The organism is Roseovarius nubinhibens ISM (genome assembly GCF_000152625.1).
GTDB classification, from domain to species: domain Bacteria; phylum Pseudomonadota; class Alphaproteobacteria; order Rhodobacterales; family Rhodobacteraceae; genus Roseovarius; species Roseovarius nubinhibens.
Genome location: NZ_CH724156.1, coordinates 121053 through 178113 on the forward strand (window position 1 = coordinate 121053; position 57061 = coordinate 178113).

General features: G+C 65.3%; 52 protein-coding genes, 1 tRNA gene and 1 riboswitch (2 of these 54 only partly in view). Of the genes, 20 read left to right on the forward strand and 33 right to left on the reverse strand.

Translation table 11 applies throughout. From position 1 onward, the window contains the following. The 3 genes in view from murC to ISM_RS00635 are tightly spaced (each overlapping or abutting the next) and all read right to left on the reverse strand, a layout consistent with a single transcriptional unit that may run on beyond the window. A protein-coding gene (gene murC, locus ISM_RS00625) for a UDP-N-acetylmuramate--L-alanine ligase (protein ID WP_009812153.1) crosses the window boundary here: on the reverse strand, positions 1 to 1345 show its 5' portion. Its footprint begins 68 nt before the window's first position; the window shows 1345 of its 1413 coding nt (coding positions 1-1345); the start codon lies at positions 1343 to 1345; the stop codon falls past the left edge of the window. Further along, positions 1342 to 2448 (reverse strand): UDP-N-acetylglucosamine--N-acetylmuramyl-(pentapeptide) pyrophosphoryl-undecaprenol N-acetylglucosamine transferase, encoded by a 1107-nt coding sequence (locus tag ISM_RS00630; protein ID WP_009812154.1) that lies wholly within the window; start codon positions 2446 to 2448, stop codon positions 1342 to 1344. Before ISM_RS00630 ends, murC begins: the two co-directional genes overlap by 4 nt. Continuing rightward, the gene (locus ISM_RS00635) at positions 2445 to 3611 is read right to left on the reverse strand and encodes a peptidoglycan glycosyltransferase FtsW (protein ID WP_040618209.1); all 1167 of its coding nucleotides are present in this window, start codon (positions 3609 to 3611) and stop codon (positions 2445 to 2447) included. Before ISM_RS00635 ends, ISM_RS00630 begins: the two co-directional genes overlap by 4 nt. A 256-nt stretch (positions 3612 to 3867) precedes the next feature. Between ISM_RS00635 and ISM_RS00640 the strand changes: the two genes are divergently transcribed. From ISM_RS00640 to ISM_RS00650, 3 genes are all read left to right on the forward strand, one after another. Beyond that, positions 3868 to 4920: a Hint domain-containing protein gene (locus tag ISM_RS00640; RefSeq protein ID WP_009812156.1), complete on the forward strand. Its 1053-nt coding sequence runs from the start codon at positions 3868 to 3870 to the stop codon at positions 4918 to 4920. Between the two features lie 140 nt (positions 4921 to 5060). Further along, positions 5061 to 6113 (forward strand): Hint domain-containing protein, encoded by a 1053-nt coding sequence (locus ISM_RS00645; protein WP_009812157.1) that lies wholly within the window; start codon positions 5061 to 5063, stop codon positions 6111 to 6113. A gap of 59 nt (positions 6114 to 6172) precedes the next feature. Beyond that, positions 6173 to 7357, forward strand: coding sequence for a BaiN/RdsA family NAD(P)/FAD-dependent oxidoreductase (locus tag ISM_RS00650; RefSeq protein ID WP_009812158.1), 1185 nt, complete (start codon positions 6173 to 6175; stop codon positions 7355 to 7357). Between the two features lie 80 nt (positions 7358 to 7437). Here the strand turns inward: ISM_RS00650 and adh are convergent, their stop codons facing one another. The 3 genes from adh to map all read right to left on the reverse strand — a co-directional run bounded on the left by adh (position 7438) and on the right by map (position 11075). After that, positions 7438 to 8958, reverse strand: a complete 1521-nt coding sequence (gene adh, locus ISM_RS00655; RefSeq protein WP_009812159.1) for an aldehyde dehydrogenase — start codon at positions 8956 to 8958, stop codon at positions 7438 to 7440. A gap of 148 nt (positions 8959 to 9106) precedes the next feature. Further along, on the reverse strand, positions 9107 to 10060 hold the full coding sequence (locus ISM_RS00660) for a GAF domain-containing protein (RefSeq protein ID WP_009812160.1): 954 nt from the start codon (positions 10058 to 10060) through the stop codon (positions 9107 to 9109). A gap of 130 nt (positions 10061 to 10190) precedes the next feature. After that, the gene (gene map, locus ISM_RS00665) at positions 10191 to 11075 is read right to left on the reverse strand and encodes a type I methionyl aminopeptidase (RefSeq protein ID WP_009812161.1); all 885 of its coding nucleotides are present in this window, start codon (positions 11073 to 11075) and stop codon (positions 10191 to 10193) included. A gap of 180 nt (positions 11076 to 11255) precedes the next feature. On the opposite strand from map, the gene ISM_RS00670 reads away from it, so the two are divergent. After that, entirely contained in the window at positions 11256 to 12107 is an 852-nt protein-coding gene (locus ISM_RS00670) for a mechanosensitive ion channel family protein (RefSeq protein ID WP_009812162.1), read from the forward strand. A 1-nt stretch (position 12108) separates the two neighbouring features. Here ISM_RS00670 and sfsA read toward each other — a convergent pair whose 3' ends face one another. Continuing rightward, a complete protein-coding gene (sfsA, locus tag ISM_RS00675; protein WP_009812163.1) occupies positions 12109 to 12813 on the reverse strand; it encodes a DNA/RNA nuclease SfsA in 705 nt (234 codons plus the stop codon). 85 nt (positions 12814 to 12898) lie between these two features. On the opposite strand from sfsA, the gene ISM_RS00680 reads away from it, so the two are divergent. Genes ISM_RS00680 through ISM_RS00695 form a run of 4 tightly spaced genes read left to right on the forward strand, consistent with a single transcriptional unit; the run spans position 12899 to position 15985 of the window. Beyond that, complete coding sequence (locus tag ISM_RS00680; RefSeq protein WP_040618212.1) at positions 12899 to 13621, forward strand: competence/damage-inducible protein A; 723 nt, start codon at positions 12899 to 12901, stop codon at positions 13619 to 13621. Beyond that, the gene (locus tag ISM_RS00685) at positions 13618 to 14373 is read left to right on the forward strand and encodes a GNAT family N-acetyltransferase (RefSeq protein WP_009812165.1); all 756 of its coding nucleotides are present in this window, start codon (positions 13618 to 13620) and stop codon (positions 14371 to 14373) included. The genes ISM_RS00680 and ISM_RS00685 overlap by 4 nt, the downstream gene beginning before the upstream one ends. Next, a complete protein-coding gene (locus ISM_RS00690; RefSeq protein WP_009812166.1) occupies positions 14373 to 14942 on the forward strand; it encodes a peroxidase-related enzyme in 570 nt (189 codons plus the stop codon). The genes ISM_RS00685 and ISM_RS00690 overlap by 1 nt, the downstream gene beginning before the upstream one ends. 29 nt (positions 14943 to 14971) lie before the next feature. Next, the gene (locus tag ISM_RS00695; RefSeq protein WP_217622854.1) at positions 14972 to 15985 is read left to right on the forward strand and encodes an OmpA family protein; all 1014 of its coding nucleotides are present in this window, start codon (positions 14972 to 14974) and stop codon (positions 15983 to 15985) included. Between the two features lie 6 nt (positions 15986 to 15991). Here ISM_RS00695 and ISM_RS00700 read toward each other — a convergent pair whose 3' ends face one another. The 4 genes from ISM_RS00700 to ISM_RS00715 form a co-directional block, all read right to left on the reverse strand. Continuing rightward, positions 15992 to 17179 (reverse strand): beta-barrel domain-containing protein, encoded by a 1188-nt coding sequence (locus ISM_RS00700; RefSeq protein WP_009812168.1) that lies wholly within the window; start codon positions 17177 to 17179, stop codon positions 15992 to 15994. 1 nt (position 17180) lies between these two features. Then, positions 17181 to 19415 (reverse strand): ATP-binding cassette domain-containing protein, encoded by a 2235-nt coding sequence (locus ISM_RS00705; protein ID WP_083780864.1) that lies wholly within the window; start codon positions 19413 to 19415, stop codon positions 17181 to 17183. Then, positions 19412 to 20731: a TolC family protein gene (locus ISM_RS00710; protein WP_254655624.1), complete on the reverse strand. Its 1320-nt coding sequence runs from the start codon at positions 20729 to 20731 to the stop codon at positions 19412 to 19414. The genes ISM_RS00705 and ISM_RS00710 overlap by 4 nt, the downstream gene beginning before the upstream one ends. A gap of 71 nt (positions 20732 to 20802) precedes the next feature. After that, complete coding sequence (locus tag ISM_RS00715) at positions 20803 to 23925, reverse strand: Ig-like domain-containing protein (RefSeq protein WP_254655625.1); 3123 nt, start codon at positions 23923 to 23925, stop codon at positions 20803 to 20805. A gap of 423 nt (positions 23926 to 24348) precedes the next feature. On the opposite strand from ISM_RS00715, the gene argE reads away from it, so the two are divergent. After that, positions 24349 to 25518 (forward strand): acetylornithine deacetylase, encoded by a 1170-nt coding sequence (gene argE / locus ISM_RS00720; protein WP_009812172.1) that lies wholly within the window; start codon positions 24349 to 24351, stop codon positions 25516 to 25518. A gap of 40 nt (positions 25519 to 25558) precedes the next feature. Here argE and trmB read toward each other — a convergent pair whose 3' ends face one another. The 10 genes from trmB to miaB all read right to left on the reverse strand — a co-directional run bounded on the left by trmB (position 25559) and on the right by miaB (position 35380). Next, positions 25559 to 26287 (reverse strand): tRNA (guanosine(46)-N7)-methyltransferase TrmB, encoded by a 729-nt coding sequence (gene trmB / locus ISM_RS00725; RefSeq protein ID WP_009812173.1) that lies wholly within the window; start codon positions 26285 to 26287, stop codon positions 25559 to 25561. A gap of 185 nt (positions 26288 to 26472) precedes the next feature. Further along, on the reverse strand, positions 26473 to 27639 hold the full coding sequence (metK, locus tag ISM_RS00730; RefSeq protein WP_040617738.1) for a methionine adenosyltransferase: 1167 nt from the start codon (positions 27637 to 27639) through the stop codon (positions 26473 to 26475). Between the two features lie 5 nt (positions 27640 to 27644). Further along, positions 27645 to 27692: riboswitch (SAM-SAH riboswitch) on the reverse strand. Positions 27693 to 27702: 10 nt separating this feature from the next. Further along, positions 27703 to 29211, reverse strand: a complete 1509-nt coding sequence (lnt, locus tag ISM_RS00735) for an apolipoprotein N-acyltransferase (RefSeq protein WP_009812175.1) — start codon at positions 29209 to 29211, stop codon at positions 27703 to 27705. Further along, positions 29208 to 30107 carry a hemolysin family protein gene (locus ISM_RS00740; RefSeq protein ID WP_040617739.1) on the reverse strand — a complete coding sequence of 300 codons (900 nt, stop codon included), beginning with the start codon at positions 30105 to 30107 and terminating at the stop codon, positions 29208 to 29210. Before ISM_RS00740 ends, lnt begins: the two co-directional genes overlap by 4 nt. Before the next feature lie 36 nt (positions 30108 to 30143). Beyond that, entirely contained in the window at positions 30144 to 30644 is a 501-nt protein-coding gene (gene ybeY / locus ISM_RS00745; protein WP_009812177.1) for an rRNA maturation RNase YbeY, read from the reverse strand. After that, positions 30641 to 31702 carry a phosphotransferase gene (locus ISM_RS18580; RefSeq protein ID WP_156783281.1) on the reverse strand — a complete coding sequence of 354 codons (1062 nt, stop codon included), beginning with the start codon at positions 31700 to 31702 and terminating at the stop codon, positions 30641 to 30643. The genes ybeY and ISM_RS18580 overlap by 4 nt, the downstream gene beginning before the upstream one ends. Positions 31703 to 31730: 28 nt before the next feature. Further along, entirely contained in the window at positions 31731 to 32744 is a 1014-nt protein-coding gene (locus tag ISM_RS00755; RefSeq protein WP_050754088.1) for a PhoH family protein, read from the reverse strand. 161 nt (positions 32745 to 32905) lie between these two features. Next, complete coding sequence (locus tag ISM_RS00760) at positions 32906 to 33202, reverse strand: hypothetical protein (RefSeq protein WP_009812180.1); 297 nt, start codon at positions 33200 to 33202, stop codon at positions 32906 to 32908. Positions 33203 to 33214: 12 nt separating this feature from the next. Continuing rightward, a complete protein-coding gene (locus tag ISM_RS00765; protein ID WP_246557921.1) occupies positions 33215 to 33712 on the reverse strand; it encodes an OmpA family protein in 498 nt (165 codons plus the stop codon). 345 nt (positions 33713 to 34057) lie between these two features. Continuing rightward, entirely contained in the window at positions 34058 to 35380 is a 1323-nt protein-coding gene (miaB, locus tag ISM_RS00770; protein WP_009812182.1) for a tRNA (N6-isopentenyl adenosine(37)-C2)-methylthiotransferase MiaB, read from the reverse strand. 108 nt (positions 35381 to 35488) lie between these two features. Here miaB and ISM_RS00775 point away from each other — a divergent pair, with 108 nt between their 5' ends. Continuing rightward, entirely contained in the window at positions 35489 to 36358 is an 870-nt protein-coding gene (locus tag ISM_RS00775; protein WP_009812183.1) for a glycosyltransferase family 2 protein, read from the forward strand. A 295-nt stretch (positions 36359 to 36653) separates the two neighbouring features. Here ISM_RS00775 and ISM_RS00780 read toward each other — a convergent pair whose 3' ends face one another. The 3 genes from ISM_RS00780 to fabA are packed head-to-tail and all read right to left on the reverse strand — an operon-like array spanning position 36654 to position 39217. Then, positions 36654 to 37433 carry an enoyl-ACP reductase FabI gene (locus tag ISM_RS00780; RefSeq protein ID WP_009812184.1) on the reverse strand — a complete coding sequence of 260 codons (780 nt, stop codon included), beginning with the start codon at positions 37431 to 37433 and terminating at the stop codon, positions 36654 to 36656. Positions 37434 to 37451: 18 nt separating this feature from the next. Then, complete coding sequence (gene fabB / locus ISM_RS00785) at positions 37452 to 38681, reverse strand: beta-ketoacyl-ACP synthase I (protein WP_009812185.1); 1230 nt, start codon at positions 38679 to 38681, stop codon at positions 37452 to 37454. 26 nt (positions 38682 to 38707) lie between these two features. Beyond that, positions 38708 to 39217 carry a bifunctional 3-hydroxydecanoyl-ACP dehydratase/trans-2-decenoyl-ACP isomerase gene (gene fabA / locus ISM_RS00790; protein WP_009812186.1) on the reverse strand — a complete coding sequence of 170 codons (510 nt, stop codon included), beginning with the start codon at positions 39215 to 39217 and terminating at the stop codon, positions 38708 to 38710. 159 nt (positions 39218 to 39376) lie between these two features. Here fabA and irrA point away from each other — a divergent pair, with 159 nt between their 5' ends. The 9 genes from irrA to ISM_RS00835 all read left to right on the forward strand — a co-directional run bounded on the left by irrA (position 39377) and on the right by ISM_RS00835 (position 47917). After that, positions 39377 to 39796, forward strand: a complete 420-nt coding sequence (gene irrA, locus ISM_RS00795) for an iron response transcriptional regulator IrrA (RefSeq protein ID WP_009812187.1) — start codon at positions 39377 to 39379, stop codon at positions 39794 to 39796. A 56-nt stretch (positions 39797 to 39852) separates the two neighbouring features. Further along, on the forward strand, positions 39853 to 40842 hold the full coding sequence (locus ISM_RS00800; RefSeq protein WP_009812188.1) for an NADPH:quinone reductase: 990 nt from the start codon (positions 39853 to 39855) through the stop codon (positions 40840 to 40842). Positions 40843 to 40960: 118 nt separating this feature from the next. Continuing rightward, the gene (locus ISM_RS00805) at positions 40961 to 41647 is read left to right on the forward strand and encodes a haloacid dehalogenase type II (protein WP_009812189.1); all 687 of its coding nucleotides are present in this window, start codon (positions 40961 to 40963) and stop codon (positions 41645 to 41647) included. Then, positions 41647 to 42480 (forward strand): alpha/beta fold hydrolase, encoded by an 834-nt coding sequence (locus tag ISM_RS00810; RefSeq protein ID WP_009812190.1) that lies wholly within the window; start codon positions 41647 to 41649, stop codon positions 42478 to 42480. Before ISM_RS00805 ends, ISM_RS00810 begins: the two co-directional genes overlap by 1 nt. Next, positions 42477 to 43457: a threonine ammonia-lyase gene (locus ISM_RS00815; protein WP_009812191.1), complete on the forward strand. Its 981-nt coding sequence runs from the start codon at positions 42477 to 42479 to the stop codon at positions 43455 to 43457. The genes ISM_RS00810 and ISM_RS00815 overlap by 4 nt, the downstream gene beginning before the upstream one ends. Positions 43458 to 43471: 14 nt before the next feature. After that, complete coding sequence (locus ISM_RS00820) at positions 43472 to 44677, forward strand: endonuclease/exonuclease/phosphatase family protein (RefSeq protein WP_009812192.1); 1206 nt, start codon at positions 43472 to 43474, stop codon at positions 44675 to 44677. Beyond that, positions 44674 to 45474, forward strand: coding sequence for an alpha/beta fold hydrolase (locus ISM_RS00825; protein ID WP_009812193.1), 801 nt, complete (start codon positions 44674 to 44676; stop codon positions 45472 to 45474). Before ISM_RS00820 ends, ISM_RS00825 begins: the two co-directional genes overlap by 4 nt. 60 nt (positions 45475 to 45534) lie before the next feature. Further along, complete coding sequence (locus ISM_RS00830; protein ID WP_009812194.1) at positions 45535 to 46620, forward strand: Zn-dependent alcohol dehydrogenase; 1086 nt, start codon at positions 45535 to 45537, stop codon at positions 46618 to 46620. Between the two features lie 67 nt (positions 46621 to 46687). Beyond that, entirely contained in the window at positions 46688 to 47917 is a 1230-nt protein-coding gene (locus ISM_RS00835) for a mandelate racemase/muconate lactonizing enzyme family protein (protein ID WP_040617742.1), read from the forward strand. A gap of 159 nt (positions 47918 to 48076) precedes the next feature. Here the strand turns inward: ISM_RS00835 and ISM_RS00840 are convergent, their stop codons facing one another. The 7 genes from ISM_RS00840 to ISM_RS00870 are packed head-to-tail and all read right to left on the reverse strand — an operon-like array spanning position 48077 to position 54503. Further along, complete coding sequence (locus tag ISM_RS00840; RefSeq protein ID WP_009812196.1) at positions 48077 to 49006, reverse strand: AEC family transporter; 930 nt, start codon at positions 49004 to 49006, stop codon at positions 48077 to 48079. 3 nt (positions 49007 to 49009) lie between these two features. Then, entirely contained in the window at positions 49010 to 49819 is an 810-nt protein-coding gene (locus ISM_RS00845; RefSeq protein ID WP_009812197.1) for an MBL fold metallo-hydrolase, read from the reverse strand. After that, complete coding sequence (locus ISM_RS00850) at positions 49816 to 50619, reverse strand: TatD family hydrolase (RefSeq protein WP_009812198.1); 804 nt, start codon at positions 50617 to 50619, stop codon at positions 49816 to 49818. Before ISM_RS00850 ends, ISM_RS00845 begins: the two co-directional genes overlap by 4 nt. Before the next feature lie 27 nt (positions 50620 to 50646). Further along, complete coding sequence (locus tag ISM_RS00855) at positions 50647 to 51762, reverse strand: DNA polymerase III subunit delta' (RefSeq protein ID WP_009812199.1); 1116 nt, start codon at positions 51760 to 51762, stop codon at positions 50647 to 50649. After that, positions 51759 to 52391 (reverse strand): dTMP kinase, encoded by a 633-nt coding sequence (gene tmk, locus ISM_RS00860; RefSeq protein ID WP_009812200.1) that lies wholly within the window; start codon positions 52389 to 52391, stop codon positions 51759 to 51761. Before tmk ends, ISM_RS00855 begins: the two co-directional genes overlap by 4 nt. Next, on the reverse strand, positions 52388 to 53599 hold the full coding sequence (locus ISM_RS00865) for a D-alanyl-D-alanine carboxypeptidase family protein (protein WP_009812201.1): 1212 nt from the start codon (positions 53597 to 53599) through the stop codon (positions 52388 to 52390). Before ISM_RS00865 ends, tmk begins: the two co-directional genes overlap by 4 nt. Before the next feature lie 28 nt (positions 53600 to 53627). Next, positions 53628 to 54503, reverse strand: a complete 876-nt coding sequence (locus tag ISM_RS00870; RefSeq protein WP_009812202.1) for an SPOR domain-containing protein — start codon at positions 54501 to 54503, stop codon at positions 53628 to 53630. Positions 54504 to 54782: 279 nt separating this feature from the next. Here ISM_RS00870 and ISM_RS00875 point away from each other — a divergent pair. Continuing rightward, positions 54783 to 54872: transfer RNA gene (locus tag ISM_RS00875), tRNA-Ser, on the forward strand. Positions 54873 to 55119: 247 nt separating this feature from the next. On the opposite strand, the gene ISM_RS00880 is transcribed toward ISM_RS00875, so the two are convergent. Together ISM_RS00880 and ISM_RS00885 are read right to left on the reverse strand one after the other, a co-directional pair. Continuing rightward, positions 55120 to 55683, reverse strand: coding sequence for a recombinase family protein (locus ISM_RS00880; protein WP_040618214.1), 564 nt, complete (start codon positions 55681 to 55683; stop codon positions 55120 to 55122). Between the two features lie 391 nt (positions 55684 to 56074). Then, positions 56075 to 57061 carry the 3' portion of an AAA family ATPase gene (locus ISM_RS00885; RefSeq protein WP_083780866.1) on the reverse strand. The gene runs 105 nt beyond the window's last position, so 987 of the gene's 1092 nt are visible here — the last part of the coding sequence; the start codon falls outside the window, past its right edge; the stop codon is at positions 56075 to 56077.

Genomic DNA, 57061 nt, shown 5'->3' on the forward strand with positions numbered 1-57061 from the left:
GACAGACGACCATATCGCCCGGCCCCGCCTGTTCGCGCACCAGCCGGGTGAGATCGCCCTCGTCGAGCAGCGCCCGCGCATGGCGATGACCGTGACGGATGAGACCGGCCACGAGATCGTCTCGTGAAGCGCCGGGGATCGGATCTTCGCCCGCCGCATAGACATCCGAGATGCCGACGACATCGGCCTCGTTGAAACAGGCGCAGAATTCTTCGAAATGATGGCTCAGCCGGGAATAGCGGTGCGGCTGATGCACGGCGATGACCCGGCCTTCGGTGGCCTGACGCGCGGCCTTGAGCACGGCGGCAATCTCGGTCGGGTGATGGCCGTAATCGTCGATGATCACCACGCCGTCGACCTCGCCCACGCGGGTAAAGCGGCGGTTGACCCCGCCGAAATTCGCCAGCGCCTCGCGGATTTCTGCGGATCTCATCCCCAGATGCCGCGCCACCGCCACCGCCGAGAGCGCGTTCGACACGTTATGGTCGCCCGGCATCGGCAACACGCAATCCTTGATCACCTTGTCATCGCCTTCGCCGCGCAGGGCGATGTCGAAATGCGCCTGCCCCGCCTCATAGCGCAGGTTCATGCCGCGCACATCGGCCTGGGCGTTGAACCCGTAGGTGACAACCCGGCGGTCGGTGACCTTGCCCACCAGCGTCTGCACATCCGCATCATCGGTGCAGCAGACGGCGAGCCCGTAGAACGGGATGTTCGAGACAAATTCGTAGAACCCGCGATGCAGGTTCTCTTCGGTGCCCCAATGCTCCATATGCTCGGGGTCGATATTGGTCACGATGGCGATGGTCGCGGGCAGACGGTTGAACGTGCCGTCGCTCTCATCGGCCTCGACCACCATCCATTCACCGGCACCGACGCGGGCGTTGCTGCCATAGGCATGGATGATGCCGCCATTGATCACCGTCGGGTCGAACTTGCCATGATCGAGCAGCGCCGCCACCATCGTCGTGGTGGTGGTCTTGCCATGGGTGCCGGCGACGGCGACGTTGGATTTGAGGCGCATCAGCTCGGCCAGCATTTCGGCCCGGCGCACCACCGGCAGGCCGCGCGCCCGCGCGGCGTCCAGCTCGGGGTTGCCGGGTTTGATCGCCGACGAAATCACCACGACCTCGGCCCCCTCGATATTCTCGGCCCGCTGGCCTTCGAAGATGGTGGCGCCCGCTTCGGCCAGACGCGCGGTGATCGGCGTCGCCTTGAGATCCGAGCCCTGCACCTGGTAGCCGTGGTTGATCAGCACCTCCGCGATGCCCGACATGCCGATGCCACCGATCCCGACGAAATGGATGGGACCGACGTCCCCGGGCAGTTTGGTGGCGGCATTCATACGCGGTCCCCTTTTTGGGCCAGAGTGTCTACAAGAGCGGCGAGCCGTTCGGTCGCATCGGGCACGGCGCAAGACAGCGCCGCGGCGGCCATTTGCAACGCCCCGCGCGGATTGTCCAGCACGCGGGCAATCTCGGCGGTCATTGTCTCGACGCTGAGCTTGCTTTCGGGGATGAGGATCGTGGCGCCTGCCTCCTTGAGGCCGCGCGCATTGGCGGTCTGATGATCGCCGGTGGCTGCCGCAAAGGGCACGAGGATCGAGGGCCGCCCGATCACTGAAATATCGGCCACCGAGGAGGCCCCGGCGCGGCTTATGACGAGCTGCGCCTCGCTGATCCGGGTCGGCACATCGGTAAAGAAGGGCTGCACATCGGCGTCGATGCCGTGCTCTGCATAGAATTGCGCCACCCGGTCGCCATCCTCGTCGCGGGCCTGATGGCTCACCCTTATGTTGCGCAGCACCTCGGGGGGCAGCGCCGCGATGGCGGGCGGCACGATGTCGGACATGATCCGCGCGCCCTGGCTGCCGCCGATGACAAGGATCGACATCGGGTAGTCGCCGGGCGGGATATAGGCGGCGCCGGCCCGTTCGAGCACCGCCGCGCGCACCGGGTTGCCGACATGTTCGGCCTCGACGCCCTCGGGCATCTCGGTGGGCCAGGTGCCACAGGCGACCTTGGCCACGCGTTTGGCAAAGGCCCGGTTGACCCGGCCCAGCACGCCGTTTTGTTCATGCACCATGGCCGGCACGCCGAGAAGCCGCGCCGCCGACAGGGCCGGAATGCTCGGATAGCCGCCAAAGCCCACCACCACATCGGGCTTGTCGCGCAGCATCGCGGCGCTGGCGCCCATCACACCGCCCGCGATCCGGAACGGCACCATCGCCTTGGCCAGCAGCCCGCCGCGCGCGAAGGTCGCGGATTTGATCTGTTCGATCTCGATCGAATGGGGAAAGCCGCCGGTATAGCGCGCGCCACGGGCATCTGTGCTGAGCTTGACGCGCCAGCCTTGGCGCAGCATATGCTCGGCCAGCGACTGGGCCGGGAACATATGCCCGCCGGTGCCGCCCGCGGCCATCAGCAAGAGAGGCGCGCGGTCGCTCATCGCACGTGACCCCGGAGGATGTCGCGGATCTCGCCCTGCGGGCGCGACCGGGTAAAGGCAAAGAGCATGCCGACCGCGATGCCGCCCGCGATGAGCGACGAGCCACCATAGCTCACGAATGGCAGGGTCATGCCCTTGGCGGGCAGAAGACGCACCGCGACGCCCATGTTGATCATCGCCTGCACCCCGAACATCGCGGCAAGCCCGGTGCCTGCGAGGCGGATGAACGGATCGCGTTCGCGCATCAGCCGGAACAGCGAGCGCACCACGATCATGCAGTAGAGCGCGATAATCGCGAGCACCAGCACCAGCCCGTATTCCTCGGCCGCCACCGCGATGATGAAATCCGTATGCGCGTCAGGCAGCGACCATTTGACCGTGCCTTCGCCGACCCCCACCCCGAAGAACCCGCCTTCGCGGATCGCATTGGTGGCAAAGCCGAGCTGGGTCGTGGGATCGACCTCGGGGCTCAGAAAGCCGTCGATGCGGCGGGCGAAATGTTCGGAATTGGCATAGGCGATCATGCCGGCGAAGATCACCCCCCCGGCCATGCCGAGCAGCAGGAAGATCGGCGCACCGGCGACGAAATACATCACGCCCCAGCCAAAGAGCACCAGCGCCGCCTGCCCGAAATCGGGCTGCATGGCGAGAAAGCCCACCACCACGAGGGTGAGGCAGAAGGACATCAAGAGCCCCGGAGGCCCGTTGATCTCGCGGCTCGCGGCGATCATCCAGGCGGCAACGACGACGAAACCGGGCTTGAGAAATTCGGACGGTTGAATACTGGCAAAGCCGAGGCTGTACCAGCGCACCGCGCCTTTGCCGAAATCGGTGCCGAGCACCGGCAAGAGCATCAGCGCCACGAGTGCTCCGATGAACCCGATCACCGCCAGACGGCGGACCATCACCGGCCCCATCATCGAGGTGAGCACCATCGCCACCATGGCAAGCCCGCCAAAGAACATCTGTCGTTGCACATAGTGGAACGGCTGAAACCCGTTTTTCTCCGCCAGCGGCGGCGACGCGGCCAGCCCCAGAAGGAGCCCCACGAGAAACAGGAGGGCCACGCCGAACACGGCCCATTTGTCGATTGTCCGCCACCATTTGGGGAGAATCGGTTCGCCGTCCCTTTGCGGAACGGCCCCATACACCATCTCTGTCATGACACCGCCAGTATCTGCCTCGTTGATGACCCCAGATGCGGGATCGCGCCCCATTTTCGGGGTCTTACCGAACAGTATAACAGCTTGCCGCGCCCGTGGGAAGCGTCACCCGAATGCAACGGACCACCATTGTCTTTGTGAATAATTTGACTGGCATTTATTCATTTCACCCGTTACGGTATGTCCAGCCTACCCCGCACAACCCAGAGAGGTTGGCGGTTTGTATCGAGTGTCGCAGCAGTAACGAGTACCCCCCATGCCCTATCTCTATATCTATTCCCCCGATGATTTCGTCGAAGGTGCCCCCGACGAGGAGAGCACCGCCGCCGCGGGCACTCCGAATTTCACCCTGACGCTCAAACCCGGCGCGACGCCGACGCTGATCGAAATCATCGACGACGATCTTACCATCGAAGAGATCGAGGATTCCCAGACCCTCGCCACGACGCTCAATCTCGACGGCACCACCTATGCCGCCGGGACAAGTATCTGGAGCGCCTATGACCTGATCAACTCCACCACCGGCCATAAGGTGACCAGCCTCCATTTCGGCGGCGATGGCTATCAGCAGGGCGTGGTGCAGGGGCTCATTTCCACCGTCGAAATGGTGCCGGGCACCAGCTATACGTTCAATCAGGAACGCACCTCCTATCAACAAAACAACGCCTATTCCGAATATGTCGCCTGTTTCACCCCCGGGGCGCTAATCGACACGCCCCACGGGCCGCGCCCGATCGAGACCCTGGCCCCCGGCGATCTGGTGAACACCCGCGACGCAGGCCCACAGAGGCTGCGGATGATCCCGACGCGCCACCTCTCGCCCGAGACGCTGGCGGCGCGGCCCAACCTGCGGCCGATCCGGATCGCCGCCGACAGCCTGGCCCCCGGCCTGCCCGCGCAGGATCTTCTGGTCTCGCCACAGCACCGGATCCTGGCCAATTCGGCCATCGTGCAGCGCATGTTCAACTGTACCGAGATCCTGATCGCCGCCACCGCCCTGACCCGGCTTCCCGGTGTCATGATCGACAACTCGACGCGGGCAATCACCTATATGCATCTGATCTTTGACAAGCATGAGATCGTCACCGCCAACGGCCTGCCGAGCGAGAGCTTTTACTGCGGCCCCTATGCCGTCAAGGCGATGCCGCCCGACGCACGGCGCGAACTCTACGCGCTGTTTCCCGAACTGATGGAGGACGCGCCGCTGCCCGATCCGGCCCGCCCCATCGCCAGCGGCCCGATCCGCCGCAATCTGTTGCGCCGGCACCTTAAAAATGATCGGGCTTTGTTGGAACTCGAACGGCCATGACAGAGGCGCTATAGGGAGAAGAACGGCAGTTTGTCACAATTCTGTCAAAATCATTAACCACACTATCCGCTTAGCGACCGACAGAGCCGCGCGGACCCATCCGGCCCTCAGGCCGCAACAGTGCTGTAACGAGGCGAGCTATGCCCTATCTCTATATCTATTCCCCTTCCGATTTCGTGCAGGGCCTGCCGGATGAACAAAGCGCGGCCGCCGCTGGCAGCCCGACCTTCACCCTGACGCTGAAGGAGGGCGCAACACCGACGCTGGTGTTCGTCAACGATGACGACGCGGTGTTCGACGAGGTAGACAGCAGCCAAACCATCGCCGACACGCTCGATCTCGACGGGACCAGCTATGCGGCGGGGACGTCGATCAACACCGCCTATGACCTGATCAACAGCAGCACCGGGCATAAGGTGACGGCCTTTCATTTCGGTGGCGACGGCTATCAGCAAGGCGCGGTACAGGGTCTGACCTCGACCGTCGCGATGACGCCGGGCACCTCCTATACGTTCAACCAGGAACGCACCTCGCATCAGCAGGACAACCAGTACAGCCAATACACCGCCTGTTTCACCCCCGGCACGATGATCGAGACCGCCGAGGGACCGCGCGCCATCGAGACGCTGCGCCCCGGTGATCTGATCGAGACCCGCGACCATGGGCTGCAACCCCTGCGCCTCTTGCCGAGCCGTCACATCAGCGCCGAAGAGCTGCATCAGCGGCCAAACCTGCGGCCCGTGCGCATTCGCGCCGACAGCCTCGCCCCCGGCGTGCCCGAACGCGATACGCTCGTCTCGCCGCAACACCGCATCCTGAGCCAATCCCTCATCGCGCGGCGTCTGTTTGGCAAGGACGAGGTGCTGGTCGCCGCCGTGGCGCTGACCAAACTGCCCGGCATCGAAAAGGCCGACGATCTGGACGAGATCACCTATATCCATCTGGTCCTTGACGAGCATCAGATCGTCACCGGTGACGGGCTCGCCTCTGAGAGCTTTTACTGCGGGCCAAACGCCATGCAATCCCTGTCGCCCGAGGCGCTGGCCGAGCTGCAGGCGGTCTTTCCCGACATGAAGGACTGGGCCCCCGGACACATGCCGCCGCGCGCCCGGCCCTTCGCGCTTGGCGCGGGACGCCGCGAATTGGTGCGCCGCCACGCCCGTCAGGACCGCTCGCTGCTAGAGGCGCGCTAGGCTCGGCCCTTGATGCTCGGCTCTTGACCCGGGCGCGCCCATGCGGCAGGGGCTGATCCATGCAAATCGACACGCTGATCCTTGGCGCCGGCGCGGCCGGCATGATGTGCGCGGCCCATGCCGGCGGCCGCGTTGTGGCCATCGACCATGCCAAGGCCCCGGGCGAGAAAATCCGCATCTCGGGCGGTGGGCGCTGCAATTTCACCAATCTGCACTGCACGCCTGAGGCGTTCCTGTCGCAGAACCCGCATTTCTGCAAATCCGCGCTGAGCCGCTATACCCAATGGGATTTCATCGAACTGGTCGAGGCCCATGGCATCGCCTGGCATGAAAAGACGCTGGGGCAGCTGTTCTGCGACGTGAGCGCCAAGGACATCATCGCCATGCTGCGCGGGCTGATGCAGGCGGCGGGCGCCGAGCTTTGGCTCGAGACCTCGCTGGTCGAGGTGACCCGCGACGGCGATCTCTTTCGCGTGACGCTGGAACGCGGTGGCCGTCGCAACAGCCTTGTAACCCGCAATCTCGTGCTGGCCAGCGGCGGCAAATCCATCCCCAAGATGGGGGCGACCGGCCTCGCCTATGATCTCGCGCGGCAATTCGGCCTGCGCGTCACCGAGACGAGCGCGGCGCTGGTGCCCTTTACCTTCTCAGATCAGCGCTTTGCGCCGCTCGCGGGCGTGTCGCTGCCGGTGCGCGCGCGCGCAGGGTCAGGCAGTTTTGACGAGGCGATGCTGTTCACGCACCGGGGCCTCTCTGGCCCCGCGATGCTGCAGATTTCCTCCTATTGGCAGGAGGGCGGCGACATCACCGTCGATCTCGACCCCGAGGCGCGGCTCTATGAGGCGCTGCGCGCCAAACGGGCCGAGGCCGGGCGCGTCAACCTGACCACCGAGCTTGCCCGCCACCTGCCGCAGCGGCTGGTCGACGCGCTGCCCGAGCATCTGGGTCTCAGGCTCTCGGGCAATCTCGCCGATCAATCCGACGCGGCGCTGCAGGCGCTCTGCGACGCGCTGCGCGGCTGGCAGCTGCGCCCGCAAGGCACCGAGGGCTATCGCACCGCCGAGGTGACGCTCGGCGGCATCGACACCGATGATCTGTCGTCGAAAACGATGGAGGCGCGGCCCTGCCCCGGCCTCTATGCCATTGGCGAGGCGGTGGATGTGACCGGCTGGCTTGGCGGCTATAATTTCCAATGGGCCTGGTCCTCGGCCATGGCCGCCGCCCGCGCCATCGCCCAGGGCTGATCAGCGCAGACCGCCAGACATGAAGCCGAGGGGACATCCGCAGACGCCCCCCCGCCCCCAGGCTCCTTCCGAGAGTAGGATCAGAAGAACCCCAGCTTGTTCGGGTTGTAGCTCACCAGCATGTTCTTGGTCTGCTGGTAATGTTCGAGCATCATCTTGTGGTTTTCGCGCCCGATCCCCGATTGCTTGTAGCCGCCAAAGGCCGCATGGGCCGGATAGGCGTGGTAATTGTTGACCCAGACGCGCCCCGCCTCGATCGCCCGGCCAAAGCGGTAGCAGGTGTTGGCGTCGCGCGACCAGACGCCCGCGCCAAGCCCGTACATCGTGTCATTGGCCAGCGCCAAGGCCTCGTCGGCATCCTTGAACGTGGTCACCGACACCACCGGGCCAAAGATTTCCTCCTGGAAGACCCGCATCTTGTTGTGGCCCTTGAGGATCGTCGGCTGAATGTAATAGCCGCCCGAGAGATCGCCCTCCATCGGGGCCGCCGCGCCGCCGGTGAGCACCTCGGCCCCCTCTTCGACGCCGATCTGGAAATAGGAGAGGATCTTCTCCTGCTGCTGGGCGCTGGCCTGGGCCCCGACCATCGTGTCGGGCAGGCGCGGATCGCCCTGTTTGATCGCCTTCACCCGTTCGATGGCGCGGGCAATGAACTCTTCATAGATGTCCTCCTGGATGAGCGCCCGGCTCGGACAGGTGCAGACCTCGCCCTGGTTGAAGGCAAAGAGCACGAAGCCCTCGACCGCCTTGTCGAGAAAGGCGTCATCCTTGGCCATCACGTCGGAGAAGAAGATATTGGGCGATTTGCCCCCCAGCTCGAGCGTCACCGGGATCAGGTTCTCGGTGGCATATTGCATGATCTGCCGCCCGGTCTGGGTCGAGCCGGTAAAGGCGATCTTGGCGATCCGCTTGCTTTGGCCGAGCGCCGCGCCGACCTCGGCGCCATAGCCATTGACGATGTTGAGCACCCCCGGCGGCAGCATCTCGCCAATGATCTCGGTCAGCACCATGATCGCGGCGGGCGTCTGTTCGGCGGGTTTCAGCACCACGCAATTGCCCGCCGCCAGCGCCGGGGCAAGCTTCCACGCCGCCATCAGGATCGAGAAATTCCACGGGATGATCTGGGCGACCACGCCGAGAGGCTCGTGAAAGTGATAGGCGACCGTATCATTGTCGATCTGGCTCATCGCGCCTTCCTGACCGCGCAGCACCCCGGCGAAATAGCGGAAGTGATCCACCGCCAGCGGGATATCCGCCGCCATGGTTTCGCGGATCGGCTTGCCATTGTCCCAGGTCTCGGCGGTGGCGATGAGCTCGAGATTGGCCTCGATCTTATCCGCCAGCTTGAGCAGCAAGGTCGAGCGCTCAGCGGCGGCCATCGCGCCCCAGCTCTCCTTGGCCGCATGGGCCGCATCGAGCGCCAGCTCGACATCCGCCGCGTCCGAGCGCGCCACTTCACAGACCTTGGCGCCGGTGATCGGCGTCACATTGTCGAAATAGCGGCCATTGACCGGGGCCGTGAATTTGCCGCCGATATAATTGTCGTAGCGCACCTTGAAAGGCGAGGCAAAGCCGGTCTCGGCTTGGGTCATCTCGTTCATTGTGTATCCTCCTCAAATGGTCCGGGTCCTCCACCCGGATCATCTCTGAGGCTGCCCCATGTCGCCGGTTTGGTCAGGCGGGGGGCAACAGATTGCAGCGGTGTTTCGTCTCAGAACTGAGACACACAGGGGGCACCGTCCGTGACAATCAGCCGTCGAGCCCGAGCCGCTTCATCCGGCGATAGAGCGTCGCCCGCCCGATCCCGAGCGCCCGGGCCGCCGCGCTCACATTGCCATCGGCCCGCGCCAAGGCCCGTTTGAGCGCCGCCCGCTCGGCCCGCTCGAGGCCGCGCGGCCCGGCCTCGCCGCCGATCACATCGCTGGCCGGCCGTGGCCGCAGCGTGCCTCGCGGCTCGAGCCCGAAGGCCCGCCGCGCCGCCCGCGTCGCCCCCACCACGAGATCATCGCCATCCACCGCCAAAAGCGTCGACAGCGCGCCCTCGCCCTCCGCCGCCACGACGATGCGCGCGCCCGGAAAAGACGCGCGGAAATATTCCGCCTCGATGGCCTGCGCGGTCTGCGCCACGGTGGCCGCGATGAGCCGGTTGACCCCCGCCGTCTGATCGGCCCGCGCGCTCGACACATCGAGCGCCCCGAGCAATTGCCCGTCGGCGCCAAAGATCGGCGCGTCGAGACAGCTCATGCCGATGTTGCGGGCGAGGAAATGTTCGTCGCGGTGGATGGTCACCTGCCGCTCTTCTGCGATGCAGGTGCCGATGCCGTTGGTGCCCTCGCGCGCCTCGCTCCAATCCGCGCCATTGCGCAGACCCCAGCCGTCGAAGACGCCCCGGTCGCCATCGCCACAGCGCCGGTCGAGGATCACCCCCGCCGCATCGGTCAGCACCACGCCACAGCCGGAACTGCCCACCAGCGTATAGAGCTGATCGAGCTTGGGCGCCGCCACATGCAGAAAATGATCGTGTCGCGCGCGCCGCTCAGCAAGCTCGCGCCCCTCCAAGACCACACCCTCGGTGCGCCCCGGATCGAGCCCATGCTTTTCCAAAGACCGCCACCAGGACGCCGCCAGCGCCGAACGGGCCGCCGCACGGCCCGATTGCACCGCGGCGAGCACGGTTTCGATATGGCGCTTGCCTTGGCTCACGCGTCATCCTCCCTGAGGAGAAAGACTAGCCGCGGCGGGGCCACTTGGCAATCTTTGCGCGAAAGACCCCGCCGCCCGCAGCTTTCACGGGCGCGGATCTGGCTCAGAGCCTTTGCGGGTCTGGCCGCGCTCAGGAGGTGGGGTGGAACTTGCCCTTGGGCGAGAGGGTGAAGATCTCGCAGCCATTGGCCGTCACGCCGATCGAATGTTCGAACTGCGCCGAGAGCGATTTGTCGCGGGTGATCGCGGTCCACTCATCCGACAGCACCTTGGTCTCGGGGCGGCCCAGATTGACCATCGGCTCGATGGTAAAGAACATGCCCTCTTCGAGAACCGCCTGCGTGCCCGGCCGCCCGTAATGCAGCACATTGGGCGGCGCGTGGAATACCCGGCCCAGCCCGTGACCGCAGAAATCGCGCACCACCGACATGCGCTGCGCCTCGACATAGGTCTGAATCGCATGGCCGATGTCGCCAAATGTATTGCCTGGCTTGACCGCCTCAATGCCGATCATCAGCGCGTCATGGGTCACCTGGATGAGCTTTTCGGCATAGGGTTTCGGCTTGCCCGCGACGAACATGCGGCTGGTGTCGCCATACCAGCCATCGACGATCACCGTCACATCGACATTGATGATATCGCCATCGATGAGCGTGTCATCGTCGCGCTTGGAGGTGTCGTTCTTCCATTTGCGGATCTTGTCGCCGGGAATGCCGTGACAGACCACATGGTTGACGCTGATGCAGGAGGCATGCTGATAGCCGCGATAGCCGATGGTGGCCGATTTCGCCCCCGCCGCCTCGACCCGGTCCTCGATCAGCTTGTCGATCGCCGCCGTGCTCTGGCCGACAAAGACGTTTTCCGCCACCTCGTCGAGGATCTCCGCCGCCAGCCGTCCGGCGGCATGCATCCCGGCAAAATCTTCCGCCTCATGGATACGGATGCCGTCCTTGGTCAGTCTGCCGCGATGCTGGTCGTTCACGCTGGGCCTCAAGAATTTAAACAGGGTTTTCATCACTTCGCGCCCTATCTAGGCAATATGTGCGCCAAGGGCCATAGGGGCGGGACATTTTTACCACGTGCGCGCCGCGACACCCGGACACCCCTGTTGCCCTGCTGGGCGCGCCCGACAATCTATGACATAGCGCCGCGCAAACCCGGTGCCAGTTGAAAACGACAGGAGTGACACGCAGCCATGGATGCTTTGCAGGATCTGTTCAATCAGGAAATCTACAACGGTCAGACCCTGGCCGATCTCGTGACGCTCAAGGCGTTGACCGGCCTTTTGGGCAGTCTCGTCGCGGCCATCGTGATCATCCTTCTCGGCATCGTCCTGTCGGGCTGGGCCAAGCGCCGCATCACCGGGCTGAGCGAGCGCCACGCCTCGCTCGATCAGACGCTGTTTCACTTTCTCGGCAATATCGCCCGCTACACGATCCTCGCCTTCACCGCGCTCTTCGTGCTCAACACTTTCGGCATTCAGACCACCTCGCTCATCGCCGCCATCGGTGCGGTGGGTCTGGCCATCGGTCTGGCGCTGCAAGGCACGCTGTCGAATGTGGCGGCGGGGGTGATGATCATCCTCTTTCGCCCCTTCAAGATCGGCGATTTCATCGCGGTCGCAGGCGAAATGGGCACGGTCAAGGATATCACGCTCAACGTGACCGAGATCGCCAGCCTCGGCAATGTGCAGACGATCATCCCCAATTCCGAGGTCTGGGGCAACACGATCTCCAACTACTCGACCTATCCGCTGCGCCGCGCCGAATGGACCTTTGGCGTGGGCTATGGCGTCAATCTCGCCCGGGCCGAAGAGGTGATCCGCGACACGATCATGGCGGACGAACGCTCGCTCGACGATCCCGCGCCCTTCTTTCAGGTCAACAATCTGGGCGACAGCTCGGTCGATTTCCTCGTCCGCGTCTGGGTCAGCTCGGCCGATTACTTTCAGTATCAGGCCGATATGAAGCGCAAGGTCAAAGAGGCGCTCGACGACAACGGGCTCGACATTCCCTTCCCGACCCGCACCCTCGTCCAGGCCAAGTGAGCTATCGCACCGTCACCCTGTCGCGCAGGGTGACGGCCTCGGGGCTGATCGCACAATCGAGCGCGATCACCTCGACCCCCGCCGCCCGCGCCGCCGCGAAGCCCGCCGCATAGGCCGGGTCGATGTCCTGGGCGAGGGTCATCTCGCGGCAATCCGTCCGCTGCACGAGATAGAGCATCACCGCCCGATGCCCGGCCTCGGCCATGCGCGCCAGTTCCATGAGATGCTTGGTGCCGCGCGCGGTGACACTGTCGGGAAACTCCGCGAGCCCCGCCTGCCGCGACAGCGTCACGGATTTCACCTCGACATAGGCATCACGCCGCGCAGGCCCGCTCAACAGGAAATCAATCCGGCTCTTCTCGCCATAGGGCACTTCGGGGCGGATGAGATCATAGCCCGCCAGCTCCGCCACCTGCCCCGCTTTGAGCGCCGCGCGCAGCGCCCGGTTGGGCAGGCTCGTATCCACCCCGGTGAAATGGCCGTTCTCGTGATCGACCAACCGCCAGCCGAATTTGAGCTTCTTCTTGGGATCGTCATTGGGCTCGACCCAGATCCGCATCCCCGGCTCGGCCAGCCCCATCATCGACCCGGGATTGGCGCAATGGGCCGTCACCTCCCGCCCGTCCGCATCGAGCCGAATGTCCGCCAGAAAGCGTTTATAGCGACGAATGAGCCGTGCCGGCACAAGAGGGGTTTGAAAGCGCATGGTCCCGGCCCTATACCCAATGCAACACCCGTTCAAGACGGGCACCCCCGGTGCCCCCGTGCTTGCCGAACTCCAAGAGGCCGCCATGACCAATCCCACCGCTGCCATGCTGATCATCGGGGACGAGATCCTCTCGGGCCGCACCCGCGACGCCAATATGCACCATCTCGCCAAGGCGCTGACCAGCCACGGCATCGACCTCGAAGAGGTCCGCGTGGTGGCCGATGTGCCCGACGCGATCACCGAGGCCGTCAAGGCGCTGGCGGCGCGCTACACCCATGTCTTTACCTCCGGCGGCATCGGCCCGACCCATGATGACATCACCGCCGACAATGTGGCCCGCGCCTTTGACCGGCCCATCGATGTGCGCGACGACGCCCGCGCCATCCTCGCCGCCCATTACGACCGGCAGGGGATCGAGCTGAACGAGGCGCGGCTGCGCATGGCCCGCATTCCCGAGGGCGCGACGCTCATTGAAAACCCGATCAGCGCCGCCCCGGGGTTCAGCCTTGAAAACGTCCATGTCATGGCCGGCGTCCCGGCGATCTTCGAGGCGATGGTGGCGGGCGTCCTGCCGACGCTCACCGGCGGCGCGCCGATCCTGTCGCAGAGCCTGCAGCTCTTGCGCGGCGAAGGCGATATTGCCGCGACCCTCGGCCAGATCGCCGAGGAGTTCCCCGAGCTGAGCTTTGGCTCCTACCCGTTTCAGCTCAACGGCGCCTTTGGCACCAATGTGGTGGTGCGCGGCTCGGATGCCGCGCGGCTCGATGCGGCGATGGCGGCGCTCGACCGGGCCTTTCCCGCATGAGCGCCCCGGCCAATCAGACCCCCGACATGGCCCGTCTCTATGAGGTGGTCGAGGTGACTTGGCCCGCGGCCCGGCTCATCCCCGCCGCGCCCTTTACCCTGCGCGATGGTGCGGGCGGCGGCAAACGGGTCTCGGCGGCGACGCTCGACACCCCCGGCGGCACCGCCCCCGAGGGTGAGATCGCCCGCGCAGCAAGCGCCATGCGCGCGCAGGGCGAAACACCGCTCTTCATGCTGCGCGATGGCGATCACGACTTTGACGCGCAGCTCGCCCATGCGGGCTATGACATCATCGACCCGGTCAACATCTGGCTCTCGCCGATCGAGACGCTGAGCGAGATGACCCCGCCGCGCACCGCGAGCTTTCACATCTGGGAGCCGATGGCCATTCAGCGCGACATCTGGGCCAAGGGTGGCATCGGCCCGGCACGGCTCGCCGTGATGGACCGCGCCACCTGCCCCAAGACCTCGCTCTTTGGCCGCAATGGCGACCGCCCCGCCGCCACCGGCTATGTCGGGCTGCATGACGGCATCGCCATGGTCCACGCGCTCGAAGTGCTCGCAAGCCAGCGCCGCGCCGGTCAGGGCCGCTGGCTGATGATCGAGGCCGCCCGCTGGGCCGCCGCCCAGGGCGCGCGCCATATGTCGGTGATCTGCACCGCCGCCAACACAGGCGCCAACGCGCTCTATTCCGCTCTCGGCATGGCCCGTGTCGGCGGCTATCATTACCGTATCAAGAAGGATGAAGATTGATGAGTGACCCACGCCCCACCGCGCTCGACCTGCCGATGGTCGACCCGCTGCCGCCCGAGACGCAGAAATATTTCGATGTCTGTCAGGACAAGCTCGGGATGATCCCCAATGTGCTGCAGGCCTATGCGTTCGACATCGACAAGCTCAACGCCTTCACCGCCATGTACAACGACCTCATGCTCGCCGACAGCGGGCTGAGCAAGCTCGAGCGCGAGATGATCGCCGTGGTGGTCAGCGCGATCAACCGCTGCTGGTACTGTCAGGTCGCCCATGGCGCGGCGGTGCGGGCGCTCTCGGGACGGCCCGAACTGGGCGAGGCGATGGTGATGAACTGGCGCATGGCCGATCTCGACACGCGCCAGACCGCGATGCTCGAGTTTGCCGAAAAGGTCACGACCGCCAGCGCCAAGATCACCGAGGCCGACCGTCAGGCGCTGCGCGACGCCGGGTTCAGCGACCGCGATATTTGGGACATCGCCAATGTGACCGGGTTCTTCAACATGTCGAACCGGGTGGCCAGCGCCACCGCGATGCAGCCCAATCCCGATTATCACGCCCAGGCCCGGTGACCATGCGGGCTGGCTTTGTCCGGCGGGGGTTGCCTGCCCTTTTGTGTCTTGGCGCCACCGGTTTCGGCGCTCCCTCTCTGGCGCTCGACCTGGTGCTGCCGGGCCGCGCCGTTCAGACCCATCAGGAGAGCCGGACGGGCGACCGTCTGGCCGTGCCGCTGGACCGATGGGACACCGACCATATACCGACGCAGTACATCGAAGGCACCATCGACCTGCAAAGCTGGCGGATCACCGGCGGCGGCACCAGCACGCTGCAGGCGCTCGACGCGCTCGCCCGGCAATTGGGTGAGGCGGGCTATCAGACCATGCTGCGCTGCGCGGGCCGCGACTGTGGCGGGTTCGACTTTCGCTTTGGCCTGGATGTGCTGCCCGCGCCCGCGATGTTCGTCGATCTCTTCGACTATCGCTTTCTCTCGGCCCGCCTCGGCCAAGGCGATACCGCGCCCCATGCCACCGTGCTGATCAGCACCACCGGCGCCAACACCTATGCCCAGATCACGCTGGTCCGTCCCGAGGGCGCGGAACCGCTGCGCATCCGCGCCAGCACCACCGCCCCCGATCCGGCCACGACGCCCACCGAGACTGCGACCCCAGAGACCGCGCCCAACCCCGGCACTGCGACCCCGCCGACGCCCAGCGCACCGATCACCGGGGGCGCGCCCGGCGAGATCACCGAACAGCTCATGTCACAAGGCCACGGCATCCTTGGCGATCTCGACTTTGCCACCGGCTCGGCCACGCTCGGCCCCGGGCCCTTTGCCTCGCTCACCGCGCTGGCCGCCTATCTCAAGGGGGATGGTGCGCGCCGCATCGCGCTGGTCGGGCATACCGATGCCACCGGCGGGCGCGACATCAACATCTCGATTTCGCGGCAACGCGCCCGGGCCGTGCTCGACCGTCTGGTCGAGGGTCACGGCGTGCCCCGCGCCCAGCTCGAGGCCGATGGCGTGGGCTATCTCGCGCCCATCGCGTCGAACCTCACAGAGGCCGGGCGTCAGGCCAACCGCCGCGTCGAGGCGGTGCTTCTCACCACCCAATAGGGCCGATCACGGCTCGCGGAACGCTTCTTTCGATTTGTAGAGCGGCTTGAGCAGATATTGCAGCACCGTCTTGCCGCCGGTGTGCAGCTCGACCTCGGAGAGCATGCCGGGGCGGATCTCGATCGCCTGCTGACGCGGGGTGAGCGCGGTCATATCGACCTTGAGCGTCACCTTGTAATGCGGATCGCCATTGGGATCGCGGGCGTTTTCATCCTTGAACGTGTCGGAGGAGATGAAATCCACCTCGCCCTTGAGCGTGCCATAGATCGTGTAATCATAGGCGGTGAGCTTGATCGTCGCCTCCTGCCCCTCGCGGATATTGCCGATATCCTCGGGCGCCACCCGCGCCTCGACAAAGAGCTCTTCATCGAGCGGGGTGATCGACAGGATCTGCTCGCCCGGCCGCACCACGCCGCCGATGGTGGTGATGTTGAGATCATTGACGATGCCGCGCATCGGGCTCACCAGCGTCGTCCGGTCGAGCTGATCGAGCGAGGCCGCGAGGTTCTGCCGCAGCGTCGCCAGCTCCTTGAGCGTGTCGGAATACTCCTGCGCCCGGTCGAGCTCGGTCTGGGTGACGATTTCATCATAGCGGGTCTTGGCATCGGCATGGGATTTGCGCGCCCGGGTCACTTCGATCAGCGCCACCACCTTCTTCTTGAGAAGCCGCTCGAGCAGGTCCATCTCTTCGCGCGCCTGTTTGAGAACCGCGCCCGCGCCTTCGCTGCGCTTGACGTAATCGGCCTGCCGCGCCTGCAAGAGCGACCGCTCCGAGGCCACGATATCCGGGCTGCGGGTTGCCAGATCCTCGGGCACGGTGAAATCGAACTGCCCCGCCAGCTCGGCCTCGAGCCGCAGCCGCCGGATCTCATGCGCCGCCACCTGATCGCTTAGGTCTTCGACCGAGGACCGGAACTGTGTGCCATGCAGCCGCGCGAGAACATCGCCCTGCGCCACCACATCGCCCTCCTGCACCCTGAGCTCGGAGAGGATACCGCCTTCGAGGTTCTGGATGATCTGCGGCCGCGACGAGGAAATAAACGCCCCCTCGGCGCGCACGATCTCGTCGAGCCAGGCAAAACCCGCCCAGACGATAAACAAAAACACCGTCGCCGCACAGAGCCAGATCGTCAGGCTCGCGCCGCGCAGCCGCGCGTTGAGCTGCCCCGCGAGGTTCGTCGTCCCGACCGCCATCTCACGCCCCTCCGGCGCTGGTCAGATGGGCCAGAACCTTGTCGCGCGGCCCATCTACCGCGAGCCGCCCGTTTTGCAGGATCATCGTCCGGTCGGTGAGCGCCAGGATCGGCACCCGGTGGGTGGCGATCACCGCCGTCCGCCCGTCGAGCCATGTCTCAAGCCGGCTCACCAGCGTGCGTTCCAACGTCTGATCGAGCGCCGCGGTCGGCTCATCGAGCAAGCACACCTTAGGGTCCTGCAGCCAGAGCCGCGCCCAGCCGACCGATTGCCGCTGCCCCTGGCTGAGCCCCTGCCCGCCATCGCCGATCTCGAGGTCGAGCCCCTTGGGATGGGCCCGCACGAACGGCCCCAGCCCGGCAAAATCGAGCGCCGCCATCAGCCGCGCATCGTCGCGCTCGAGCAGCGTCAGGTTGAGGTTCTCGCGCAGCGTCCCGGCAAAGAGCCGCACGTCCTGGCCGAGATAGCCGATGAGCCGTCGCAAATCGCCCGGCTCGATCTGGCCCATATCCGTCCCGTCGAGCATCACCCGCCCGGCCTCCGGCGCATAAAGCCCCGACAGAAGCTTGAGCAAAGTCGTCTTGCCCGACCCGTTCGATCCCAGCACGGCGAGCTTTTGACCCGGCTGAATGCTGATCCCGGCAATATCGAGGACCGGCGCGCCGCCCTCGTCATCATAGCCGAACCGGACCTCGCGCAGATCATAGCCGCCGCCGATCTCGTCACGCCGCAGATAGCTCCGCCCCGCCGCGCGCTCCTGCTCGGACCCGGCAATCGCGTCAAGTCCGTCGAGCGCCGATTTGACATTGCCCCAGCGCGCCATAGTGCCCGCGATCTGGGTCAGCGGTGCCAGCGTCCGGCTGGTGAGGATGCTCACCGCGATGATCGAGCCCACGGTAAATTCGCCCGCGAAGACGAGGAAGGTACAGACCACGATCGCCACCACGAACGTGCCCTGCTGAATGGCCTGCGACCAGAAAGTGAGCGCCGAGGCGAGCTTGCGCTGTTCGCTGGATTTGAGCGCCGAGAGGCTGGTGAGCTCGGCCCAGAGGCGCCGCACCCGATCCTCGCCGCGCTGCGTCTTGACGGTGTCGAGCTCGAATATCGCCTCATGCAAGAGCCGCGATGCCTTGCCGCCCGCGCCCTGTGTCTCCTGCGTGAGGCGGATCATCCGCTTTTGCAGGAAAAACCCCGGCACCACCATGATGATGCCGCCGAGCACCAGAACCCAGACCACATTGCCCGCGATAGAGGCGACCAGCAGCAGGAAGACGAAGAGAAACGGAATATCCGCCACCGAGCCGATGGTCGAGGCGGTGAAAAACTCGCGCACCGAGCCAAATTCGCGCATCGCGGTGAACAGCGTCGAGGGCGACCGCCCCGCCTCTTGCGAGCGCATGCCGAGAATGCGGGACATCAGAAGATCCTGCACCGTCACCTCGATCTGCCGCCCGACCCCATCCATGAGCTTGGCCCGCGCCAGTTTGAGAACCCCTTCCATCACCAGCGCCATCATCGCGCCAATGGCCAGCACCCAGAGCGTCGCCACCGATTGATGCGGGATCACCCGGTCATAGACCTGCAGCGAAAACAGCGCGACCGCCACCGCCAGCAGATTGGCCACGAAAGACCCGAGCGCGATTTCCGCGAACTGTCGTTTGAACTGCCGGAACTGGCCCCAGAACCAATGCGGCTGGGCCGTCTCGGGCACATGGCGCTCGGCGATCTGGGCAAGGCTCGCCTCGGCATGGATCGTGATCCCGGCAAAGACCGGATCAAAGCTTGCGAGCGGCACCCGCGCGCGATTGTCGACGCAGCTCCGGTCATAGAGGATGATCTCGCCCTCGGCCGCGCCCAGCACCAGAACATGCTGCCCGCTGGTCATCTGCGCCAGCGCCGGCCACTCCGCCTCGGCGGCGCTCGCCACCCGGCGCACCGAGATCAAGAGCCCCGAAGCGCCCATCCCTTCGGCCAGCCGCTCGGGCGAAATGTCATTGCCCTCGCCAAAGCGCAGCATCCGTTCGTAAATATCACCCGAGGGGATCGGCTGTCCCAGCAGGGCGCTGTAGATCGACGCCAGGTCGGCCCGCGTGCGCAGCCGTGGCTCCAGATCGGACGTCTGTGCCGCCGCCTGCCGTGGCGGATGCGGGTCGTTCGACACCGGTTGCGCCGGTGGCGTCGGGCCCGGGCGTGCCGAAACCCCGGTAAAGCTGAGCGTGACGGGTTTGCCGCTCACACATCACCCCCATCTGCCAGCACCCCCAGATGGCGCGCCAGCTCGATCCGCGCCCGCGACAGCTCATATTGGTGATCAATGGCGAGGCTGCGGCGCTGGGCATAGGTCTCGTAGACGCCGACCACATCCATCACCTGCCGTTGCCCGGCGTCATACTGGCGCTGAAACAGGTCGAGATTGGTCTTGGCCTGCTGGCTCAGCCGTGCGGCCTCTTCGCTCTGCCGCCGCAATCCCTCGATCCGCGCCTCGAGACGGCGCAGCACGCGGTTGCTGTCCTCTTCGGCCTGCGCCACGCGCCGGTCGGCCGCATCACGCTCCATCGCGATGGCCTTGAGGTTGGCGCCGGTCCCGAGACCGAGAAGCTCGCCCCCGCCGAGCGTCACATTCGGCCCGCTCGATTGCGTGCCCGTCGTGCCGCTCGCGGTCAGCCCGGGCAAGAGCCCCGCCCGGTCCACCTGTGCCTGCGCCACGGCGCGGTCGCGTTCGGCCTCGGCCCGCAGCATCGACAAGGGCCGCGCGCTGGTCGTGGCCACCGCCACCGTGCCGCCGCCCTGCACCGCATCGAGCGGCGTGGCGCTCATCGCGTTGAGCTCGGCCATGGCGGTGCGCGACTGCTCCTCGGCGGAGCGCAGATCCGAGGCGATCTCGCCCAGCTTCTGCCTCAGCACGCTCAGATCCGACGGGTCAGAGACCCCGCCCTTGACCCGCTCCTGCATGACCCATTCGAAATGGCGCATATCCTTGAGAGAGGCCTGCTGCAGCGCCGCCCGCGCCCGCCCCTCCTGCACATCGAGATAGAGATCGAGCGCGGTTTCGACCCGCGCATTGCTGTCCTCGGCAAGCCCTACGGCGGCCACTTCGACATCGGCCTTGGCAAAGCGCCGCTCGGCCTTGAGCCGCCCGTGATCGAAGAGCACCTGCTCGACAAAGATCGTCGCCACCACCTCGCTCAGCGAGCTGAGCGAAATATTCGGCCCGATTTTCGGCAGCCAGTTCTTTGACGCGGCCTCGGCGCGCAGTCGCGCGGCGCGCAGCTCGGCCTCGGCGCTGCGGCTGTTGGCCGCCAGCACCGCCTGCGCCACTCGGGCATAGGCGCTGCCCTGGGGCAGAACGCTCTGCCGGACCTGCAAATCTGAAATCACGGTGCTCTGCGCATCTTGCTGCGGCGCGGCCCCCGCCGTCGCCGGCTTGGCGAGAAAGCGCGACACCGCATTGCCATCGCCCGCCTCGGGGGCCAGACAGCCCGACAGCGCCACCATGGCCACAAGCCCCGCCACCGGCCGCATCACCCCTGACTTACAAACCCATTGCCCCATGTACTGCCCCTTGATCGGTAGCTTTTTGTTATGCGCGGCCCCCGCCATGCCGGGGGCCGCCTGTCACGCGATCAGATGACGGTCTTGATGTCGTCATCGACCACGATCGAGCTGCCATTGTCGAAGCTGTAGACGCTATAGGCCTCGCCATCGACGTCTTTGGTGCCGGTCTTGCTGGCGCCGCTGATGGTGAGCGTGTCATCGGTCCCGCCGCGCACCAAAAGCGTGTCGGAGTTCTCCGACAGCCCGGCCAGCATATCGGCGGTGATGGTAAGCTCGGTCTGGTCGCTGAACCGCAGATCGACGGTCTCGATGTTGAACCCGTCCACCGCGTTGCTGCCGAGATCGACCGTGGTCACCCCCGCCTCGTCGAGCACCAGATAGGTGCTGTTGGCATTGCCCGCCGCATCGGTCCCGGTGATGACAAGTTCCGATCCATCGGGGATGCTCTTCGGCGCGCCCGCCGCATCGAGGAAGTGATAGGTCGACTCGTTGAGAAACGCATCCTTCGCCTCATAGAGGTTGAGCTCTTGCGCCCCCTCCGGCCCATCCACACGGTGAATGGAAATGTCCTCGTCGGTGGTCTCGATCGTGGTGTTCCGGTTGCCCGAATGGTCGCGGAAATAGCCCACCACATCCGGCTGATCCGGCACCAAAGTGTCGATGGCCAGACTATCGGTCACGCTGCTCACATTGCCCGCCGCATCGGTCGCGCGGATCACCATGTCAAAGCTCTCCTCCGCCTGCGGAATATCCGCCGCCGGAAGATCGACCCGCCAATTGCCCGAAGCATCGACCACCGCCGCATAGCTCTTGCCAAAGAGATCGACAGTGACGGTCGAGCCCGGCTCGACCTTGCCGGTCAGCGTGACCCCGTCCGAGGCCTCCGCCGCATTGACCACATTGTCGCCCTCGACCGGGCTGTCCTTGTCGAGCGTATTGACCAGCGTGTCGACCCGCACCGTATCGGTGAGGCTCTGCGTGTTGCCCGCCCCGTCGGTGACATCGACGGTCAGCGCCGCATCATATTCGCCGCCCGCAATCGCGCCGGGGCCAAAGCTCGCGACCCAATTGCCACTGGCATCGACCGCCGCCTCGACCCGCGTGCCGCCAATGCTGACAAACACCGTCGAGCCCGGCTCGACCGTGCCGGTGAGTTCGAACCCCGATCCGGCCACATCGCCATTGATCACCGAACGGCCATCGCTCGTCGCGGCAAAGCCGCCGCCGCCCATGGTGAGATTGTCGACCCTGGTGTCCACATGCACCGTATCGCTGACCGAAGTGGCATTGCCCGCCGCGTCGGTGGTGGTGGCGGTCAACACCGGATCATGCACGCCTTCGGTGATCTCATGGCTGGCATAGGTGGTGGTCCAGACGCCATTGGCCCCCGCCACAACCTCATGCGCCACCCCGTCGAGCGTGACGGTGACGGTCGCACCGGGATCGGCGCGGCCCGTGACCTGCACCCCGGCCTGCGCCTCGGTCTGGTTGATCGTGCCATCGCCGCCGATCTGATCGGCATTGAGCGTCAAGAGCCCCGCCTCGGTGTCCACCGTGACGCTCTGGGTCTGGGTGCTCGTATTGCCGGCAAGATCGGTGGCCGTGGCGGTCATCGTGGCGGTATAGGTGCCCGGCGTGATCTGGGTCGCGGCAAATGTCGCGCTCCAGCTGCCATCGGCCCCGGCCACCGCCGTCACCTGTTGGCTGCCAAGCTGCACCACGATGGTCGAGCCCGGCTCGGACGTGCCGGTGACCTCCAGCCCCGATTGCGCCTCTTGCGCGTTGATCACCCCATCAGCGCCGCCGCTGCTGCTGGTCAGGGCGAAATTATCGACCCGCGTGTCCACCTGCACCGTGCCGGTGGTGGTGTTCACATTGCCCGCCGCATCGGTGCTGCTTGCGGTGATCTCGGCCTCATAGGTGCCCTGCGGCAAGGTCCCCGGCGCGAAGGTCACGCTCCAGCTGCCATCGCCGCCCGCGGTCACCGTCTGCTCGACGCCTTGCACGCTCACCACGACCACAGCCCCCGGCGTGGCGGTGCCAACGATGGTGGTGCCATCCGCCTCTTCGGCTTGGTTGATCGTGCCATCGCCCTCGATCTGGCTGGTCGAGATGCTGACCGCATTGGCCACCGTGTCGATTGCGATGCTTTCGGTCACCGTGGTGCTGTTGCCCATGGCGTCGCGGCTGATCACCGTCACCGCGCTGGTGTATTCGCCCTCGGGCAGGCTGCCCGCCTCATAGGTGACGCTCCAGCTGCCGCTCTCGCTCACCACCGTCTCGCGGGTCACGCCCTCGACGGTGACGCTGATCGTCGCCCCCGGCTCGCCGCTCCCGGCAAGCTCGATCCCCTGCCCGAATTCTTCGGCGTTGAAAATCTCGCCGCTGGCCTCGGTGCCTTGGGTCACAGAGGTCTCGGGCGGGGTCGTGTCAATGGTGATCTCCGGCCCGGCCAGATCGCTCGTCGTGCCATCGGGCTCGACCACAGTCACATTGACGGTGTGCATGCCGTCCGAGGGGAAAGTGTCGCCGGCAAACTCGGCCTGCCAATTGCCCTCGTCATCGGCGGTGGTCTCGACGCTCTTGTCGCCCAGGGTGACCGTGACGGTCGATCCCGGCTCGGCGCGACCGGTGAGGGTCACGCTATCGGTGTCCGGGCCAACCCCGTCACCGCCGAGCGTGATCGGCCCCTCCTGATCCACCGACGGGGCAATCCGCCCGTCGCCCGAGCCGCTGCCATCGCCCGGAATGAGGGTCGAGGCCGCCACCGCCGCCGCGCCCACACCCGCCGCTGTCGCCAGACCGCTGCCGCCAAAAAGCGCCGCCGCCCCGAGCATCGAGACATTCTCGTCACCGGTCCCGGCAATCGCCGCGACCCGCTCGTCCTCGTCGAGGAAGATCAGCTCTTCCGACGGGCTCCACTTGCCCCATTGCTCGGTCGGCCCATATTGCGCGTAGAGCGTGCCATTGCCGCCCTCGACCAGCGTCACCTCGTTGAGGTAACCATCCGCCGAGATAAAGAGCCGGCTGTCCGGCACCCCATCGGCGCCAAAATAATCTTCGAGAATGATCACCCGCCCATCGGCCAAGGTGATCTGCAGATCGCCGCCGCTGCGCGCATATCCGTTGACCTCGGATTGCCGCAGGTTGAGCGATAGCTCCTGCCCCGGTTCGGCCCGGAGCGTCATCATGCTGTCGTTTTCGGAAATGGACCCATATTGGGCTGCACCCGCACTCGTGCGGGTGACGAAATCAATCGCCTTCATAACACCACCACTCTTAAAGCCTCTGCCCCCACTTTGGCGTGAAGGCGTTTTTGTTGATTTTGGTCGTCTGCGCCGAATTTAATCCCACCGCCACATTTCTGCCAGAAAATTTTCAGGATTTCTCCCAACTTCGCGGCTTGGCGTGCATTTACAGGGGCTTCGCGCGCCGCCTCCCGCGCGCCGCGCGCTAACACACGGGAGTCAAACGGTTTTAAGAGTCAAATTTGCAACACTGCATGGGCGCACAGTCACTCTCCTATAGGTTGATTTTCCTCAAAATAATCCGATCTTGACCCCGGATTAATTGCGCTTCACTCTCCCCCGACACGACCATCCCAGAGGCCCGCCATGTCCGACCATCTCTCCCGCACGACCGAGCTTTTGGAACAGATGATCGCCTATCCGACCATCTCGGATCAGAGCAATCTCGACATGATCGCGGCGCTGGCCGATCTGCTCGACGCCGCCGGCGCGCGGGTCGATCTTTTCCATGACGACACCGGCGCTAAGGCCAATATCTTTGCCACGCTCGGCCCCGAACGCGACGGCGGCATCGTGCTCTCGGGCCATACCGATGTGGTGCCGGTGGCCGATCAGGACTGGACCACCGATCCCTTCCTCGCCGACCTGCGCGACGACCGGGTCTATGGCCGCGGCAGCTGTGACATGAAGGGCTTTATCGCCGCCTGCGTGGCGCTCGCCCCCTCCTTTGCCAGCCGGGTCAAGGACCGGCCGCTGCATTTCGCCTTCACCTATGATGAGGAAACCGGCTGTTTCGGCGGTCAGGCCCTGATCCAGAGCCTGCGCGACAAAGGCCTCACCCCCGGCCTCGCCATCATCGGCGAACCGACCTCGATGCGCGTCATCGAAGGCCACAAGGGCTGTTTCGAATATTCCACCCATTTCCACGGGCTCGCAGGCCATGGCTCGGCCCCCGATCGCGGCGTCAACGCGGTCGAATATGCCGCCCGCTACGTCACCCGGCTGCTCGACCTCAAGGACGAGCTGCGCGCCCGCGCCCCGGCCAGCAGCCGCTTTGACCCGCCCTGGACCACGATCAACACCGGCGGGCTCACCGGCGGCGTCGCCCATAACGTCATCCCCTCCGCCGCCCGCGTCGATTGGGAAATGCGCCCGGTGCAAAATTCCGACGCCGACTTCGTCAAGCAGAACCTGCGCGACTATTGCGCCAATGTGCTCCTGCCCGCCATGCAGGCGGTCGACCCCGACGCCCGCATCGACACCGAAATGATCGCCGAGGTTACCGGGCTCGAACCCGCCGACGCCAATGAGGCCCGCGACATCGTGCTGGAGCTGACCGGCGGCGCCCGCCCCGATCTGGTGGCCTTCGGCACCGAGGCCGGGCTTTTTCAGCACTATGGCCTCTCGGCGGTGGTCTGCGGCCCGGGCTCGATCGAACAGGCCCATAAGGCCGATGAATATGTCTCGCTCGATCAGCTGAGCCAATGCCTCGACATGCTCGACAGGCTCGGAGACAGGCTGGGCGACAGGCTCTGACCCCGCCTCTTTCTGGTGTCAAATACCCTTAGCGCCGCGCTTACAGGCGGCGGAACGTCAGGTAATGGGGCACCCGCCCCTCGCGCAGCGCCTTTTGCTCATAGCGCGTGCTGATCCAGTCGCCCCAGCTCTCGCGCCAGTCGCTCGGCCCCTCGGCCAGCCATTCGAACCCGTGGCGCGGCACCTCTTCAAGGGTCTGGCGCACGTAATCGGGAATATCCGTCGCCACCCGCAGGATCGCGCCGGGCTTCATCACCTGCGCCAAGGGCGCCAGATGCTCGGGCGTGACAAACCGGCGGCGATGATGCCGCTTTTTGGGCCAGGGATCGGGATAGAGGAGAAAGGCCCGCTCGATACTGGCCTCCGGCAGCACGTCAAAAAGATCGCGCGCATCGCCCGGATGCACCGCCAGGTTCTCGACCCCGGCGCGGCGGATCTTGCCCAAAAGCATCGCCACCCCGTTGATAAAGGGCTCGGCGCCGATGATCGCCACATCCGGATTGGACTGCGCCTGATGCACCAGATGCTCGCCGCCGCCAAAACCGATCTCGAGCCAGACCGGGCGTCTGCCGAACCGCGCCTCGAGGTCGAGAGCCACCCGCTCGGGGTTTTCCTCCCAGCCCACCGGCCCCGGCGACAGCGCCGCCAGATCCTCGTCGAGATAGCGCTTCTGACTGTCCTTCAGGGTCTTGCCCTTGAAGCGGCCATAGAAATTCCGCCAGGGCGCGCCCGAGGCATGGGTTTGGGGGGTGTCATCATCCTGCGTCATGCGCCGCGATGTAGCGCCGCGCGGCGCGGGGCGCAATCCCTAGCCCTCCTCCCAAAGCCCTGCGCGCCGGGGCCAAGGCCGGATTTGGGTATTTGACACCAGAAAGAGGATGGGGCCGCGCAAGAAAGAGACAGGGCGGCGCAGGTTGCCCAGCGCCGCCCCGATCTACCTGTCCCAGCGTGGGATCAGGCGTTTTTCTTGAGCGTCTCCGCCAGATCGGTGCGTTCCCAGCTAAAGCCGCCATCATCCTCGGGGGCGCGGCCGAAATGGCCATAGGCCGCGGTGCGCTCGTAGATCGCCTTGTTGAGCTCGAGATGGGTGCGGATGCCGCGCGGCGTGAGATCCATGGACCGCGCCACCGCCCGTTCGATCTCGGCATCGGCGAGCTCACCGGTGCCATGGGTGTCGGCATAGATCGACAGCGGCTTGCTCACCCCGATCGCATAGCTGAGCTGGATGGTGCAGCGCTCGGCCATGCCGGCAGCGACCACGTTCTTGGCCAGATAGCGCGCCGCATAGGCCGCCGAGCGGTCGACCTTGGTCGGGTCCTTGCCCGAGAAGGCCCCGCCGCCATGCGGTGCGGCGCCGCCATAGGTGTCGACGATGATCTTGCGCCCGGTGAGGCCCGCATCGCCATCGGGGCCGCCGATGACAAAGGTGCCGGTGGGGTTCACCCACCATTCGGTCGCATCCGTGATCCAGCCATCGGGCAGCACTTCGCGGATATAGGGCTCGACAATGGCGCGGATGTCGTCACTCGACTGGTCTTCGCTCTCATGCTGGGTGGAGAGCACGATAGAGCTCACCCCCACCGGCTTGCCATCTTCATAGACCACCGAGAGCTGGCTCTTGGCGTCGGGGCGCAGCGTCGGCTCGGCGCCGGATTTGCGCACCTCGGCCAGCCGCCGCAGGATCGCATGGGCGTACTGGATGGGCGCCGGCATCAGCTCGGGCGTCTCATTGGTGGCAAAGCCGAACATGATGCCCTGATCGCCGGCACCGTCCTTGTCCACGCCCTGCGCGATATGGGCCGATTGCTCATGCAGGAAGTTCAGCACATGGCAGGTGTTCCAGTGGAACTTTTCCTGCTCATAGCCGATGTCCTTAATGCAATCGCGGGCGATCTGCCCGATGCGGCCCATGTAATTCTTGAGCTTTTCCTGGTCGGACAGGCCGACCTCGCCGCCGATCACCACCATGCCGGATGTGGCAAAGGTCTCGCAGGCGACGCGGGCGTCTTCTTCCTCGCGCAGGAAACTGTCGAGGATCGCGTCCGAAATGCGGTCGCACACCTTGTCGGGATGCCCCTCCGACACGGATTCAGAGGTGAAGGTGTAGTTCTGTCTTGCCATGAAATCGCTCCATTAGGGTCATCCGCCACGCCAGGAAGCCGTTGTGACGGGGATGGCGATTGGTTAGGACGCGCGCCGCCTGCGGTCAATGGCTATTCGGCCCGCGCCCAGCGCCAGCAGAAACGCGAGTCCCCAGAGCAACACCGGCAGGTCGCCCAGCCGCGCATAGGGCGTCTCGGCCCGCGGCGGCGGCAGCGGCGCATCGGCATAGCCCGTCTCGCCCAGCCCCAGCCGCGTGATCACCCGGCCCTCGGCATCGATCACCGCCGAAATCCCGGTGTTGGCCGCCCGGATCATCGGCAGCCCGGTCTCGATGGCCCGCATCCGCGCCTGATCGAGATGGGCATAGGGCATGGTCAACTGCCCGAACCACGCGTCATTGGTCACCAGCACCAGCCAATCCGCCCGCTCGGGAAAGCCGCGCAGATCCTGCGGGAAAATCCCCTCATAGCAGATCAGCGGCAGCCCCTTGCCCAGCGGCCCGAGATCGAGCAGCGCCTGCCCCTCCGGCCCCGGCGCATAGCCATAGCCCTGGGCCGAGGCGAGATGGGTGATCCCCCATTGGCTCAACAGCTCGCCAAAGGGCATGTATTCGCCAAAGGGCACCAGATGCCGCTTGTCATAGATCTGCACCTCGCCCTCGCGCAGCGCGCCGAGCGAATTGTAGTAAAGCCCCGCCTCGCTGCGCTGCACGCCAAAGAGCACCGGCACGCCCTGCGCCGCCTCTTCGATGGCCGCGATGAGATTGTCGGCATGGTGCAACAGCGCCGGCACCGAGGTCTCGGGCCAGACGATGAGATCGGGCCGCGCGCCCTCGGGCCCGGCAATCGCCGTCAACTCGCGCGCCCGGTTGAAAAAGACCGGCATATAGGCCGGGTCCCATTTGAGATGCTGCGCCGCATTGGGCTGGACCACCCGCACCACCTGACCGGTGGGCTCTTGCGGCACATTCATCCGCCCCGCGCCCCAGTGCCAGAGCCCGGCTACGGTGGCGAGCGACAGCAAAGCCGCCCCCATGGCCAACCCGGGCCGCGCCCGAAGCGCCATCGGCACCAGAAGCAGGCAAAGCGTCAGCGCCCCCAGCCCGTGCACCCCCCAGAGCGCCGCCGTCTGCGCCACCGGCGTCTCGAGCCAGAGCGACCCCAAAGGCGCCCAGGGAAACCCGGTCAGCCCATAGGCGCGAAACAGCTCGGCCAACAACAAGGCCGGGATGAGCGCCAGCCCCCGGCTCTGCGCGTTCCAGCCCAGCCAATGCGCCAGCGCCGTCCCCGCCCCGAAGATGAGCGCCAGCCCCCCCGCCATGCCCAAGAGCGCAAAAGGCGCCATCCAGCCATGGCGCACCGGGTCCACCAGAAACGGGTCAATGATCCAGAAATGCGTGGCGAGCACATAGCCCGCCCCGGCCCACCAGCCGCGCAGCGCCGCGCCGCGCAGGCTCGCCGCCCCGGGCAAGAGCCACAGCACCGCGCCGAGCGCCAGAAGCGCCAGCCACCACAGAGAAAAGGGCGCCTGCCCGGCGCCCATCCCGACCCCGGCCAGCGCCAAGAGCCCGCGTCGGCGCCATTCGCTCACCCGGCGCCTCCGGCCTGTTTCGTCTCGGGCACCCGCACCCGCAACCGCTTGATCCGGCGCGGATCGGCCTCGACCACTTCGAACACGGCCTCGGAGGGATGTTCAATCACCTCGCCGCGCACCGGAACCCGGCCGAGCATCATGAAGATCAGCCCGCCGAGCGTGTCGATCTCTTCTTCGTCCACATCTTCCATCTCGGTCAGACGCAGCCCGGTCTCGGCCTCGAACTCTTCGAGCGGGGTCTTGGCCAGCGCCAGATAGCTGCCCGGCTTTTCCTCGCTCCAATAGGCGCCCTCGTCGATGTCATGCTCATCTTCGATCTCGCCGATGACCTGTTCTATGAGGTCCTCGATGGTCAGCAGCCCATCCACCCCGCCATATTCGTCAATGACGAGCGCCATATGCCGCCGTTCGCTCTGCATCTTGGCGAGCAGCACGCCGATCGGCATCGACGGCGGCACATAGAACATCGGCCGCAACAGCTGGCTGAGCGAGAACCGCCCGCTATTGCCGTTGAACCCGTGTTTGAGCGCGAAATCCTTGAGGTGAACCATCCCCTGCGGCGTGTCGAGCGTGCCCTTATAGACCGGCAGGCGCGACATGCCGCTGTCGCGGAACACCTGCACCAGCTCATCCTTGGTGATGGTGGTGGGCACACAGACGATATCGGCCTTGGGAATGGCCACGTCTTCGACCGTCTTGCGGCTTAGGTTGAACATGCCGGGAACATCCGATGTCGCCTCGGCCCGAGCCTCCGGCGCGTCCTGTTCCTCGCTGTCAGGGCTCAGAGCCCCGAAAATACGGGTGAAAAACCCGCCCCGTTCCTCGCCGTCTTCGCCAGTTTCCGGCTGCGCGCTCTGCGCTGCCATAGAAGACCCGTCTGTACTGTCGCCCATCTCTCTCTTTCCAAAACCGGGGCTCAGCCCCCAATGTCACACACTATATGGGTCATCTAACCCCAAATTGCCAAGTATCACCACCTCTTCTGCTTCCATCAAAGTGGCATCTTGGTCACGAATATGATCATAGCCTAAAAGATGTAACACCGCGTGAACAATCAGATGCGTCACATGGTCCTCGACCGGTTTGCCCGCCGCGCGCGCCTCGGCGGCGCAGGTCTCCCAGGAAATCGCGATATCGCCAAGCTCGGGATCAAACCCCGGTTCGGGCAGATCGGGCCGCGCGCCGGGGGTCTCGGCGCCGCGTTCCTCCGACGGCCAGCTGAGCACATTCGTCGGTCGCGGCTTGTCGCGAAACTCTTCATTGAGCCCGGCAATCCGCGCATCGTCACAGGCCAACAGACTGATTTCCCAGTCCTCCGCATCAAGCCCGAGATGGCCGAGCGTCGCCTTGGCCGCGCGCTCGGCCAGCGCCGCCAGCGGCAGCGCCTCCCAGCCCTCGGCCTCGATCATCACATCCACCAGATTGCTCATGCCGCCTCTCCCGCACCATGATCCGCCGCAAAGGCCAAGAGCCGCGCCAGATCGGCCCGCCGCCACGCCTGTTTCGCCGCGCCCTGATTGTCCATGCCCACCGTCGCCACCACGCTCATCAAGAGCTTGACCGCGACGCCGCGCCGATAATCGCGCCAAAGAGCCGCGTGCTCATAGGCGATGCCCTGCTCCTGCAGCGCGTTGAGGTAACAGGCGATCAGCGCCGCTTCATGCGCCCGCCGCACCTCGGGCTCCAGCGACGAAATCAGCAGATAGGCGAGATCAGAGCCGCCCCGCCCCCGCGCCATGAATTGCCAATCCAAGAGCACCGCGCCCGGACCGTCGAACATCAGGTTATCCGCCTGCACATCGCCATGGCGCAGCGTCAAAACGCCGTCGTCGAGGATCGGCCCCAGAACCGCCGCCGCATCCCGCGCCATGGCCGCGCCCAGCGCCAGCACCTCGGGCGAGAGGTCCGCCCCCGGCAACAGCCCCTGCAACGCCTGCGCATAGCCGTCCCAGCAGGCGGCAAAGCCCAGCTCTTGCGCCACCGATGCACCGGGCAGATCGGCCAATCCCGCCGCCCCCCAATGCGCCGCATGGCAACGCGCCAGCGCCCGCACCGCCGCCTCGGCCTCGTCCCGGCTGAGCCCGGTCACGAAAGGCACCGACCGCGCCCCCCCGAGATCTTCGAGCACCACAACGCTGGCCCCGGCCTCGGCATCGCTCGCCGCGTGATAACAGCGCGGCACCGGCAGGCCTTCGGCATAATGATGATAAAACGCGACCTCGCGGGCATTCTCGGCCGCAAACCGCGCCCGCAGCGCCGCATCTTCCGACGCGAGCTTGACGATGACCGAGGCGCCGCCGCCGATCTCCGCCCGGTAGAGCCGCGTGCCGGTGAACCCCTCATCCACCCCGACCCGGACCAGCCGCAGGTCGCTCACATCACGGCCCAGCGCCGCCCCGAGCCAGCCCCGCGTCACGCCCTCCGGCCCCAGCGGCACGGCATGGGGCAAAGACGCCTCAGAGGCGCGATGTCGCAACGGCGCGGTCATGTCTGTCTGCCTTCGGGCGGCTCTCCGGTCAGCTCGCCGGATCGTCCGCCTCATACGCTTCGATGATCGCCGCCACAAGCGGGTGCCGCACCACATCCTTGGCGGTGAAGTAGTTAAAGCTGATGCCCTTGATCCCATCGAGAAGCCGCTCGGCATCCCGCAACCCGCTGGTCACCCCGCGCGGCAGATCGACCTGACTGCGGTCGCCGGTGATCACCATGCGCGAGCCCTCGCCCAACCGGGTCAGGAACATCTTCATCTGCATCGAAGTGGCGTTCTGCGCCTCATCGAGCACCACAAAGGCATTGGCCAGCGTCCGCCCCCGCATGAAGGCCAGCGGCGCGATCTCGATCTTCTTCTCTTCCATCAGCTTGGCGAGCTGCTTGCCCGGCAGGAAATCATTCAGCGCGTCATAGAGCGGCTGCATATAGGGATCGACCTTCTCCTTCATGTCGCCGGGCAGATAGCCGAGCTTCTCGCCCGCCTCCACCGCCGGACGGCTGAGAATGATCTTGTCGACCATGCCGTTGATGAACATGTTCACCCCCACCGCCACCGCAAGATAGGTCTTGCCGGTGCCCGCAGGCCCGATGCCAAAGGCCATCTCGTTTTGAAAGAGCGAGGTGACATAGGCCTTCTGCGCCTCGGTGCGCGGCTCCACGAGCTTCTTGCGGGTCTTGATCTCGACCCGCCCGCCCTGAAACATCTCGAGCTGCCGCTCGGTGCCGCTCTCGCCCTCGGCGGGGTGGCCCATGCGCAGCTCGCGGTCGATGTCGCCGGGTTCGAGCCCCTTGCCCCCTTCGAGCCGCGCATAAAGCGCCCGCAACACCTCGATCGCCTCCGCCCGCGGCTCGGCCTCGCCGAAGACCGCAAGCTGATTGCCCCGACGGAGAATCTGCACACCCATCGCGCGCTCGATCTCGGCCAGGTTCCGATCATGCTCTCCGCACAGATCGATCAACAAAAAGTTGTCTGGAAATTCAATGACCTCCTCGCCAATGGCAGAGTGGTCGGGCTCAGGCGTCAGCGTTGTCGTAGACAATCAATGCTCCCCAAAACAAGTGTCATAACTCATCGTGCCCCCTCGCCGCCCCTGGCGCAAGGCAGAATGCCCCGATCATTGCCAGACTGACGAAATCGGCAGAAAAAAGCCGCGCCCCTTTCGGAGACGCGGCCTTTGGTTGTGCTGGCTGTCGCCCGACATCAGATCGGATCGGGAACCGAGCTGCCCTTGTTATAGGGGCCCACCGCGGTATTCGGCGGCGCCACGCCGGAACAGACCGGCTTGCCATATTTGTCGAGACGCTGCGACAGATAGCCTTCGATGCCGTCGTCGATGATCCAGTGGTCACAGCCATTGGGATCGACCCAGATCCCGGCCTTGAGCTGGCTCAGGTGCTTGCTGTCAAAGCCGCGGTCGACGGTCTTGTTCTGCTTGTCGTCGCAGGCGCCAAGCGCGATTGCCGCGGTCAGGGCGAGCGTGATTTTGGTCAGTTTCATGATCTCGTCCCCTTAGCGGATGCAGATGATTTCAACGCGCCGGTTGGCCTGCATGCCCGCCGCCGTTGCGTTCGATGCCTTGGGCATCCGTTCGCCATAGCCCCGGACATCGGCGATACGCGCGCCGGTCTGGACCGCCACCCGCGCCACCGAATTGGCCCGGCGCAGCGACAGGTTCATGTTATAGGCATCCGAGGCCCGGCTGTCGGTGTGGCCCGTGATGATATAGGACACCGCATTGGCGTCGCGGAAAAACTGCTGCAGCCGCGCCCGGCCCGACGGGCTGATATTGGCGCTGTCGGTGGCAAAGAGCTGGTCGGAGTTCATCACGCCACAGACATTGCCCCGGCGGCAGACCGGAATGCCCTGACGGTTGGTATGGGGCGACATATAGCCTTCCCAGCCATCGTCCATGACCCAATGCTCGCACCCGTCCGGATCAACCCAGATTGTCGGTGTATAGTCGTTCTTGCGGCTCTGCGCCTCAATCGGTGTACCTGCGACAAGCATCGTGACCCCAAGAGCCATGGCCGCAAAGCCACCAATGATGCGTCGCGCGGACGTAGAAAATCTCTCCGTCACAGCCTCTATCCTTCTATCTGTTCCCCCAAGGCGGCCACACAGATCAATGTTTCACACACCCAGTTTGCCGCCAGACTATATTATCTTGCGACCTTACCAGCTTTCCTTAACTTGTGAAGCCTAAAACGGGCAGGCCAAAGCGCATACAATCAAAGGATGCTACCCTCGCGCGTTTCAGCAACAATATGCTGCGTCCCGATCAATTGTTTCAGACCCGCGCATGTTAACCTTTGCCCGCGCCCCGTCCACCGCGTCACAGGCCTTGATGAGACCTCAGATCAGTTCGCCTGCCAACGAGTTGGTCATGCTCTCGACGATCCGCACTCGGCGCAGATCGCCCACCGCAACCAGCGCATCCTTGACATGAACCGCATGCAGGTAATCCGACTTGCCGACCATCTGGCCCTCGAACCGCCCCGGCTTTTCGAACAACACACTCATCTCGCGCCCGACCATACCGTCCTGGATTTCGCGCTGATGCCGGGTGATCAGATCCTGCAGCCGCCCGAGCCGCTCGGTCTTGACCGCCTCTTCGACCTGCGCCCGCTCTGCCGCCGGGGTGCCGGGCCGGGTCGAATATTTGAACGAATAGGCATAGCCGTATTTCACCGCTTCCACGAGGTCGAGCGTCGCCTGAAAATCCTCTTCGGTCTCTTCCGGAAAGCCGACGATGAAATCGCCGGACAGCACGATATCGGGCCGCGCCGCGCGGATCTCCTCCATCAGCCGCAGATAGCTCTCGGCCGTATGGCTGCGGTTCATCCGCTTGAGGATCCGGTCCGACCCCGATTGCACCGGCAGATGCAGATAGGGCATCAGCTTGGCACAGCTCCCCAGCGCCTCGATGAGCGCCGCATCCATGTCATTCGGATGGCTGGTGGTGAACCGGATGCGCTGCAACCCGTCGAGCTTGTCCAGCTCCCAGATCAGCCGCGCCAGCCCCCATTCCGCCCCATCCGGCCCCTCGCCGTGATAGGCGTTCACATTCTGCCCCAGCAAAGTGATCTCGCGCACGCCCCGCTCGATCAGATCCCGCGCCTCGTCGAGAACCGCCTTGACCGGGCGGCTATATTCCGCGCCCCGCGTATAGGGCACCACGCAGAAGGCACAGAACTTGTCACAGCCCTCCTGCACGCTGAGAAAGGCGCTCGGCCCCCGCTGCGCCTTGGGCCGCCCCTTGAGCCGGGCAAACTTGTCCTCTTCGGGAAAATCGGTGACCAGCGCCTTCTGGCCCTGCCGCGTCTTCTCTTCCATCTCCGGCAGCCGGTGATAGCTCGACGGGCCGACCACCAGATCGACAAGCGGCTGCCGCCGCATGATCTCTTCGCCCTCGGCCTGCGCGACACAGCCCGCCACGCCGATCTTGAGATCGGGCTTGGCCTCCTTGAGACCGCGCATCCGGCCCAGCTCGGAATAGACCTTTTCCGCCGCTTTCTCGCGGATATGGCAGGTGTTGAGCAGAATCATATCCGCCTCTTCCGGGCTCTGGGTCTCGACATAGCCCTGCCCGCCCAGCGCCTCCGCCATGCGCTCGCTGTCATAGACATTCATCTGACAGCCATAGGTCTTGATATAGAGTTTCTTGGCATCGGACATGCTGTCTCTCCCGGATCGCGCTTTGGGCGCTTGCTATATCAGATGCCGGAGCACTTGCAATGCAAGGGCATTTCCCCCAGTCTTTGACGAAAACGCCCGAGGCCCGATATGCAGTTCTCCCAGTTTGACGATTTCCTCACAAATGGCCGCGACCTGCTGGCGAAAGGGCCGATCGCGCTCGTTTTTCTCGAAGACGACACCGAGATCGACAGCACCCTGCGCCACCATCTCGACGCGGGCTTCAAATCGGTGCTGGTCTTCGCCCCCGATCCCTTTCCGCTCGCGCCCGACGTCGCCGAAGAGGTGCACCGCATCTCCTTCGACCGCACCCGTGGCGATGATTACGTGGCCGCGATCAACAAGATCATCCCGCTGGCCGCCGGCCAATGGCTCTATTACTGCTTCAACGCAGAATATCTCTTCTACCCGTTCTGCGAGACCCGCAACGTGGCCGAGCTTCTGGCCTTCCATGCCGAAGAACGCCGCGACGCGATGCTGAGCTATGTGGTCGACCTCTATGCCGACGATCTCGACCGCTTCCCCAATGCCGTCTCGCTGGAAACCGCGCTTCTCGACCGCACCGGCTATTACGCGCTGGCCCGGCTCGATGCGGCCAATCACAACCACCCCAAGGACCGCCAGCTCGATTTCTACGGCGGGCTGCGCTGGCGCTACGAGGAACATATCCCCGCGCCCCGGCGCAAGATCGACCGCATCGCCCTCTTCCGCGCCAAGGACGGCCTCACCCTGCGCCCCGACAACACCTTCTCGGACGAGGAATACAACACCTACGCCTGCCCCTGGCACAACAATCTGACCTCGGCCATCGTCTCCTTCCGCACCGCCAAGGCGCTGAAACAGAACCCCGGCTCGACCTTCGACATCCAGACCTTCAAATGGCACAATTCGACGCCCTTCGAATGGCACTCGCGCCAGCTCCTGGACCTCGGCCTCATGGAACCCGGCCAGTGGTTCTGAACTAACGCGCCCAACACTCCGCCCAGCCGCTTCCCCACACCCGCTTCTTCTGGCCAAAAAATATCCCGGGGGTCCGGGGGCAGCGCCCCCGGCCAGACCGCAATCCTTAACACCCCCGGCTCGACACCCGGCCCCAAACCCCCACAGTCGCAATACCGTCGTAATACCGACGCGTCACCGACCCGCCATTTTCACCCCCTCCGCCCCTGCGGCCCAAAAGCTTAACAAAGAAAACCGGCCGCGGGATCGCCCCCACGGCCGGTCTCAACTGTCACAGTCTGAGCCGCTCAGAGGCTCAGAGATTGTCCGCCTGCGGCATGCCCAGCACATGGAACCCGCCATCGACCCGGATGATCTCCCCGGTGGTGCAGGCCCCCGCCTCAGAGGCGAGATAGACCGCAGTCCCCCCCACCGCCTCGAGCGTGGCATTGGCCCGCAACGGCGCGTTCTGGTCGCAATGCTTATAGGTCCGCCGCGCGCCGCCGATTGCCGCGCCCGCAAGGGTTTTCATCGGCCCGGGCGAGATCGCGTTGACGCGGATGCCATCGGGGCCGAGGTCATTGGCGAGATAGCGCGTGGCGCTCTCCAGCGCCGCCTTGGCGACCCCCATCACATTGTAGTTCGGCACCACCCGGTTCGACCCCTGATAGGTGAGCGTGATCAAGCTGCCGCCCTTCTCCTTCATCAACGGATAGGCGCGCCGCGCCACGTCGATAAAGCTATAGGCCGAGATATCCATCGAATGTTTGAAATTGGCGCGGCTGGTGTTGAGGAACCGCCCCGTCAACTCGGATTTGTCCGAGAAAGCAATGGCATGGACGACAAAGTCAATGCTGTCCCAGCGCGCCTGCAGCGCCTCGAATGCCGCGTCGAGCGAGGCATCATCGGTCACATCCACATCGAGCAGCAGATCCGATCCGACGCTTTCCGCCAGCGGCTCGAGCCGCTTGCCAAAGGCTTCGCCCTGGTAGGAAAAGGCGAGCTCGGCGCCGGCCTCATGCATGGCCTTGGCGATGCCCCACGCGATGGAGCGGTCATTCGCCACCCCCATGATCAGGCCGCGTTGGCCCTTCATTGCACCCATTGCTTTACCCTACCCTTGAAACTTGCTCAGCAGCATCGAGCCATTCGTGCCGCCAAAGCCAAAACTGTTGGTCATCACCGTGTCGAGCCCGGCATTGTCGACCCGCGCCGTCGCGATCTCTTCCGGCTTCAAGGCCGGGTCGAGCGTGTCGACATTGATCGAGGGGATGATGAAATCATGCTCGAGCGCCAGCAGGCAATAGACCGCCTCCTGCGCGCCGGTCGCACCCTGACTGTGGCCGGTCATCGACTTGGTCGAGGAAATCGGCGGTGTCGACCCCTCGCCAAAGACCCGGCGCACCGCCTCCACTTCGCCCACGTCACCCACCGGGGTCGACGTGCCGTGTGCGTTGATATAGCTCACTTTTCTGCCCTCAGGCAGCCCGTCGAGCGCCAGCCGCATGGCCCGTTCGCCGCCCTCGCCCGACGGCGCGACCATGTCGGCCCCGTCCGAGGTGGCGCCAAAGCCGGTGACCTCGGCATAGATCTTGGCCCCGCGCGCCCGCGCATGATCGAGCTCTTCGAGCACCAGAATGCCGCCGCCGCCCGAGATCACGAACCCGTCGCGATCCACATCAAAGGCCCGGCTCGCACGTTCCGGCGTGTCGTTGAATTTCGACGACATCGCACCCATCGCGTCAAACAGGCACGACAGCGTCCAGTCGAGCTCTTCGCCGCCGCCCGCGAACATCACATCCTGCTTGCCCATCATGATCTGCTCGGCGGCATTGCCGATGCAATGCAGGCTCGTCGAACAGGCCGAGGTGATCGAATAGTTGATCCCCTTGATCTTGAACGCCGTCGACAGGTTGGCCGAGATCGTCGAACACATGGTTTTCGGCACCGCAAAGGGCCCGATCCGCTTGGTCGACCCGGTCTTGAGCACGGTCTGATGCGCCGCCAGCATGGCGCTGGTCGACGGCCCGCCCGACCCGGCGATGAGCCCGGTGCGCGGGTTGACGATATCGCTCTCCTCGAGCCCGGCATCGGCAATCGCCTGGCTCATCGCGATATGGGCATAGGCCGCCCCCGGCCCCATGAACCGCAGCGTGCGCTTGTCCACATGTTCTGACACATCCAGATTGACGGCCCCCGCCACCTGGCTGCGGAACCCGTGTTCCTTCATGTCCTCATTGGCGGTGATCCCCGATCGACCCGCCTTGAGCGAGGCGAGTACCTCCTCGGCATTATTGCCGATCGAGGATACGATCCCCAGCCCTGTCACGACCACGCGGCGCATGGCTGCCTCCTTTTTTCAGTGATGGTTTAGCTCTCGGAAAGAGCGACCTTCATATCCTTGACCTGATAGATCACCTCGCCATCGGCCTCGACCCGACCATCGGCCACCCCCATGGTGAGACGCCGGGTTTGCACGGCTTTGGTGAAATCCACGTAATAGGTGAGCATCTTGCGATCCGGCCGCACCATCCCGGTGAGCTTGACCTCGCCGACGCCGAGCGCATAGCCCCGCCCCTGCCAGCCGCGCCAGCCGAGGTTGAACCCGGTGAGCTGCCACAGCCCATCCAGGCCGAGACAGCCGGGCATGATCGGGTTGCCGGGGAAGTGGCAGTCAAAGAACCACAGGTCCGGGGTGATGTCGAATTCGGCAACAACATGACCCTTGCCATGGTCACCGCGGTCGGCGCTGATATCGGTGATCCGATCCATCATCAGCATCGGCGGTTCGGGAAGCTGTGCGTTGCCCGGGCCAAACAACTCGCCACGCGCACATTTCAGCAGATCGTCCTTATCGAAGCTGCTCGGGTAATCGGCCATGTAGGCATCCTTCTCATTTCTGGTGCCGGTCTTTAAGTCCCTCTAACATCGGCGGCAACGACCATGCAAGCGCGTCCGATTGACTGAGGTGCCGGATTTCCGTTTGAAATCCCCGGTAATCCCCCTTTATATTTAGCTCATCTGAAAGGATGCCAGCATATGACGCCGCAAGCGATCGAAAGAGGGACCGAATGGCTGACCCAAGCCGGGTTGCGCCCCACGCGTCAGCGCGTCGCCTTGGCGACCCTGCTGATCGGCGACGGTCAACACCGCCATGTCACCGCAGAGAGCCTGTTCGCCGCCGTGCGCGACACCGGCGACAGCGTGTCGCTGGCCACGGTCTACAACACGCTGCGCGCCTTCTGCGAAGTCGGGCTTCTGAACGAGGTGACGGTCGATGGCTCCAAGAGCTATTTCGACACCAACACCCATGATCACCCGCATTTCTTCTGGGAAGACGAAAACCGTCTCTCCGATGCCCCCGCCGATCAGCTCGAAATCACCCGCCTGCCCGACGCCCCCGAAGGCGCCGAGATCGCCAAGGTCGATGTGGTGATCCGCCTGCGCAAACGCAGCTAAGCTCGCCCCTATTCGCTCACCCTTATTCGCCCACCCTTATTTGCCGGAGCCCAGCCATGCGCGCCGTGACCTATTCCCGCTTTGGCCCTGCCAGCGATGTCCTCTCCCTCGCCGAGATCGACCGCCCCAGCCCCGCTGCGGGCGAGGTTCTGGTGCGTCTGGCCTTTTCCGGCGTGAACCCCTCGGATGCCAAGGCCCGCGCTGGCAGCCGTCCGGGCGTGACCAAGCCCGATCACCCGCTGATCGTGCCGCATTCCGACGGCGCCGGCGTGATCGAGGCGGTGGGCGACGGGGTTGATCCGTCCCGCGTCGGCCAAGAGGTCTGGCTCTGGAATGGCCAATGGCAGCGCGCCCTCGGCACCGGGGCCGATTACATCGCCCTGCCCGCCGCTCAGGCCGTGCCCCTGCCCAAAGGCATCAGCCTTGAGACAGGCGCAACCCTCGGCATTCCGGGGCTCACCGCCGCCCATACGGTCTTTGCCAGCGGCACGGTCAGCGGCCAGACGCTGCTCATCAGCGGCGGCGCAGGCTCGGTCGGCCATAACGCGGTGCAATTGGCGAAATGGGGCGGCGCCAAAGTCATCGCCACCGCCAGCGCCTCGGCCCATGACCGGGTGCGCGCCGCCGGGGCGGATCATGTCTTTGACTACCGCGACCCCGATCTGGCCGCCAAGATCCTCGCCGCCAGTGATGGCGCGGGCATCGACCGCGCGGTCGAGGTGGAATTTGGCCAAAACGCCGCGCTTCTGGGCGAGGTCATGCGCCCCAATGGCACGATCTGCGCCTATGGCTCGGGCGGCGACATGACCCCCACGCTGCCCTTCGGCCCCTATCTGTTCAAGGCGCTGACCCTCGACATCGCGCTGGTCTATATCCTCCCCGAGGCCCAGCGAGAGGCGGCCATCGCCCATCTCCACAAGGCCCTGACCGCAGGCGCGCTGCGCCCCGAGATCGACCGCATCCTGCCGCCCGATGCCGCCGCCGAGGCGCATGAGGCGGTGATGACCCCGGGCCGCGCTGGCGCTGTGCTTCTCGACATGCGTTAAGGCGCGCCATTCCCTTCCCCCGCGCCTTTCCCTTCCCCCCGATCCGTGCCAGTCTCGCCCGCGACAAGACCGCACAAAAGACCGCACGGAAGACCGCACAAAAGATCGAGGGGACAGCATGCCAATCACAACCTGCATTTTCGACGCCTATGGCACGCTCTTTGACGTGGCCGCCGCCGCCCGCATCGCGGCACAGGAACCGGGGCGCGAGGCCTTCGCCGCGCTGTGGCCGCAGATTGCCCGCGACTGGCGGCTGAAACAGCTGCAATACACCTGGCTGCGCGCGGTGACCGGCGATCACACCGATTTCTGGGCGGTGACCCAAGACGGGCTCGACTGGGCGCTTGAGGCCGCCAAGCTCGACGGCGACGCCGATCTGCGCGAACGCCTCCTGCAGCTCTATTGGGAGCTCGAGGCCTACCCCGAAGTGCCCGCCATGCTCGCCGCGCTGAAAGAGGCCGGGCTCAACACCGCGATCCTGTCGAACGGCTCGCCCGACATGCTCAATGGCGCGGTGAAATCCGCAGGCATCGGCGATCTGCTCGACGATGTGCTCTCGGTCGAAAGCGTCGGCATCTTCAAACCGGCCCATGTGGTCTATGATCTGGTGGGCCAGCGCTTTGACTGCGCCGATGACGAGGTGCTCTTTGTCTCGTCCAACGGCTGGGACGCGGGCAGCGCCGCAGGCTATGGGTTCACCACCGTCTGGGTCAACCGCGCGGGCGAACCGGTCGACCGGCTCCCGGCCCGTCCCGGCACCATCCTGTCGGACCTGACCCGCATCCCCGAACTGGCGGCGCGCTGATGCCGCGTTTCGCCGCCCGCGATGGCCTGATGCTGCATTACGAGGATGAGGGGGACGGCCTGCCGCTCCTTTGCCTCGCGGGGCTCACCCGCAATTCCGGTGATTTCGAGTTTCTGCTGCCGCATCTGGCGGGCTGCCGGGTCATCCGCATGGATTACCGAGGCCGGGGCCAGTCGGACTATGCCGATGATTTCATGCGCTATTCCATCCCGCAAGAGGCCGAGGACGCCATCGCGCTTCTCGATCACCTCGGGATCGGCCGCGCCGCGATCCTCGGCACCTCGCGCGGCGGGCTCATCGCCATGACGCTGGCGCTCACAAATCACGACCGGCTGGCGGGCGTCATCCTCAATGACATCGGCCCCGAGATCGACGGGCTGGGGCTGGGCCGGATCATGGACTATCTCGGCCGCAGACCCCAGTTCGACACGCTCGACGCGGCGGCTCAGGCGCTCAAAGCCGCGATGGAGCCCGGCTTTCCCGGCGTGCCGCTCTCGCGCTGGCGGCGTCAGGCTGACCTCATGTGGTATGAAGCCCCCAAGGGCGGGCTTGGCCTGCGCTATGACGCGCGGCTCCGCGATGCGGTCATCGCCCAATCTGCGAGCGGCCCCAGCCCCGATCTCTGGCCTTTGTTCGAGGCCATCGGCCCGCTTCCCGTCACCGCCCTGCGCGGCGCCAATTCCGACCTGCTGAGCGCCGCCACGCTGGAGGAAATGGCCCGCCGCCTGCCCCACCTGCGCGCCGTCACCATCCCCGACCGCGCCCATGTGCCCTTTCTCGACGAACCCGCTTCCCTGACCGCCATCCAAGAGTTTCTGGAGACCTTCCAATGACGTCCATCGACATGATCCGCGCCGCCGCCACACGGATCAACGGCCACGCCCGCCGCACCCCGCTCCTGTCCTCGCCCTTCCTCGACGAGATCGCCGGCCGCCGCGTGCTGATCAAACCCGAATGCCTGCAACAGACCGGCAGCTTCAAATATCGCGGCGCCCGCTCGGCCATCTCGGCGCTCGACGACGCGACCCGCGCCAAGGGCGTCATCGCCTTCTCGAGCGGCAACCACGCCCAGGGCATCGCGCTCGCCGCCCGCGAAATGGGCGCCCCCGCCGTGATCATCATGCCCGAGGACGCCCCGCGCCTCAAAATCGACAACACCCGGGCCTTTGGTGCCGAGGTGGTGCTCTATGACCGCGCCCGCGAAGACCGCGACTCCATCGGCGACCGACTGTCCCGCGACCGCGGGTTGACCCTGATCAAACCCTTTGACGAACCCCAGGTGATCGCCGGCCAAGGCACCACCGGGCTCGAGATCGCCGAAGACGCAAGCGCCCTTGGCATCACCGAGGCCGATGTGCTGGTCTGCTGCGGCGGTGGCGGGCTCACCTCCGGCATCGCGCTGGCGCTCGAGGCCGACGCCCCCGGCCTGCGCGCCCGCCCGGTGGAACCGCAAGGCTTTGACGACGTGACCCGCTCGCTCAGCGCCGGCGAGATCCAGCGCAACAACAGCATGGAGGGCGGGCTCTGCGACGCTATCCTGACGCCCCAGCCCGGCACTCTCACCTTCCCGATCATGCACCGTCTCTGCGGCCCCGGCCTGGTGGTGAGCGACGAGGACGCGCTGCGCGCCATGGCTCTCGCCTGGCAGCGGCTCAAACTTGTGGCCGAACCGGGCGGTGCCGTGGCCCTCGCCGCCGCCCTCTTCCAAGGCGCCGAGACCCGGGGCGACACAATCATCGCCGTCATCTCGGGCGGCAATGTCGACCGCCCCGTCTTTGACCGCGCCCTCGCCACCCTGGCCCAGGACTGACCCCGGAGACCGCCATGACCCGCTTTACGATTGCCTCCTTCAACGTCAAGAACCTCATCGGACCGGACAAGGAATATTACGAGTTTCAGAGCTACACCCCCGAGGAATACGCCTGGAAAGAGGATTGGATGGCCGATCAGCTGGTCACCATGGATGCCGATATCGTGGGCTTTCAGGAAATCTTCGAAGAAGAGGCCCTGCGCGCCGTCCTGCGCGAGGCCGACGCCCGCGCCGAGATGCTCAACGAGGCGGTCATCCCCGACCGGACCAAGAGCTATCGGCGCAAGGTGATCTTTCGCAAGCTGCGGGTCGATCCCTATACCGGGGCCGAGCTGGCCTTTGCCGCCAACAGCGCCGATGACGGCGTCGCGGGCAAACGCCGCCCCGGCCTCGCCATCCTGTCGCGCTTTGGCTTTGCCGGCACGCCCGAGGTGATCCAGGATCTCGCCACCCCGATCGAGATCCCCTTTCAGGCGCTGCGCGGGCTCGAGGGCGACACCGACGCCGGGTTCTACCGCATCCGCCGGCTGAGCCGCCCGATCCTCAAGGCCCGCATCCCGGTGGGCGACCGCACCATCACCGTCTTCAACTGCCACCTCAAATCGAAACTGGGCGAATATCTCACCCCCGAAGGCGCGGATTACGCCCCCGAAGAGGACCTCACGAATTACGACCCCGTCGGGCGCGCCTTGGGCAGCCTCCGCGCCGCCCTGCGCCGCATGGCCGAGGCCTGGGTGCTGCGGGCCGAAATCGTGCGCGAGATCGAGGCCGGTCATCCGGTCATGGTGCTCGGCGATTTCAACGATGGCGAAAACGCCGTCTCCACCGAAATCATCACCGGCGAGGCGCCGTTTCGCAACTATGCCTGGATGCTGCGCCACGACGCCAAGGACCGCAACGACCGCTACAGCGAGGAAGAGCACCGCCAGATTTCCGAGGATGTGCAGCGCCTGCGCCTGCGCTCGGCGGAAAAGCTCTTCGTGCGCAAATCCCTGCGCGACATGGTCTATACCACGGCCTTTGGCGGGGTCTATGAGAGCATCGATCAGATCTTCCTGTCGCGCCATTTCGACCCGGATCACGAGGGCCGCATCGGCGAAATGACCTATTACAGCGTCTTCAACGACCACATCACCGATGGCAGCCACCCCGAGGCCCCGTATAATAAACTCGCCTCCGACCATGGGCAGATCATGGCCCATATCACCCTGCGCAAATGACCGGCGCGCAAGACATCGCATTGGCCCATGACCTGATGGGACCCGAGGGCGCGCCCGCCGTGGTGCTTTTGGGCACGCTCGGCACCGATGCCGCGCTCTGGCAGCCGCTCTTGCCGCATCTGCCCGGCACCCTGCGCTATCTGAGCGTCGATCTGCGCGGCCATGGCGCCTCGCCCTGCCCGCCCGGCCCCTACCGGATGGGGGCGCTGGTGGGCGATGTGGAACGGCTGCTCGACGGCTTGGGCCTGCGCGACACGCTTCTTGTCGGCTGTGGCCTCGGCGGCATGATCGCCCAAGGGCTCGCGGTCAAACGGCTCGATCTGGTGCGCGGGCTGGTGCTGATCAATTCCGCCGCGCGGCTTGGCCAGGCCGCCCCGTGGCAGGACCGCGCCACCCGCATCCGCGCCTCTGGCATGGGTGCCTTTGCCGAGGAGATGCTGCCGCTCTGGCAGGCCCGCAACCCCGAAGCTCAGGCGGCTGATCCCGCCGCCCTGCTCGCCCGGCAATCGCCCGAGGGCGTCGCCGCCACTTGCGAGGCCATCGCCGGCACGGATTTCTACACCCCCACCAGCGGGCTGCGCCTCGCCTGTCTCGGACTGGCCGGGATCGACGACCGGTTCTGCCCGCCGGACCTCACCCGGGAAACCGTGGGGCTCATCCCCGGCGCGAAATTCGAGATCCTCCGCCGCGCCGGTCACCTGCCGATGCTCGACGCGCCCGAGACCCTCGGCGCGCGGCTGGCTGCCTTTTTTGACGGCATCGGCCACCCTGCCCCCACGTCCCAGCACAGACATTGAAATTCACCCTTGAATGCCCCCCGCGAATAAGCGCAGGCTGACCCAAAACAGGGGGGTGCCATGCCCGAGATCCAAGCCGCCGTCTGCCACGCCTTTGGCGAAGAGCTTCGTATCGAAACCGTGCATCTGCGCGGCCCGGCCGCGGGCGAGGTCATGGTCGATCTCGACGCCGTCGCCATCTGCCATTCCGACATTTCCTATGCCGACGGCATCTGGGGCGGCTCGCTGCCAGCGGTCTATGGCCATGAGGCGGCAGGCCGCATTACGGCGGTGGGCGATCATGTCACCGGGCTGGCCCCCGGCGATCCGGTGGTGGTCACGCTGATCCGCGCCTGCGGCCAATGCGGCACCTGCGCCACCGGCACGCCCACCCAATGCGAAACCCCCTATGATGGCGACGCGGGCCCGCTGAGCATGCCCGATGGCAGCAAGCTGCATCAGGCCATGGCCTGCGGGGCCTTTGCCGAAAAGGTCACCGTGCATCACAGCCAAGTGGTGAAACTGCCCGAAAGCGTGCCGATGGACAGCGCCGCGCTCATCGCCTGTGGCGTCATCACCGGCATCGGCGCGGTGGTCAACGCGGCCCATCTGCGCCCCGGTCAGGACGCGGTGGTGATCGGCGCGGGCGGTGTCGGGCTCAACGCGATCCAGGGCGCCCGCATCGCAGGGGCCCGCCGCGTCGTGGCGGTCGATCTCAACGCCGACAAGCTCGAGGTTGCCCGCGAGTTTGGCGCGACCGACACCGTGCTCGCCAGCGACCCGAAACCCTGGCGCGCCGCCAAAACGGCGCTGGGCCGGGGCGCGGACGCGGTGCTCGTAACCGTGGGGGCGATCCCCGCCTATGATAGCGCGCCGCGCTATCTCGCGCCGGGCGGCAAGATCGTGATGGTCGGCATGCCCGCCTCGGGCGCCGTGTCGAGCTATGAGCCGGTGAATTTCGCCGCCGTCGGCCAGTCGATGATCGGCTCCAAGATGGGCGATGTGGTGATCCGCCGCGACATCCCGTGGATGATCGACCTCTATGGTCAGGGGCGGCTCAAGCTCGACGAGTTGATTTCGCGCCGCTGGCGGCTCGACGAGATCAACGAGGCCATCGCCGACACCCGCTCGGGCAGTGCCAAACGCAATGTCATCATGCTGAAATAGCCACAGTCGCTTTGCCGTCGCGATACCGACGCAATACCGACCCATGAATCACAGGAAAACCGACGTCATGAAGCTCCAGGACCTCGACATCATCATCACCGCCCCGCCCGCGCCGGGCTGGGGCGGGCGCTACTGGATACTGGTCAAGCTGACCACCGCCTGTGGCATCACCGGCTGGGGCGAATGCTATGCCGCCTCTGTTGGGCCAGAGGCGATGCGCGCGGTGATTACCGATGTATTTCAAAGGCATATGGAGGGTGAGAACCCCGAGAATATCGAGCTGATGTTCCGCCGCGCCTATAGCGCGGGCTTCACCCAACGACCCGACCTGACGGTGATCGGCGCCTTCTCCGGCCTCGAGATCGCCTGCTGGGACATCCTCGGCAAAGCCCGCAACCGCCCCGTCTGGGCCCTGCTCGGCGGCCGCATGAACGACCGCGTCCGCGCCTACACCTATCTCTACCCCCAACCCCAGCACGACATCGCCAGCTTCTGGACCTCGCCCGAGATGGCCGCCGAGAGCGCCAAGGCTATGATAGATAAGGGATATACGGCGGTGAAGTTCGACCCCGCGGGCCCCTATACGCTGCGCGGCGGGCATATGCCGGGGATGCGCGACATCAGCCTGTCGGTCGCCTTCTGCAAGGCCATCCGCGAGGCGGTGGGCGACCGCGCCGACCTGCTCTTTGGCACCCATGGGCAGTTCACCACCGCCGGTGCAATCCGGCTCGGCCAGGCCATCGCGCCCTACCAGCCCTTGTGGTATGAAGAGCCCATTCCGCCAGATAATGTGGCTCAAATGGCCGAAGTGGCGCGGGCGGTGGGGGTGCCGGTGGCGACGGGCGAGCGGCTCTGCACCAAGGCGGAATTTGCCCCCGTGCTGCGCGCCGGGGCGGCCGCGATCCTGCAGCCGGCGCTGGGCCGCGCCGGGGGCATCTGGGAGGTCAAGAAAATCGCCGCCATGGCCGAGGTCTATAACGCCCAGATGGCACCGCATCTCTATGCCGGGCCGATCGAATGGGCGGCCAATATCCACCTCGCAACATCGATCCCTAACCTCTTGATTGCAGAGACAATTGAGACGGATTTCCACCGCGATCTGATCAAGGGAAGCCTGCAGATGGACGGCGGCTACATCCTGCCGCCCGAAGCGCCGGGACTGGGCATCGAGGTCGATGAAGAGCTCGCCCGGGCGCATCCCTACAAGGGCTCTGGGCTGCATCTGGAGATGCAAGAAGCGCCCTGCGACTACGAGCGCGGCAATGCCTTCCAAGGCGGCGCTGCCACCGAAAAATGACCTGTCGGTGACACGTCGGTATTGCGTCGGCAACGCGACTGTGGCCCGGATCGCCCCTCTGACCAAGGCGGGCGATCCCTGACAGCTGTCGGATTCTGGGTATTTGAAACCAGAAAGAGCCAGGCGCGGCGCGGTCCGCTCAGGGGGTGCGCCAAGCCGTCAGGGCAGCAGTCCGAGCCAGAGCCAGGCGGTCAGCACCGTGAGCCCGGTGGCCAAGAGCACGCTCGACGCCACCACGCGTTTCGCCCGGTCATACATATTGGCGAAGAGATAGGCGTTGATCCCCGGCGCCACCGAGGCGGTGATCACCGCCGAGCGGGTGGCCTCGGTCGGCAGGCTGAGGGTTTGGGTCAGCCCATAGGTGATCGCCGGATGCAGCCCCAGCGTCAGCACGATGACGCAGGCGATGAGCCGCAGATCGCCTTCGGGGCGGTATTGCACCAGCACGCCGCCCAGCCCGAAAAGCGCTGCCGGAAGGGCTGCGCGCCCGATCAGTTCGAGCCCCTCCCAGAGCGGGCCGGGCAAGGGCAGACCGGTGAGATTGACCACCAGGCCAAGCCCGATGCCGATGATCATCGAATTGGAGAACATCGCCTTGAACACCCGTTTCACCACCTGCCCCACCGGGGTGCCACGGGCGCGGACCATCTCCATCACGGTGATGCCGACGCCGTAGCAAAAGGGCGAATGCAGCGCGATGATCGCATAATTGGCGGTGAGCGCGTCCATGCCATAGGCGCGTTCGGTGATCGGCAGGCCGAGCAGCACCGAGTTGGAAAAGAGACAGCAGAACCCCACCGCCACCGCGTCCTCGATATCGCGGCCAAAGACTTTCCAGGTGATCAGCAGGCCGACCACAAAGGCGACGACCGCCCCGGTGTAAAAGCTCGTCATCAGCCGCCATTCGAACCCGGCCGAGAGGTCGAGCCGCGCGATGGCCACGAAGAGCAGGCAGGGAATGGCAAAACCCTGGGCAAAGCGCATCAGCCCTTCGACATTGACCGCCGCGACCCAGCCGCGCCAGACCGCGAGATAGCCAAAGCCGATGACCACGAAGATCGGCAGGATAACGTCGAGAAGTGCCTGCATGCCCTAAACCTTCTGTGTCAGCACCATGCCGTCATAGGCCGGTCTGATCCAATCGGGCAGCTCGTCGCAGAGCGTCGCGTAATCCATATCCACATGCATATTGGTGAGCACGCCCTGTTTGGGCCGCGCCCGGTGCATCCACTCGAGCGAGCGGGCGAGATGGGCATGGGTCGGATGCGGCGTGCGGCGCAGCGCGTCGAGGATCCAGACATCGAGCCCCTCGAGCAGCGGCCAGGCCTCTTCGGGGATCTCCGAGACATCGGGCAGATAGGCCAGCGCCCCGATGCGAAAGCCCAGCGCGTCGATGCCGCCATGGGCGACCTCGAAGGGCGTGAGCGTGATCGTGCCCCCGGCCCCGTCCACCGCGATATCGCCGTCGATGGCGCAGAGGTTGAGGATCGGCGGATAGGGCGAGCCCTTGGGCTGCACGAAGGCATAGCCAAAGCGCGCCAAGAGCGCGTTTTGCGTGTCGCCATCGGCCCAGACATCGAGCCGCGCGCCCCGGTTGAACACCACCATGCGCAGATCGTCGAGCCCGTGCACATGATCGGCATGGGAATGGGTATAGACCACCGCATCAAGATGGCCGACCCCGGCATCGAGAAGCTGTGAGCGCAGATCGGGCGAGGTGTCGACCAGCACCCGGGTCATGCCCTCCGGCCCCTCCTGTTCGATCAGCAGAGAACAGCGGCGGCGGTGGTTGCGCGGGTTTTCCGGGTCGCAATCGCCCCAGAGCCCGCCGAGACGCGGCACGCCGCCGGACGAGCCGCTGCCCAGGATGGTAAAGCGCTGTGTGCCACCCTGCCCGCTCATGCGGCGGCCTGATAGGCTGCGGCCTTGGCGAAGAGCCGGTCAAAATTGGCCTGAGTCTGCGCCGCGAATTCGGCCCAGTCGAGGCCAAAGACCTCGGCGCCTTTTTGGCCGGTGTGCACGGTATAGGCGGGCTCGTTCCGTTTGCCGCGATGGGGCGGCGGCGCGAGATAGGGCGCGTCGGTTTCCAGAAGGATGCGGTCGACCGGGGCGGCGGCGAAAATATCGCGCAGCTCCTGGCTGCGTGGGAAAGCGGCGATGCCCGACATCGACAGGTAAAACCCAAGATCGAGCGCCGCCCGGGCGAGATCGGCCCCGGAGGAAAAGCAATGCATCACGCAGGAATAGGCGCCATTGGCATGTTCCTCGCGCAGGATGCGGGCCATGTCCTCGTCCGCGTCGCGGGAATGGATGATGAGCGGCAGCCCGGTCTCGCGCGCGGCGGCGATATGGGTGCGCAGGCTCTCTTGTTGGGCCTCGGCGCTCTCGGAGGTGTAGTGATAGTCGAGCCCGGTCTCGCCGATGCCGACGAATTTCGGGTGTTTGGCCAAGCTGAGCAGCTCGTCCAGCGTCGCCATCGGTTCGTCCGCGACGGACATCGGATGGGTGCCCGCAGCGTAGAAGACCGGCGCATGGGCCTCGGCCAGGGCGCGCACCGCGGGTTCGTTGCACAGCCGCGTGCAGATCGTCACCATCCGCGTCACACCGGCCCGCGCGGCGCGGGCCAGCACTTCGTCGAGCTCGTCGGAAAGTTCGGGGAAATCAAGGTGACAATGGCTGTCGGTGATCTGGATCTGGGTCATCGCGGCCTCGGCTTGCCGCCGCCCTCATCAGGCAGCGGTGTCTTGCAGTTTAAACACCGTATCCAGCACCAAGGCGGCAGGGTCAAGGTTCACCGCGCGGCCATGGCGGGCCCGGGCGCCGATCTCTTGCGCACAGCTGGCCCAGGCGCGGGCGGCGGCGGCATGGGGGGCGAGGCGCAGAAAGGTCGCGGCCTCGTCGGGGGCCGCCTCGGGCAAGAGCGCCTGACCCATGGCCCCGGTCCGTGCCAGCCGCGACAGCGCCGTGTCAAAGAGCGTGATCAACAGGTCGAGCCGCTCTTCGGCGCCGCGCTGGGCGGCGGCCTCGGCGAGGCGCAGGGCGCGCGGCCGGTCGAGCCGTGGCAGGCTGCCAAGGATGCCGATGAGTTCGGCATAGATGTCAAGCCCGCCGAGATTGCCGAGCCGCAGCGCCTCGCCCACCGACCCGGCGGCCAGCGCCGCCAGCGCCTCGGGGCGGTCGGTTTCGGCCCCGGCCTGGGTCAGCGCCTCGGCCATATCTTCGGGCGAGAGCGCGCCGAGCCGCAGCTCGCGGCAGCGCGAGCGGATGGTCGGCAGGAGGCGCGCGGGCTGATGGCTCACCATCAGGATGGTGGTGCGGGCGGGCGGCTCTTCGAGCATCTTGAGCAGCGCGTTGGCCGCCTGCACGTTCATCTCATCGGCGCTGTCGATGAGCACGACCCGCGCCCCGCCCTCGGTGGCCGAGAGCTGGAGAAAGCGGTTTAGCTCGCGCACATCCTCGGCGACGATCATCGGGCGCAGACGGCCAGTGTCGGGATTGACGCGGCGGGTGATGTGGTAAAACCCCGGCTCGGACCCGGCGAGAAGCCGCGTGGCGACAGGGTGATCGGGGGGAATGGCGAGGCTCTCGGGCGGTGGCGGTGCCCCGAAAAGCCCGTCATCCGCGCCCGGCGCCGGGGTGGCCAGCAGGAAGCGGGCGATCTGCCAGGCGAGCGTCGCCTTGCCGACGCCGCGCGGCCCGGTGATGAGCCAGCCATGGTGCAGCCGTCCCGAGGTGAAGGCGTCGAGAAAGGCCCGCTGGGCCGCGTCTTGGCCGATCAGCCGCGCGGTTTCGCGGGGGTGCGGCGCGCCTTCGACGCGGTCGGGCTGGGGGGCATCGTCGCTCATGTCAGGGCCGCATCGGTGAGCGTGGCGATCTGACCTGCCACCGCGTCGATTTCGCCCGCGCCATCGACCACGCGGATGCGGTCAGGATGCGCCTCGGCCAGATCGAGGAAGCCGGCGCGCATCCGGCGCTGCCACTCGATGCCGCGCCCCTCAAAGCGCTCTTCGCCGCCCTGCCGCGCCAGCGCACGGGCGAGGCCTACCTCCGGGTCCATGTCGATGAGGAGCGTCAGGTCCGGCTCGCGTCCGATCATCAGGTCGTGGAGCTGATCCACCAGCGCCCGCATCTCGGCACTGGCGAGGCCTTGGTACATGCGGGTGCTGTCGGCAAAACGGTCACAGATCACCACCTCGCCCGCCGCCAGCGCGGGCAGGATCACCCGTTCCATATGGTCGCGGCGCGCGGCGGTGAAGAGCAGGATCTCGGTCTCGGGCGACCAGCGGTCCCCGGCCCCTTCGAGCACCAGCTTGCGGATGTCCTCGGCCCCCGGCGAGCCGCCCGGCTCGCGGGTGAGCCGCACGCGCAAGCCGCGCGCCTGCAGATGGTCGGCCAGACGGCGCACCTGGGTCGATTTGCCGGAGCCGTCGATGCCTTCGAAACTGATGAATACCCCGGCGCGTCCGGCGCTCAAGACGCGCCCTCCGCCGCCGGGTCCGCCGGGGCGGCCTCGGGGGCCGGACCCTTTTGCAGCCGCCCGAGCAACAGCCCGGTCACCGTCTGCAGCCGCGCCGAAAACCCGCCGCGCGCCACCGAGGCCGAAGCCACCAGAGGGATGCGGGTCTCGGGCAGGCCTTCGGGGGCAAAGACCAGCTCGGCCAGCTTATCGCCTTGCTTGACCGGTGCCTCGATCGGGCCGGTATAGACCACCTCGGCCTTGAGCGGCCCGGCCGACATGGCGGGCATCAGCGTGCGCACATCCTCGGCGGCCTCGAGCCCCACGGTCGTCGCATCGCCCATCCAGACCTTGGCCCGGGCCAGCTCGACCCCGCCGCGCACCACCTGCTGTTCGGCGAACTGGCGGAAGGCCCAGTTGACGATGGCCTCGGCCTCTTCGGCGCGCGCCTCGGCGCTGGCCAGACCGGAGATGACAAAGATCACCCGACGGCCGTTCTGCACCGCCGAGCCCACCAGCCCATAGCCCGCCTCGGCGGTATGCCCGGTCTTGAGCCCATCGGCGCCGATCCCCAGCCCCAACAGCGGGTTGCGGTTATAGCGGTTCTGGCTTTCCTTTTCGTCAAAGAGGAATTCCTCCTCGGCGAACATCGGGTAGAATTCGGGGAAATCCTCGATGAGCTTGCGGGCCAGAAGGCCGAGATCGCGCATGCTCATCCGGTGGCCCGGCGCGGGCCAGCCGTTGGAATTGGTAAAGGCGGAATTGGTCATGCCCATATTCTGCGCCCGGCGCGTCATGAAGCGGGCAAACCCGGCCTCGGTGCCATCGGGGCTCAGCGATTCCGCCAGCACCACACAGGCGTCATTGCCCGAGAGCACAATGATGCCGCGCAGAAGATCTTCGACCGACACCCGCTCGCCCGCCTGCAAGAAGAGGGTCGAGCCACCATAGCGCGCCGCATGGGCCGACACCGGCAGCGTCTCGGTCATCGACAGGCGGCCGTCGCGAATGGCCTCGAAGGTCACATAGAGCGTCATCAGCTTCGACATGGAGGCCGGCGGCAGCGGCTGATCGGCGTTTTTCGCCAAGAGCACCGTGCCCGTCCCCACATCCACCACATAGGCCGCGGTGGCCCGGGTATCAAAGGCGCGGGCGGCCTGGGTCAGTCCCAGAGCCAGGCCAAGCGCCAACAAGAGCGAAAGGGCGATGCGGGGCAATAGGGTCATATCAACAGGTCCGTCCGGGGTTGGTGTCTCAGTTACTCACGGCATAGGCATCGTCAAACCCGATGCCCTGGATTTTCTTCAGCAAAGCGGCGCGCTCGCTCTCGGTGCTCGCCGGGCCGACGATGACGCGCCAGAAGGTCTTGCCCTTGGAACTCTGTTCGAGAACCGTTGGCACCATCCCCGCCTGCCGCATCGCGGTGGCGGTGTTGTTGGCGTTGTCCTCGACGCTAAAGATGCCGATCTGCAGATAGGGCTTGCTCAGCTTCGAGCCGCCCGAGGCCGGTTTCGGCGCGGCGGCGGGGGCCGGCGCGGCCACCGGTTTCGGTGCAGGCGCAGCGGCCGGGGTGATGGCGCTGTCGCCTGCCGCGGCCTCGGCCTTGTCGATGGCGGCGGCGGCCCCGGCGATGGGATCGAGCGCCGTGGTCTCGACCGTGTCGGCGGCGAGCCCGGCGGCGGCGGGATCGGCTGCGGCCCCGGCCTCGGGCGCGGCCTCGCGGCGCAGCGCCGTCACGTTGAGCTTTTGCGGCGATCCGGCCAGCATGCCAAGCGCGGCGGCGGCGTCCGAGGACACCTGCAGCCGCGGCCCGGGATTGGCCCGTTCGCGGCGGAACAGCGCGCCGATGACGAATTTTCCATTGCCCGCATGGCGGATGATCACCCGCTCGGGCTCTTTCACGTCGGGATGCGCCACCCAGACCCCGCCGAGCGACGGCCGCCCGTCCCAGAGCCCCTCATCGGTGACTTGAAATACCTCGGGCGCCTCGACATCGCGCTCGACCAGCCGCACCGAAGAGGTGCTCGCCGCGCCGCTCTCGGCGGCGGCGTCGGGGCGTTTTTTGAACGGGCTGTTTTCGCCCAGGCCCTGACAGCCCGCCAGCGCAAGTGCCGCGACGCTTGTCAGCATCAAGGCAGAAGCCCGACGCGCGTTTGTCTTGCTATAAATACTCATGCCTCACCGACCCTTGCCTGTTTGCAGCGCCGCTCGGCGCCGCCATCCCTCATGCTCACTGTTGCGGCCCGGCTGTGCCCCGGGTTCAATCGTTACAGGCGCGGTCATTGCCACGCAGGGGCAATGTAGCGAAACGCCCCTCGCATGGAAAGGACATCGGGCGCGGGTCGGCAAAAATCCCCGTGATTTCGCATCTTTCAGAATCGCGCCGCCCGGTGTAGCACCGCTCGGACCGGAGGAGTGGCAGAGTGGTCGAATGCACCGGTCTTGAAAACCGGCGTGGGTTCACGCCCACCGTGGGTTCGAATCCCACCTCCTCCGCCAACATCACCTTCGGCAACATTATCTTTAGAAATCAGCACCTTAATAGAGATGCTAAATTTCATACCCCACACGTTTCCCCCACACGCTTCCCCCATACAAAAGCGTATTCAGCCTTAGCCTTAGTATTTGCACGGTAGGCGCAATCCACAATCATCTCCGACGTTGTAATCGAAAGCAGCAAGGATGCGGATGAAGACTGATCAGCCATCCCACCATATGCCCCCAGCAAGCGACCAAACGTTTGTGGTTAAGCAGCCTCCCCTTCCTTGAGGATGCGATAAACACTTGCCCTACCGATGCTCAGCCGTTTGGCAATTTCTGTGGCTCCCACGCCCTCAGCATGCATCGCGAGCACCTCGGTAGCCTTCGCCTTCGCAGTGGGTTTACGGCCCTTGTACTTGCCTTCTGCCTTGGCCTTGGCGATACCTTCACGCTGTCTCTCAAGCATGATGGATCTCTCGAACTCGGCGACGCCGCCCAACAAAGTCAGCATTAGCTTGCCCGTTGCAGTGCCAGTGTCGATGCCCATAGAGAGGATACGAAGGGCTGCCCCCTTTGCCTCTACCACCTCCAAAATCTCCAACAGGTGAGCCACAGAGCGGGCCAGACGATCCAGCTTGGTCACCACGAGGGTGTCACCCTTGCGGATGAAGTCGAGCGCCTCAGCGAGCCTCTCACGGGCTTTGACATCCACTGAGGAAACCTGTTCTACAAAGACCTTCTCACACCCAGCGCCAGCCAATTCTCGTTGCTGTGCCTCAAGACCTGCTGTCTGATCCACCGTCGAGGTCCGAGCATACCCAACAATCATCATTCAACTCCTTAAAGTGTCTCATTGAAATCTTAGACCATCTAACGGAGGCGTCTCAAAACCTCAATACCAATCTAGTGAGACTAAAGATTGGGTGAAGATGAGACGCCTCTTTAGGCCAAGCTCTTTTGGTACAGTCCAAGGAACCAACAAGAGCGACTGCCACCGCCTTTTCCTGATCTCCAAGAGGGGGGTGGTGGGATGCCAAAAGCGACTTCAAAAAAAGGGGGGTTATTATTGCTTATTATTTGGTTGGGCAAAGGGGCTGGTCACCCCTTGAACCCGTGTTGCAAGTTGCGTTGCGCCTAAGCAAATACAACGACGCAACAGGTTGCAGAACCATGTCCTTATCCGAGAGAGGATACTCCTCTCGGATCCATCGTCCCAGCGCTTAGAACGCCTCCAAAAGGGCCTCAGCGGTCTCAGTGCCATGATCTGGCTCCCCCCAGTCTGGAAGGCCGTTCCTTTCTTCACGCTGTATTTCTCTGACCATGTCAAAGATTTCGAAGTGCTCATCCTTCTTAAGCACACCATGGGCGATCAACCTCTGGATTCTCCTTGAGACCGTCGACTTGTTGACACCCAACTCCTTCGCAATCTCGGCCATGGTTTTGAACCGAAGCGACTTAAGCGCTTTATAAACACTGTCAGATCTTGGATCCTCAGGGAGAGCCTCAGTGATAGACCAACCATCTTCAGCCAACGACCATTCCCTTGCCTGAAGACGCTCGTCCCCCTTCCCTCGAAACTTTCCAAACTCAGCCACAAACCGGGCCTCTCCAGTTTTGGGAACCGAAGGCTTCTTTAGGCCCAAGATCACTTCGAAGGTCGTTTCCAGTGCTGTCGAACCCCGCATGTCGTGGCCGGATTTGTTAGCATGATGAACCAACAAGGTAGCCACCCCGAGGCGTTTCAATTCAAGCAAGAAACCCTGGACTTGTTTGAAGGCGGCAGCAGCGTTCTCATCCTCTAGACCTTCCGACAGCGTCGTGAAATTGTCCAACACAACAAGCTGTACGTCCTCCTTCCTTACTCTGGAAATGATCTCCCTGTGGGTCTTATCATCAGTCAAATCATAGAACGGAGCACCGACGTCTTGATCCTGTCGAGCGATGAAGATCAGGTTTTCGAGGGCATCCTTCCGCTGATATCGGGCAAGAATACCCATCTCGGACCCAGACAATAGCTCAAGGCGATCTCGGATGTCCTGAGCATGCATTTCACCGTCGATGTAGAGAACCCGTCTGGGTTTTTCAGCTGACCAATCTACCAGCTTTCCACCTCCGGCAATGGCAAGGGAAATACTCAAGGACAGCATAGTCTTTCCCAGCCCTGAGGCAGCCCAGATGATGCAGGTTTCCTCTGTGCGAAGCCAAGG

Coding starts and splice junctions, on each gene's coding strand:
- ISM_RS18580 (WP_156783281.1), bottom strand. CDS start 31,702: ATGACCGCGCCGTTGCGACATCGCGCCTCTGAGGCGTCTTTGCCCCAT.
- ISM_RS00815 (WP_009812191.1), top strand. CDS start 42,477: ATGACGTCCATCGACATGATCCGCGCCGCCGCCACACGGATCAACGGC.
- ISM_RS00680 (WP_040618212.1), top strand. CDS start 12,899: ATGACCAATCCCACCGCTGCCATGCTGATCATCGGGGACGAGATCCTC.
- ISM_RS00870 (WP_009812202.1), bottom strand. CDS start 54,503: ATGCTGACAAGCGTCGCGGCACTTGCGCTGGCGGGCTGTCAGGGCCTG.
- ISM_RS00865 (WP_009812201.1), bottom strand. CDS start 53,599: ATGACCCTATTGCCCCGCATCGCCCTTTCGCTCTTGTTGGCGCTTGGC.
- ISM_RS00805 (WP_009812189.1), top strand. CDS start 40,961: ATGCCAATCACAACCTGCATTTTCGACGCCTATGGCACGCTCTTTGAC.
- ISM_RS00880 (WP_040618214.1), bottom strand. CDS start 55,683: ATGATTGTTGGGTATGCTCGGACCTCGACGGTGGATCAGACAGCAGGT.
- metK (WP_040617738.1), bottom strand. CDS start 27,639: ATGGCAAGACAGAACTACACCTTCACCTCTGAATCCGTGTCGGAGGGG.
- ISM_RS00810 (WP_009812190.1), top strand. CDS start 41,647: ATGCCGCGTTTCGCCGCCCGCGATGGCCTGATGCTGCATTACGAGGAT.
- ISM_RS00715 (WP_254655625.1), bottom strand. CDS start 23,925: ATGATGACGCTCCGGGCCGAACCGGGGCAGGAGCTATCGCTCAACCTG.
- map (WP_009812161.1), bottom strand. CDS start 11,075: ATGAAAACCCTGTTTAAATTCTTGAGGCCCAGCGTGAACGACCAGCAT.
- ISM_RS00740 (WP_040617739.1), bottom strand. CDS start 30,107: ATGGGCGACAGTACAGACGGGTCTTCTATGGCAGCGCAGAGCGCGCAG.
- adh (WP_009812159.1), bottom strand. CDS start 8,958: ATGAACGAGATGACCCAAGCCGAGACCGGCTTTGCCTCGCCTTTCAAG.
- ISM_RS00670 (WP_009812162.1), top strand. CDS start 11,256: ATGGATGCTTTGCAGGATCTGTTCAATCAGGAAATCTACAACGGTCAG.
- ISM_RS00765 (WP_246557921.1), bottom strand. CDS start 33,712: ATGCTTGTCGCAGGTACACCGATTGAGGCGCAGAGCCGCAAGAACGAC.
- ISM_RS00775 (WP_009812183.1), top strand. CDS start 35,489: ATGCAGTTCTCCCAGTTTGACGATTTCCTCACAAATGGCCGCGACCTG.
- ISM_RS00710 (WP_254655624.1), bottom strand. CDS start 20,731: ATGGGGCAATGGGTTTGTAAGTCAGGGGTGATGCGGCCGGTGGCGGGG.
- ISM_RS00800 (WP_009812188.1), top strand. CDS start 39,853: ATGCGCGCCGTGACCTATTCCCGCTTTGGCCCTGCCAGCGATGTCCTC.
- ISM_RS00830 (WP_009812194.1), top strand. CDS start 45,535: ATGCCCGAGATCCAAGCCGCCGTCTGCCACGCCTTTGGCGAAGAGCTT.
- irrA (WP_009812187.1), top strand. CDS start 39,377: ATGACGCCGCAAGCGATCGAAAGAGGGACCGAATGGCTGACCCAAGCC.
- argE (WP_009812172.1), top strand. CDS start 24,349: ATGTCCGACCATCTCTCCCGCACGACCGAGCTTTTGGAACAGATGATC.
- ISM_RS00650 (WP_009812158.1), top strand. CDS start 6,173: ATGCAAATCGACACGCTGATCCTTGGCGCCGGCGCGGCCGGCATGATG.
- ybeY (WP_009812177.1), bottom strand. CDS start 30,644: ATGAGCAATCTGGTGGATGTGATGATCGAGGCCGAGGGCTGGGAGGCG.
- fabB (WP_009812185.1), bottom strand. CDS start 38,681: ATGCGCCGCGTGGTCGTGACAGGGCTGGGGATCGTATCCTCGATCGGC.
- ISM_RS00855 (WP_009812199.1), bottom strand. CDS start 51,762: ATGAGCGACGATGCCCCCCAGCCCGACCGCGTCGAAGGCGCGCCGCAC.
- ISM_RS00635 (WP_040618209.1), bottom strand. CDS start 3,611: ATGACAGAGATGGTGTATGGGGCCGTTCCGCAAAGGGACGGCGAACCG.
- ISM_RS00700 (WP_009812168.1), bottom strand. CDS start 17,179: ATGGCGGTCGGGACGACGAACCTCGCGGGGCAGCTCAACGCGCGGCTG.
- ISM_RS00850 (WP_009812198.1), bottom strand. CDS start 50,619: ATGACCCAGATCCAGATCACCGACAGCCATTGTCACCTTGATTTCCCC.
- ISM_RS00820 (WP_009812192.1), top strand. CDS start 43,472: ATGACCCGCTTTACGATTGCCTCCTTCAACGTCAAGAACCTCATCGGA.
- ISM_RS00630 (WP_009812154.1), bottom strand. CDS start 2,448: ATGAGCGACCGCGCGCCTCTCTTGCTGATGGCCGCGGGCGGCACCGGC.
- ISM_RS00685 (WP_009812165.1), top strand. CDS start 13,618: ATGAGCGCCCCGGCCAATCAGACCCCCGACATGGCCCGTCTCTATGAG.
- ISM_RS00645 (WP_009812157.1), top strand. CDS start 5,061: ATGCCCTATCTCTATATCTATTCCCCTTCCGATTTCGTGCAGGGCCTG.
- ISM_RS00845 (WP_009812197.1), bottom strand. CDS start 49,819: ATGAGCGGGCAGGGTGGCACACAGCGCTTTACCATCCTGGGCAGCGGC.
- fabA (WP_009812186.1), bottom strand. CDS start 39,217: ATGGCCGATTACCCGAGCAGCTTCGATAAGGACGATCTGCTGAAATGT.
- ISM_RS00690 (WP_009812166.1), top strand. CDS start 14,373: ATGAGTGACCCACGCCCCACCGCGCTCGACCTGCCGATGGTCGACCCG.
- ISM_RS00780 (WP_009812184.1), bottom strand. CDS start 37,433: ATGAAGGGCCAACGCGGCCTGATCATGGGGGTGGCGAATGACCGCTCC.
- ISM_RS00840 (WP_009812196.1), bottom strand. CDS start 49,006: ATGCAGGCACTTCTCGACGTTATCCTGCCGATCTTCGTGGTCATCGGC.
- ISM_RS00835 (WP_040617742.1), top strand. CDS start 46,688: ATGAAGCTCCAGGACCTCGACATCATCATCACCGCCCCGCCCGCGCCG.
- miaB (WP_009812182.1), bottom strand. CDS start 35,380: ATGTCCGATGCCAAGAAACTCTATATCAAGACCTATGGCTGTCAGATG.
- sfsA (WP_009812163.1), bottom strand. CDS start 12,813: ATGCGCTTTCAAACCCCTCTTGTGCCGGCACGGCTCATTCGTCGCTAT.
- ISM_RS00640 (WP_009812156.1), top strand. CDS start 3,868: ATGCCCTATCTCTATATCTATTCCCCCGATGATTTCGTCGAAGGTGCC.
- ISM_RS00825 (WP_009812193.1), top strand. CDS start 44,674: ATGACCGGCGCGCAAGACATCGCATTGGCCCATGACCTGATGGGACCC.
- ISM_RS00760 (WP_009812180.1), bottom strand. CDS start 33,202: ATGAAACTGACCAAAATCACGCTCGCCCTGACCGCGGCAATCGCGCTT.
- trmB (WP_009812173.1), bottom strand. CDS start 26,287: ATGACGCAGGATGATGACACCCCCCAAACCCATGCCTCGGGCGCGCCC.